Origin of the sequence: Dinghuibacter sp. (genome assembly GCF_035492835.1) — a bacterium.
Lineage (GTDB): Bacteria > Bacteroidota > Bacteroidia > Chitinophagales > Chitinophagaceae > Dinghuibacter.
In genome coordinates this window covers 1-49,894 of record NZ_DATJIY010000018.1, presented here as the reverse complement: position 1 = coordinate 49,894, position 49,894 = coordinate 1, and the positions used below count along the sequence as shown (strand labels likewise).

At 57.7% G+C, this 49,894-nt stretch carries 40 protein-coding genes and 1 pseudogene; 23 read left to right on the top strand and 18 right to left on the bottom strand.

Going from position 1 to position 49,894, the window contains the following annotated elements; genetic code table 11:
* Positions 1-73: 73 nt before the first annotated feature.
* Positions 74-2,335 carry a putative Ig domain-containing protein gene (locus VL547_RS02065; protein WP_325574650.1) on the bottom strand — a complete coding sequence of 754 codons (2,262 nt, stop codon included), beginning with the start codon at positions 2,333-2,335 and terminating at the stop codon, positions 74-76.
* Between the two features lie 108 nt (positions 2,336-2,443).
* Here VL547_RS02065 and VL547_RS02060 point away from each other — a divergent pair, with 108 nt between their 5' ends.
* Complete coding sequence (locus tag VL547_RS02060) at positions 2,444-2,824, top strand: DUF7674 family protein (RefSeq protein WP_325574648.1); 381 nt, start codon at positions 2,444-2,446, stop codon at positions 2,822-2,824.
* A 34-nt stretch (positions 2,825-2,858) separates the two neighbouring features.
* On the opposite strand, the gene VL547_RS02055 is transcribed toward VL547_RS02060, so the two are convergent.
* From VL547_RS02055 to VL547_RS02045, 3 genes are all read right to left on the bottom strand, one after another.
* Positions 2,859-3,779, bottom strand: coding sequence for an NAD-dependent epimerase/dehydratase family protein (locus VL547_RS02055; RefSeq protein WP_325574646.1), 921 nt, complete (start codon positions 3,777-3,779; stop codon positions 2,859-2,861).
* A gap of 87 nt (positions 3,780-3,866) precedes the next feature.
* Complete coding sequence (locus VL547_RS02050; RefSeq protein WP_325574643.1) at positions 3,867-4,436, bottom strand: Crp/Fnr family transcriptional regulator; 570 nt, start codon at positions 4,434-4,436, stop codon at positions 3,867-3,869.
* Between the two features lie 18 nt (positions 4,437-4,454).
* The gene (locus VL547_RS02045) at positions 4,455-6,515 is read right to left on the bottom strand and encodes a gliding motility-associated C-terminal domain-containing protein (protein WP_325574641.1); all 2,061 of its coding nucleotides are present in this window, start codon (positions 6,513-6,515) and stop codon (positions 4,455-4,457) included.
* Between the two features lie 104 nt (positions 6,516-6,619).
* On the opposite strand from VL547_RS02045, the gene VL547_RS02040 reads away from it, so the two are divergent.
* From VL547_RS02040 to VL547_RS02025, 4 genes are read left to right on the top strand one after another with little or no spacing between them, the layout of a single operon-like run.
* On the top strand, positions 6,620-7,297 hold the full coding sequence (locus tag VL547_RS02040) for a hypothetical protein (protein ID WP_325574639.1): 678 nt from the start codon (positions 6,620-6,622) through the stop codon (positions 7,295-7,297).
* Positions 7,269-7,568 carry a transcriptional regulator gene (locus VL547_RS02035; RefSeq protein ID WP_325574637.1) on the top strand — a complete coding sequence of 100 codons (300 nt, stop codon included), beginning with the start codon at positions 7,269-7,271 and terminating at the stop codon, positions 7,566-7,568. Before VL547_RS02040 ends, VL547_RS02035 begins: the two co-directional genes overlap by 29 nt.
* Positions 7,569-7,618: 50 nt before the next feature.
* On the top strand, positions 7,619-7,984 hold the full coding sequence (locus tag VL547_RS02030) for a diacylglycerol kinase family protein (protein WP_325574635.1): 366 nt from the start codon (positions 7,619-7,621) through the stop codon (positions 7,982-7,984).
* Positions 7,974-8,648, top strand: a complete 675-nt coding sequence (locus tag VL547_RS02025; RefSeq protein ID WP_325574633.1) for a DUF1361 domain-containing protein — start codon at positions 7,974-7,976, stop codon at positions 8,646-8,648. Before VL547_RS02030 ends, VL547_RS02025 begins: the two co-directional genes overlap by 11 nt.
* On the opposite strand, the gene VL547_RS02020 is transcribed toward VL547_RS02025, so the two are convergent.
* On the bottom strand, positions 8,614-12,096 hold the full coding sequence (locus VL547_RS02020; RefSeq protein WP_325574631.1) for a hypothetical protein: 3,483 nt from the start codon (positions 12,094-12,096) through the stop codon (positions 8,614-8,616). The genes VL547_RS02025 and VL547_RS02020 overlap by 35 nt on opposite strands.
* Positions 12,097-12,179: 83 nt before the next feature.
* Here VL547_RS02020 and VL547_RS02015 point away from each other — a divergent pair, with 83 nt between their 5' ends.
* On the top strand, positions 12,180-12,824 hold the full coding sequence (locus VL547_RS02015; RefSeq protein WP_325574629.1) for an MBL fold metallo-hydrolase: 645 nt from the start codon (positions 12,180-12,182) through the stop codon (positions 12,822-12,824).
* Positions 12,825-12,833: 9 nt separating this feature from the next.
* On the opposite strand, the gene VL547_RS02010 is transcribed toward VL547_RS02015, so the two are convergent.
* The 3 genes and pseudogenes from VL547_RS02010 to arfB all read right to left on the bottom strand — a co-directional run.
* The gene (locus tag VL547_RS02010; protein ID WP_325574627.1) at positions 12,834-14,357 is read right to left on the bottom strand and encodes a lipopolysaccharide biosynthesis protein; all 1,524 of its coding nucleotides are present in this window, start codon (positions 14,355-14,357) and stop codon (positions 12,834-12,836) included.
* Positions 14,358-14,398: 41 nt separating this feature from the next.
* Positions 14,399-15,172: an MbnP family protein gene (locus tag VL547_RS02005; protein WP_325574625.1), complete on the bottom strand. Its 774-nt coding sequence runs from the start codon at positions 15,170-15,172 to the stop codon at positions 14,399-14,401.
* 10 nt (positions 15,173-15,182) lie between these two features.
* A pseudogene (gene arfB / locus VL547_RS02000) lies at positions 15,183-15,584 on the bottom strand (alternative ribosome rescue aminoacyl-tRNA hydrolase ArfB); the annotation flags it as partial.
* 37 nt (positions 15,585-15,621) lie between these two features.
* On the opposite strand from arfB, the gene dtd reads away from it, so the two are divergent.
* From dtd to VL547_RS01975, 5 genes are all read left to right on the top strand, one after another.
* Positions 15,622-16,074: a D-aminoacyl-tRNA deacylase gene (gene dtd / locus VL547_RS01995; protein ID WP_325574621.1), complete on the top strand. Its 453-nt coding sequence runs from the start codon at positions 15,622-15,624 to the stop codon at positions 16,072-16,074.
* On the top strand, positions 16,074-16,397 hold the full coding sequence (locus VL547_RS01990; protein WP_325574619.1) for a nucleotide pyrophosphohydrolase: 324 nt from the start codon (positions 16,074-16,076) through the stop codon (positions 16,395-16,397). Before dtd ends, VL547_RS01990 begins: the two co-directional genes overlap by 1 nt.
* On the top strand, positions 16,394-17,335 hold the full coding sequence (locus VL547_RS01985) for a YihY/virulence factor BrkB family protein (protein ID WP_325574617.1): 942 nt from the start codon (positions 16,394-16,396) through the stop codon (positions 17,333-17,335). The genes VL547_RS01990 and VL547_RS01985 overlap by 4 nt, the downstream gene beginning before the upstream one ends.
* Before the next feature lie 115 nt (positions 17,336-17,450).
* The gene (locus VL547_RS01980) at positions 17,451-18,899 is read left to right on the top strand and encodes a glycine--tRNA ligase (protein ID WP_325574615.1); all 1,449 of its coding nucleotides are present in this window, start codon (positions 17,451-17,453) and stop codon (positions 18,897-18,899) included.
* Positions 18,900-19,026: 127 nt separating this feature from the next.
* The gene (locus VL547_RS01975; protein WP_325574613.1) at positions 19,027-19,308 is read left to right on the top strand and encodes a hypothetical protein; all 282 of its coding nucleotides are present in this window, start codon (positions 19,027-19,029) and stop codon (positions 19,306-19,308) included.
* 5 nt (positions 19,309-19,313) lie between these two features.
* Here the strand turns inward: VL547_RS01975 and VL547_RS01970 are convergent, their stop codons facing one another.
* Together VL547_RS01970 and VL547_RS01965 are read right to left on the bottom strand one after the other, a co-directional pair.
* Positions 19,314-20,813 (bottom strand): xylosidase, encoded by a 1,500-nt coding sequence (locus VL547_RS01970; protein ID WP_325574611.1) that lies wholly within the window; start codon positions 20,811-20,813, stop codon positions 19,314-19,316.
* 93 nt (positions 20,814-20,906) lie between these two features.
* Entirely contained in the window at positions 20,907-21,623 is a 717-nt protein-coding gene (locus tag VL547_RS01965; RefSeq protein WP_325574609.1) for a ferredoxin--NADP reductase, read from the bottom strand.
* 88 nt (positions 21,624-21,711) lie between these two features.
* Between VL547_RS01965 and VL547_RS01960 the strand changes: the two genes are divergently transcribed.
* The 3 genes from VL547_RS01960 (at position 21,712) to murI (ending at position 26,824) form a co-directional block, all read left to right on the top strand.
* Positions 21,712-22,371 carry a hypothetical protein gene (locus tag VL547_RS01960; protein ID WP_325574607.1) on the top strand — a complete coding sequence of 220 codons (660 nt, stop codon included), beginning with the start codon at positions 21,712-21,714 and terminating at the stop codon, positions 22,369-22,371.
* Positions 22,372-22,560: 189 nt separating this feature from the next.
* Complete coding sequence (gene mfd, locus VL547_RS01955; protein ID WP_325574605.1) at positions 22,561-25,959, top strand: transcription-repair coupling factor; 3,399 nt, start codon at positions 22,561-22,563, stop codon at positions 25,957-25,959.
* Between the two features lie 31 nt (positions 25,960-25,990).
* Positions 25,991-26,824, top strand: a complete 834-nt coding sequence (gene murI / locus VL547_RS01950) for a glutamate racemase (protein ID WP_325574603.1) — start codon at positions 25,991-25,993, stop codon at positions 26,822-26,824.
* A gap of 18 nt (positions 26,825-26,842) precedes the next feature.
* Here murI and VL547_RS01945 read toward each other — a convergent pair whose 3' ends face one another.
* From VL547_RS01945 to gyrB, 4 genes are all read right to left on the bottom strand, one after another.
* Positions 26,843-28,195 (bottom strand): M28 family peptidase, encoded by a 1,353-nt coding sequence (locus VL547_RS01945; RefSeq protein ID WP_325574600.1) that lies wholly within the window; start codon positions 28,193-28,195, stop codon positions 26,843-26,845.
* A 135-nt stretch (positions 28,196-28,330) separates the two neighbouring features.
* Positions 28,331-30,244 (bottom strand): lectin-like domain-containing protein, encoded by a 1,914-nt coding sequence (locus VL547_RS01940; protein ID WP_325574598.1) that lies wholly within the window; start codon positions 30,242-30,244, stop codon positions 28,331-28,333.
* A 32-nt stretch (positions 30,245-30,276) separates the two neighbouring features.
* Complete coding sequence (locus tag VL547_RS01935; RefSeq protein ID WP_325574596.1) at positions 30,277-32,232, bottom strand: lectin-like domain-containing protein; 1,956 nt, start codon at positions 32,230-32,232, stop codon at positions 30,277-30,279.
* Positions 32,213-34,201, bottom strand: coding sequence for a DNA topoisomerase (ATP-hydrolyzing) subunit B (gene gyrB, locus VL547_RS01930; RefSeq protein WP_325574594.1), 1,989 nt, complete (start codon positions 34,199-34,201; stop codon positions 32,213-32,215). The genes VL547_RS01935 and gyrB overlap by 20 nt, the downstream gene beginning before the upstream one ends.
* 252 nt (positions 34,202-34,453) lie before the next feature.
* Between gyrB and VL547_RS01925 the strand changes: the two genes are divergently transcribed.
* From VL547_RS01925 to VL547_RS01905, 5 genes are all read left to right on the top strand, one after another.
* Entirely contained in the window at positions 34,454-35,389 is a 936-nt protein-coding gene (locus VL547_RS01925; protein ID WP_325574592.1) for an AraC family transcriptional regulator, read from the top strand.
* Between the two features lie 99 nt (positions 35,390-35,488).
* Positions 35,489-36,736 (top strand): hypothetical protein, encoded by a 1,248-nt coding sequence (locus tag VL547_RS01920; protein ID WP_325574590.1) that lies wholly within the window; start codon positions 35,489-35,491, stop codon positions 36,734-36,736.
* Between the two features lies 1 nt (position 36,737).
* Positions 36,738-37,166, top strand: coding sequence for a Rieske (2Fe-2S) protein (locus VL547_RS01915; RefSeq protein ID WP_325574588.1), 429 nt, complete (start codon positions 36,738-36,740; stop codon positions 37,164-37,166).
* A gap of 11 nt (positions 37,167-37,177) precedes the next feature.
* Positions 37,178-38,269 (top strand): imelysin family protein, encoded by a 1,092-nt coding sequence (locus tag VL547_RS01910; RefSeq protein WP_325574586.1) that lies wholly within the window; start codon positions 37,178-37,180, stop codon positions 38,267-38,269.
* On the top strand, positions 38,269-39,648 hold the full coding sequence (locus VL547_RS01905; RefSeq protein WP_325574584.1) for a di-heme oxidoredictase family protein: 1,380 nt from the start codon (positions 38,269-38,271) through the stop codon (positions 39,646-39,648). The genes VL547_RS01910 and VL547_RS01905 overlap by 1 nt, the downstream gene beginning before the upstream one ends.
* A gap of 275 nt (positions 39,649-39,923) precedes the next feature.
* Here VL547_RS01905 and VL547_RS01900 read toward each other — a convergent pair whose 3' ends face one another.
* On the bottom strand, positions 39,924-40,391 hold the full coding sequence (locus tag VL547_RS01900; RefSeq protein WP_325574582.1) for a PepSY-like domain-containing protein: 468 nt from the start codon (positions 40,389-40,391) through the stop codon (positions 39,924-39,926).
* A 157-nt stretch (positions 40,392-40,548) separates the two neighbouring features.
* Between VL547_RS01900 and ileS the strand changes: the two genes are divergently transcribed.
* Positions 40,549-43,935: an isoleucine--tRNA ligase gene (ileS, locus tag VL547_RS01895; RefSeq protein ID WP_325574580.1), complete on the top strand. Its 3,387-nt coding sequence runs from the start codon at positions 40,549-40,551 to the stop codon at positions 43,933-43,935.
* Here the strand turns inward: ileS and VL547_RS01890 are convergent.
* Positions 43,903-44,190, bottom strand: a complete 288-nt coding sequence (locus VL547_RS01890) for a hypothetical protein (protein ID WP_325574578.1) — start codon at positions 44,188-44,190, stop codon at positions 43,903-43,905. The two genes, ileS and VL547_RS01890, sit on opposite strands and share 33 nt — an antisense overlap.
* Before the next feature lie 40 nt (positions 44,191-44,230).
* On the opposite strand from VL547_RS01890, the gene VL547_RS01885 reads away from it, so the two are divergent.
* Positions 44,231-45,007: a TraR/DksA family transcriptional regulator gene (locus tag VL547_RS01885; protein WP_325574576.1), complete on the top strand. Its 777-nt coding sequence runs from the start codon at positions 44,231-44,233 to the stop codon at positions 45,005-45,007.
* Here the strand turns inward: VL547_RS01885 and VL547_RS01880 are convergent.
* Entirely contained in the window at positions 44,976-46,226 is a 1,251-nt protein-coding gene (locus tag VL547_RS01880; RefSeq protein WP_325574574.1) for a glycosyltransferase family 87 protein, read from the bottom strand. The two genes, VL547_RS01885 and VL547_RS01880, sit on opposite strands and share 32 nt — an antisense overlap.
* Positions 46,227-46,287: 61 nt before the next feature.
* Positions 46,288-48,114, bottom strand: a complete 1,827-nt coding sequence (locus tag VL547_RS01875) for an ABC transporter ATP-binding protein (RefSeq protein WP_325574572.1) — start codon at positions 48,112-48,114, stop codon at positions 46,288-46,290.
* A gap of 37 nt (positions 48,115-48,151) precedes the next feature.
* Here VL547_RS01875 and rbfA point away from each other — a divergent pair, with 37 nt between their 5' ends.
* Together rbfA and VL547_RS01865 are read left to right on the top strand one after the other, a co-directional pair.
* Entirely contained in the window at positions 48,152-48,523 is a 372-nt protein-coding gene (gene rbfA / locus VL547_RS01870; protein ID WP_325574570.1) for a 30S ribosome-binding factor RbfA, read from the top strand.
* A gap of 7 nt (positions 48,524-48,530) precedes the next feature.
* Entirely contained in the window at positions 48,531-49,757 is a 1,227-nt protein-coding gene (locus tag VL547_RS01865; protein WP_325574568.1) for an FtsX-like permease family protein, read from the top strand.
* Positions 49,758-49,894: the final 137 nt, after the last annotated feature.

Genomic DNA, 49,894 nt, shown 5'->3' with positions numbered 1-49,894 from the left:
ACCCCGTTTTGCGAAACGTTTCGCAAAACGGGGTAAAAGAGGCACCCCACCCCACTTCCCAACGCCGGCAGGCTTAATGCGCCGGGCGGAGGCGGAGCAGGAGGACTCCGTGGGACGGGATGGCGTGCGGCGTCACGATCGCGTCGGCGGTTGTCGCAATATCTTTTTGGCGCCAGCAATCGCGGACGATTTGGGGGGCGGAAAGACCCAGCGTGGACAGCGATATGCTCGCGGGGGCGGCGTGGTTGCCCAGGTTGAAGATGCCTACGGCCAGCGAGCCGTCGGCCATGGGGCGTGACCAGACCTGGAGGTCGCCGGTGGCGGAGACCTTTTGGGCGGGTTTGGCGGCGGGGTCCTGGTCGATGGCCAGCACTTCGTCGTTGCTAAGGAGGTTGAGGGTGAAGTCGTCGAGCTGGGTCATGTCGCAACCGATCAGCAGGGGGGCGGCCAGCATACACCAGAGGCTGATGTGTGTATATTGCTCGTCGGGGCTGAGATGGGTGCCGTGGAGGCTGGGGCCCCAGCCGACCTTACCCACGACCAGCATGTCAGGGTCGTTGAAATTGCCGGGACGGGTATAGGGCGCGCAGACGTCCTGGCGGAAGCCGATACCCGACATGGAGGCCCAGTTGTCGGTGATGTCGCCGGTGGTGCGCCAGGAATTGCCGCCGGTGGCGCCGCCCCATGTCCATACATCGCCCATGCCATACTGGCAAAAGCTGAAGAGGATGTCCCGGTCGGCCTGGGCTAGTGCAGCGGCCATGACCTGGTAGGGTTTTTTCATGTCGTCCAGGGTAGGTTTTGGATACAGCTCGCCATAGGAACACCAGTCGTATTTAAGATAGTCGATGCCCCATTTGGCGTAGGTCCGGGCATCCTGGGCCTCGTGCTGGTAGCTGCCCAAAAAGCCCCCGCAGGTCTTCGGGCCGGGGGAGGAATAGATCCCGACCCTGAGCCCGAGCGAATGCACGTAGGCCGTCATCTGGGCCATGTTGGGGAATTTCGCGTTGGGCACGACGTTCCCTTTCGGGTCGCGGGTATCCCGTTCCCAGCCGTCATCCATATTGATATAGGTCCAGCCGTGGTTGATCAACCCGCTTCGTTTCATGGCGTCGGCGGCGGCCCGGACCTTGGCGTCGCTGACGCTCAGACCCCAGCAGTTCCAGCTGTTCCAACCCAGGGCGGGGGTGAGGGATATCTGGTCCCCGACGACGATCGTGAGGTCGCGTTCGGCCTTTCCCAGGTGGTTGGTGGCGCCGAGATGAACGGTATACGTTCCGGGTGCGGCGATCTTCCCGCTGATCACGCCCGTGGTGGGATTGAGGATGGCGCCGGAGGGCAGGTCGGCGGCGGTATAGGCGATCGGCTGCGTGCCGGTGACGGCTACTTTATAAAGCAGGGGATGACCCGGCCGGACCCCGACGATGGCCGTCCCGTTGATCCGGGGGGTGGCGGCCGGGCGGGGCGTCAGGATGTAGGGAACGCCTTCGGAAGCGGTGATGCTTTTACCCGATTTTTTGTCCCGGAAAGAGTACAGCGCAATATAGGACTGACCCCCGGGTAGCTGGGCGTTGTATACATACCGGAAGGGCGTCCCCGGGGTGAAAGAGGGCACGGGGACGGTTTTGCGCCAGAGGATGGCCCCATTGGCGGGGTCCTCCAGGAGTATGGACAGGGAGCCCGTGAATACGTAGTGCGGGTCGGTGGATACGAGGGATATGTTTTTGCGGAGCTGTCCGGGCGTCCGGAAGCGGAACGGGCTGTTCTCGTCGATGCGGGCGAAGTCGTTGACGTCGGTCACGCCGACTTCGTATTTACCCGCGTACATGCCGCCGTCACCGCCATGGTCGTATACCCTGACGGCGATGACGTTGTCCTCGTCCCAGTGGATAGCCGGGTCGCTCAGCGGAAGGGTATATACCCGGTCCAGGTTCCAGTTCCCCTGTGTGATGTCCTTGGTCTTCCCGGCGTTTTGGCCAACCGGCTTCCCATTCAGGAAGGCCTCGTCGCCGTCGTCGATCCGACCCAGCTCCAGGCGAAGTGATTCCTTCAGATAGGAGTTGTTCTTTAGCGAAGAAGGGATGACCACGTGGACCCGGTACCAGGCGTAACCGTCGTAATTGGCGTAGCCTTCCTCTTCCCAGGGTTTGCCGACCGAAATGGTTTTCCAGCCGGCGTCGTCGAAGGCGGGCGCGGACCAGGAAGGATCGTCGCCGGTATGGAATTTCCAGTCGTGGGGGAGGTCGACCTGGGCGGCGGCGGCCATCGGAACAGCAGCCAATGAAACGGCCGCAAACGGGAAGCAAAGGCTGACAAGCAAACAGCGAAGCGTCATCGGTTAGTATTTAGCGGCAGGTAAGGTACTTTGCTTTTTTGAAAAAGGGCTGTCAAAACGGAAGGCCCGATAAAGTTGCGCAAACGATTGCATACTGGCTTTTAGCGTATGGTACGGCTTTGGTTGGCCAAGGGTATGATTAACCAGTATGAAGTGGCTGCCTGTCTTCAGGACGAGCTGCCGCAAGTAAGCCGACAACTTCCGCCCCTGGCCGCACTCGACGTGGTGGCCAACATCCAGGGGCTGACCGATTATGCCCGCAGTAAGGCTTCGCTCATGGACTTCAAGGAGGTCCGGCGGTGTATGCTCTTCGCGGAGAAGATGTACACCAAGGGCAACCAGTATGTCCGGAGCGTCATCGAGAACGTATTCGTTTTTTCGTTTTCCGCGCTGTTATTGTGTGAAAAAAAGAGGAAGATGCAGTTGCAGGCGTTGATACCGCTGTCGCTGTACAGCTTGTATGTGCAGCAGATGCTGCGGTCGCACTGACTACTCAGATGGGGCCGGAGGCCCCGCAAAGTCGTTAGCGGTATGCGGCCGCACATTGGCGGATGCCTTCCTCATACGTAGTGGGCGTGAACCCAAAGGTCTTTTCAAAGTCGCTGCTGTCGAAAAGATAGTCGTACTTGTTCTGGTAGAGCATCTCGAGCAGGGCGCGCATGTCCGGGACGAAAAGGGCCGAGAGGTAGATCATCCAGGTGGGCAGGACGGTGAAACCGGCGGACCGGCCAAAAGCACGGGACGACAGGTCCAACAGTTCCCTTCCGCTGAGCGCGGGTTTGGCCGTGGGCAGGTTCCAGACCCGGTTGAAGGCTTCCCTCGTATTGCCCAGGATGGCGGTGGCCCTGGCGGCGTCGGGGGTAAAGATCAGCGAGTGCCGGGTCTTTGCGCTGACGAGCCACTGGGGTTTTTTACCCTTGTGGAGGTTGTCGAAGACAAGGATCTGGGCGATGCTGTTGGCGCAATCCGGACCGTAGAAGTCCGGGGCGCGGGCGATGATGGCGTCGAGCGTGCCGCCGCGCATCTCGGAGAGTAGTCTTTCCTCGATTTGTTTACGGACCATGCCTTTTTTACTGGAGGGCTGCAGGGGGCTGTCCTCGGTCATCCAGCCCTTTACCCTTCCCAGGGCGTATACGTTGCTGAAAAAAACGAGACGCGCCCCGGCCTTTTTACAGCCTTCGATGACGTTGTCCATGATGACGGGCCAGTCCCTTTTCCACACTTTGTAGTCGTACTGTATACCGGCGGTCAGGTAGACCACTTCGGAACCTGCGCAGGCGCTGACGACCTGTTCGCGGTTCAGCAGGTCCGCGGGAAAAACGCTATCGGTGGGGTTTACTTTTTTGGGGTGGCGGCTGACGAGCCGGATGTCGTTGGTGTAGGCGGTCAGCGAGCGGGCGAGCTCTTTTGCGATGACTCCATTGGCGCCGAGAATGGTTTGCATGGTGGAATTGTTTATGCAAAGATGCGGAGTGGCGCCGGACGCAGACTTGACAAATGTCAAGAACTCGCCTGCGCCCCAAAAGGGGGATCAGGATAGCGCTTTCTTACGCATCCGGCTTAGGGTTTCGGGCGTCATACCCAGCATCGACGCCAGGTATTGCAACGGGACCTGGTTGAACAGCTCGGGTTGTTGTACGAAGAGTTGCTGGAAGCGCTCTTCCGCGCTCATGTACAGGTGGCTGAAAACCCGTTCTTCGAGGTGTATGAAGCAATGGATCAGCAGCATGCGCTCGAACTCTATCCATCGGGGTATGGCGCCGGCCATTTGCTGGTAGTCCGACCGGCTGATCATCCAGACGTCACAGTCTTCCAGGGCCTGCATGTTCCAGCGACCGGGGTTGGCGAGCATAAAGCTGGAGAGGTCGGTGATAAAATAGTTCCGGGTGGAGATCCACTGGGTGACTTCCTTGTCGCCTGTATTCACGAAGATGCGGATCATTCCCGAGGCCAGGAACGCCATAAAGTCACAGACGCGCCCTGAGCGCAGCAGGTAGTCGCCCTTTCGGAGGAGCTGCGGGTGGAAGTAATTGCTGATGCTTTCCGCTTCGGCGACTTCGGTGTTGAATGACGCGCGGATGTAGTCGTTTAGCTGCTGCATGCCGTTAAGGTAAGCCATTTACCGGATGAGCACGCTGGTCCCTTTCTGGGAGACCTTTTCCCCTGTTTCGGTATTGAGGTAACGAAGCGTCCAGACATAGGTGCCCACGGCTTGCGGCTGACCGCCGACGCTGCCGTCCCATCGGATCAGCCAGTCGGTCGTCTGGAATACCAACTGACCATACCGGTTGTATACCCTGAATTCCAGGTTGGCCGCCTTGTAGGCGTTTAGCGGGTAGAGGTAGTCGTTGATCCCGTCCCCGTTCGGGGTAAAAGCGGACGGCACCGCGATGTAGCAATTGGCGACGGCGCGGATGATCTGAGAGGCGGTGTCGAAACAACCGGGGCCGTTTGAGACGATCAGCTGCGCCAGGTAATTCTTATCCTGTGGCAGGTCCGGGTATTGTTTGGGTGGCGGGACTGCCAGACTGCTGGTCGTGCCGTCCCCGAAGAGCCATTCGTAGGAAACGATGGCGCCGACGCTGCTGTCGGAAAAGTAGGCCTTGTCGTTCGGGCAAAGGAGGTTGGTGGCTTCGAAAATGGCTTTGAGGACGTTGCTTAGGGGCACCGTCACGGTGGCCGAGTCGCTGCAAAAGCCGTTGGAAACCGTGAGCTTGGCGGTTTTGGTGCCAAAGACGCGATAGATTTCTTCGGCGTTGGGACCGCCGCCGGCGTAAGCGCTGTCGATCGTCCAGATCCAGGAATCGATGCCGTGGCCGCCGGGGTTGCTGAAGTCGATGGTGTCTACCTTGCAGCCCAGGTGGACCTGGTAGTCGAGTTGCGCGTGGATCGTGTCGCCGGTTTGGAAGTTGATTACCTGTCCGGCGGGGAGCTGTTGGGCGCAGGCGTCGATGATCGTGTTGCCGTCGTTGCCGGTAACCAGCTGGAGCTGGTAGGTACCGGCCTGGTAAATTGGCGCCGATAATTGTATGACGGCGGTATTGCCCGGGGCCGCCCCGCAGCTGGCGCCGGTGATGGTGACGCCGCCGGGCCCGGTGAGCCGGAAATCGCTACCGTCGGCGGCGACGCTGCCGCAGTCGATGTTCTTGTCAAAGACCACGGTAAGGGTTTGGGGAGCGCAACCCACGGGTGAAAGGGAATCGAACGGCGCGGGCGGCGGAGGGGTGGGGATGACAACGGTAGCGGAGTCGCCATTGGGGACGGCGTTCGAACAATCGTCGAGGAGGGTGTTTCCGTCGGTACCGTTGGTCATCGAGATCAGGTAGTTGCCCGGTGGTATAGGGCCCGGGAAGCTGACGGTGACGCTGTCCATGTCGAACCCCGAAAGACAATAATCGCCGGCGGCGGCGGTAGCGGCGGGAACCGTTCCCGTCACGGGTCCGGTGGGGGTGAGCACGAAGTCGCTCCCATCCGGGGCGAGGCTCGTGCAGAGCATGCGTTTGTTCAAACCGATCTTGATCGTGGTCGAGCCGCAATCGCCGGGGATGGCCTGGAGGAGCCGGGGTGGGGTCGTGTCGGTGATGACGGCGGTGCCACCGGAGAAGGAGAGATGGTAGCCGTACTGGTCCGAAGTCGTGTAGTGGCTGATCATCAGGAGGTACTGGTGACCTGTGACGAGCGCCGGCATGGTGCTGAAGGGAGTGGGGCTTGTAAAGACCGTTTGACCGGGGGCTCCGGTCGAAGCGCACTGATAGGGAGACGGGGCGCCGGCGGCGGTGCCGGTATTACCGGTGACGCCGGACCAGTTGTAACATACGATCAGGTTGGCATTGGTATAGACGGCATTGACCGATTGGCCCGTGACGTCGAAAATTTCCCAGTCATAGTCGTCGAAAGACGAATCCGGGACTATCGTAAAACCCAGCGTACCCGACCTGAAACAGGTAAACTTGTACCAAAACGGGTTGGCATCCTGGTAGGCGGCACCACCCGAGCAATGGTTGGGGATGGAGCCGTTGACGCAGCCCGGCACCGATTGTTGGCTGAATACGCTGCTGCCACAGACGGGAAAGGCGGTCAGGGGAGTCTGCCCGAGGGTGGTACAGGCCGCGGTGGACTGTTGGGCGCGCACGGGAACACTTGCCATCCAAAGGACGGCCGTCAGCCAAAAGAGCCTCATAAGTCTACCCATCCGTGTCACAATCAAAGGTAATAACGACAAAAGCGGATAAAAAATTTGGTATTTATCGCCCCGGGCCATTACTTTGTATCTCAAAGCACTTTATGGACACTCCTGCCTCCTCCCTGGAAGCCCTTAAAGACATCCGCCAGATCATGGAGCGGAGCGGCCGGTTTATCAGCCTCAGCGGCTGGAGCGGCGTCGCCGCGGGATGCTGGGCGTTGGCCGGCGCGGCGATCGCCCGGACGCAACTGGCCATGTATCCGGAAAACGGCGGTATCCAGGACATCGTTTCCCGGGGCATCCGCCGGTACAGGGCGGAGGGTAGCTGGGAGCTGAGCGACCTATATGCGCGGCTCATCGTGCTCGGGGCTTGCATCTTCGTAGGCGCGCTGTCGACGGCTTTTTTATTCACCTGGTTACGAAGCCGGAGGGAAGGGGTCACGATATGGGGGCCTTCGGCCAGGAGGCTGTTATGGAATACGATGTTACCGATGCTCGCCGGCGGCGTGCTGGTTTTGCGGTTGATCTACCTGGACGCCGTGGGGCTCATCGCCCCGACCTGTCTGCTGTTTTATGGGTTGGCGCTGGTCAACGGGAGTAAATACACCCTGGGGGAAGTGCGGTACCTTGGGTACGGACAAATTATATTGGGGGCAATAAATTGCTGGGTGCCACGGTATGGTTTGTATTTTTGGGCCGCTGGCTTTGGCGTTTTGCATATTGTCTACGGCATTTGGATGTGGCGGAAGTATGAAAAATCCGATCGCGAACCTCAATAAGATATTCGACAGCAGGATCAGGCTGGGGATCATGAGCGCGCTCATGGTGAACGAAACCGTGCACTTCAACGAGCTCAAGGAGCTTATCGAGGTGACGGACGGGAACCTGGCGTCGCACCTGAAAACGCTCGAAGAAAGTGCTTATGTTAAGGTGCAGAAAGGGTTTGTCGGGCGAAAGACGCAAACGACGTACACGGTGACGAAGGCCGGGGAGAAGGCGTTCCGGCAGCACCTGGAGGCGCTCGAGCAAATGATAAAGTCGATGGAATGATCGGCCTTTTTTTTAACCATATACTTTGAAAAACAAAGCACTTTAGTTTTATGCTTAGGTTCTTAAAATCTTTCCGATATGCTGGCAGGGGCATCCTGGCCGCGTTCTCTTCCGAGAACAACTGCCGTATCCAGGTGGCGGTAGCTGTGGCGGTGGTGGGCGCGTCCTTTTACCTCCGGCTCTCGCCGCTGGAGTGGGCGGCGATAATCATTTGTATCGGGCTGGTGATCGGGCTGGAAATGGTCAACAGCGCCATCGAAAAGACGTGCGACCGGATCACCCGGGAGAAGGACGATTATGTGCGGTATATCAAGGATATGGCGGCGGGGGCGGTGCTGTGGGTGTCGATTTGCTCGGCGGCGGTGGGGGCGATTATTTTTATTCCAAAAATTGTACACTTAATCTATGGAAAATAAACACGAGCTGAAAAATCAGGGGCTCTCGCGGCGCGCGATGCAATGGTGGGCGATGTCCCTCGCGATACCGGTGGCGCTGGTGGGGATACGGATGGCGGTGACGCATTCGCTGTTTTACGGGTTCTATTTTTGGAACCTTTTCCTGGCGGTGATCCCGCTGGTGGCCAGCGCCCGGCTGGACAGCCGGCGATCGCTGTGGACGTGGAGGAACCTGGCCAGCCTGGGTATCTGGTTTGCCTTCTTACCCAACGCGCCCTACCTGGTCACCGATATGGTACACTTCCAGCAGGAGCCGAGGGGCCCGATTTACCTGGACGAGGCCATCGTCTGCACCACGGCATTGAATGGCGTCCTATTGGGATATGCCTCGATGAAGCGGGTCGAAGACTGGCTGCTTGGACGGTATGCCGAGCGGCCGGTCCGGATTGCCGTGATAGCGATGTTCCTTGCCTGCGGATTTGGGATTTACCTGGGGCGCTATGTCCGGCTCAACAGCTGGGACATCCTGGTCCATCCTTTCACCGTAACCCGGGTCGTGGGCAAAAGCGTCCTTTTCCCATTTGCCTACAAGCAGGCCTGGGCGGTGACGCTGTTATTCGGGACGCTGCTCTGGGCCGGTTACCGCGCCTTTAGAAGTCAAGCCCTAAAGAGAAGTATAGCTTAGGACTTCCCTTGAAGAAACCATCCATCGGCCAGCCGCAATCCAGTTTCAGGAAGTACCCCAGCAGGGTGCTCCTGACGCCGAAGCCATAGCCGGCCAGGAAGGGACCGATGCCGGGGGGCGTAACGCTCACGGAGATGGGCGATACCACCGGGGCTTGTCCGGACGGGTTCCGGTCGGTATAGGTCACCGACGGGCGACCGAAATTCGACTTGTTCGTCCAGGCGGTTCCCATGTCGAAGAACTGGGTAACCATGAAGTTCCGCAGGAAGGCGTTATTGATGGGTTTGTTGAAGAAGGTGGTAAAGATCGGCAGCCGGAGCTCACTGTTGATCGTCATCGCGTTGGACCCGTTGGCGGCGTTCTGGTCGTATCCCCTGAGGTTGAGCTCGAGACCCTGGTAGATGTAGTTGTCGACGCCGGTGGGGTCGGGTTGGTTGTTGTTGTTGAACTTCGGGCTGATCCAGCCGTCCATACCGCCCACATAATAAACGATGTGCTCGTCGCCGATAAAGGCGGGGGAAAAGTCGCCGGCTGCCCGTACCGCCCAGATGAAGTTGCGATAGATGGGCAGGTAGTTCCGGGCGTCAAAGCCAAAGTTGTCCATCAACCCGTTGTCGCCGGGGGACGACTTGGTGCCCACGTTCTTATAGAAGTCGTTGTAGACCTTCCAACGCAGCCCCTTCCAGATGTCCATGGTCGGATAGGACGTGTTGTCGTATACGTATTCGAGGTGGTCGAAAAGATACTTTTGCTTGATGTCGTTCGCCGCCAGCGACAGCGGGGGACCGATCGGGGGAGGGTCTGCGGAATAGTCGCCCCGTATAACGGTTTTGTCGTACCGCATACCGACGGTCATGCTGATACGTTTGACACGGTCGAAGGGATAAGCGATGTTGCCCTCGTAGATATTGGTGATGGTGCGCGCCTGCGATATCAGGTCGATGGATGGAGCGACGAACTCCCCTTCGAAGGACGAAGCGCCCCGGTAATAGCTGACGCCATAGTCAAAGCGGTGTTTGTAGTTCTGGAAGGACACCACGTAGTCGTTGTCGCGGAGGTCGGTGCCCACCTGGACGCCGCCCATGAACTTATAGTCCTCCAGGACGTCGCTGATGCTGACACGCAGCATGCCGCTGAGGTCGGTCCCACCCGCGGGCTGGATGGGTCCGGAGCCCCCGGCGTAAGGCTGGTACTGGTTAAAGACGACGGAATTGTTGAGGTTGGCCACCACGTAGTCGGTGGAGAACTTGAGCTTGTATTGGAACAGCTTCGACCGGTTCAGGATGGAAGGCGTCTCCGCTTTTTTAGGCGCGGCGGCCGGCATCGTATTGTTTTGCGCGGCGGCCGGGGCGGCGGCTGAATTGCCGGCGGGGCTGGCGGCCGTGTCCTTTTTTTCCTTATTGAATTCGCTTTCGAAGAAGTCGTTGGTGGGGGCTTTCCTTACCTGGGTTTTGTTTACAGGCGCGGCGGCGGCGTTGCCTTTGGCCAGCTGGTCGGCCTTCATTTGCCGGCGCATATAGTCCGTGGGACGATCCGTAAGGTTCCGGTTGTGGAGGGTCTTTTCGTCGACCTGTAGCTTATAGAGGTATTTATTGTCCTCCTGGCGCATGACCTCGGTGACCTGGTTGCTGACCCCGGCGACCCGGGTTTCGCCAACGCCGTACTGGTAGTTGCTCAGGGGGAAGATATACGTGGAGTCGTTGGTGACGGAGTACAGGGCGACGGAATCGGGCTCCGTTTTGTTCCAGGCCTTTAGCGCGGAATCCAATTCCGGGACGGTAGGGTTCCTCAGAAGGTCGTCCCCGATGGTGATGAGGGTGTCGAGACCCGCGCGCTTGGTGGAAAAGAATCCGGCAAAGCGGTTGTTGATACCGTTCTCGTCACAGATAAACGTAAAGTTCGACGTATTGTACGGCATCGGGAAGCGGGCGTTGCCGTATTTCAGGTTCGTCAGCTTGGTGATCTGGCGGAAGGTGGACTTGGGTCCGTTGTTGTCCACCAGGTAAATGTTATACCGGTTCCGTGACGGGAGTACGGTGTCCCCGTCGGGGTCGTTCCCCGTCGGACGGTTCGATGAAAAGATGATCCCGGTCTTGTTGGGGAAGGCGACGAAAACGGGGTCGAGGTCGTCATAGACGTCGTTGGTCACCTGTTCCGTAGAATGTTCCTTTATCTTATAGATGTAAATGTCGGACTTCCCGTTCCGGGTGGCGCTCAGGAGCAGGGTGTTGTTGTCCAGCATGTAGTTCATGCTCTGGATCTGCTGGAACTGATCCAGCGTAAAGTGCGTGGTGGTCGTCCGGGAAAAGTTGTCGTATACGTAGACGTTGATCACGCCTTCCTTGCTGACCGCGTACGCCAGGCGGGTCCCCCTGGGATCCCAGCACATCAAAGGGAAATGTGGGTCCTTCTCGTCGAGCTGCTGCATCGCGCCGTCCCTCCAAAGTACCTTTTCGTCAGTGAAATTCTGGATGAGCTTTAGCTTGTAACGGCCCTTCTTGTACTCGACTACCCCATAGGTATAGCTCTTGGGGTTGGGGTTGGGCGCGAAATTGTAGTAGTCTTTTGTAGGCGATACTTCCTGGAAGATGGTCAGCCGTCCCTTGGGTATGTTCCTGCGGCCCCGGATGTCCTTGAAGTACTTCTGCTGCTCGGCGCTCATGAAGTCGGCGAGCACGTCCTTGAATTTTTTCTTGCACAGCTCCTGGCAGGCATGGTTCAGGTTCTTGTACAAACGCGCCAGGTAGAACAGATAACTGACCTTGTCCTTGCCGTAGCGCTCCTCGATGTAATACCAAAAGGCCTGACCGGCCAGGTCGGGCTGCTCGTAGGCGAACTGGTAGAAGTTGGTATACGTCGATGCCAGCATGGCGTTCCGGAGGGCGTCGTCCTGGGCCGTGCTCCAGTTTTGGGCGGCGTAGGAGATAAAGCCGTCGGTGAGCCATTTGGGCAGGTCCAGCAACGTCGAGTTCCCCGCGAACTCGCCGATGTCGTCCCCGAAAAGCTGCAGCGATACCAGTACCTTGGCAATGCCTTCCCTGATCTGGCGGCGGAGCTCGTTGTGGTCGCTGGTATAGTATACGACGAGTTTGCTGTTGACCAGCTTCGTCATGCCCCCGCTGCTTTGCCAGTCGAAGTCCATCCCGATATTGCTCTGGCGGTATTCGTTATAGCTGTTGTAGACGATGATATTGGCGCGCCGCTGCATGCCGTAGTCGACGAAGCGCTCGATACCGGGCAATTCTTCCTCGGCTACCTGGACCACGTACTTGGCGATGTTCAAGCCCCCGTCGGCAAAATAGACATTGAAATTGGGCGCCTGGTAATAGCGCCAATGGAAGTTTTTGTACTGAACCCTGTTCTTGCCGAACTGTACCGTATTGACCTGCGCAAAAGAGGATATCCACAACATGCCAATGCTACAGATGATCAGGAGTAATCGCTTCATAAAGTTCAATGTTCTAAATTCGTGTTTTGTCTCGGAGCAGGAACAAAGCCGAATCAGGTTTTAAAAGTACAAAAATCAATTTTATGTTCGCCGTCCAGGTTTTTACATTTAGCCCGATCCAGGAAAATACATATGTGCTGGTGAACGAAGGGCGGGAGGGGGTGGTTATCGATCCTGGATGCTACGACGAGGCGGAGAGGGAGGCATTGGCGGATTTTTTTAGTCAAAACGGCGTCCAACCTAAATTATTGTTACAGACCCACTGCCATTTGGACCACGTTTTCGGCACCCGTTGGCTGGCCGGCGCCTACGACCTGGTCCCCCACGTGCACCCACTGGAGGAGGAGCTGCTCTCGCTGGCCCCGGCAATGGGTCTGGCCTGGGACTTACCCTTTGACGGTTACCAGGGGCCCCTGGTTTATTTGAAACCCGGCGAAATCATCGATTTCGGGCAAGACCGCCTGGAAGTACTGTTCGTTCCAGGTCACAGTCCCGGACACTGCTGTTTTTATTGTGCCGCCCAGGGTTTTGTCATTGGCGGCGACGCCCTTTTCCGGGACAGCATAGGCCGCACGGACCTGCCCGGGGGAGATCACGAGACCCTGCTCCGGAGCATCCGCGAACGGCTGTTTACGCTCCCGGAGGATACAATAGTGCTCCCGGGGCACGGACCGGGGACAACCATCGGTTATGAAAAACGGAATAACCCGTTTTTACGCTTGGATTAGCGCGGGAATTTATACCTGTAAGAATCGGCGGAGGATGGGCAGCCGGTTGACGTAGGGTATGCGGCCGAATTCCTTTTTCTCCACCCTCAGGATGAACGCCCCGTAGGCGGCAAAGAGGATCGTCGCGGTCCCGATGCTGAACCAGCGGTTCGGAACCAGGTGGACAAGGCCCTGGTGGACGAAGTAAAGGACCAGGACGATCAACATATAAGCTACCAGCTTTTTCCAGGCGTACGGTACAGGATAGACCTTTTGACCCCACACGTACGACAGGACCATCATGGTGCCGTAACAGATACAGGTCGCCCAGGCGCACGCCAGGTAGCTATATTTCGGGATGAAAATGTAGTTGATCACGAGGGTGATCCCGGCACCGATCAGGGTGATATAGGCCCCCGCCGAGGTCTTATCGGAAAGCTTGTACCAAATGGATAAATTGTAGTAAATCCCCAGGAACATATTGGCAAAAAGCAGGATAGGTACGACTTTCAACCCTACCCACATACTGTGCCGGGTTACGAAGTACTTCCAGACGTCCAGGTAGAGGGCGACGAAAAGGAACATCAGCGTGATCGTAAGCACAAAGAACTTCATCACCCTGGCGTATATGCGCTGGGGATTCTCCCCCTTGGCCTGTTTGAAGAAAAAGGGTTCGGCGCCCAAACGGAATGCCTGGATGAAAAGCGATATGAGCAATGATAGCTTGTAGTTGGCGCTATAAATACCCACCTGGAAGTCTGCCGCGTCCCGGGTCGGGGCGTGTACCCACCAGCCCAGCATAATCCGGTCGAATGTCTCGTTGATCATACCCCCGAAGTTGTAGATCGTGATGGGTAGGGAATAAAGGATCATCTCCCGCCAGAGACCGGCGTTGAACTGTGGCCGGAAGCTGGTCAGCTCGGGTAGTAGGAGCACCAGCTGGAGCAGGTTCTGGACAAGATTGGCGATAAAGACGTAGCCCAGCCCGATGGCGGGAGAGTAGATCGCCAGCAGCGGGGAAACGCCGCCCTTGGCCTCCAGCGCGGGGCACACGGAATAAAAGAAATAGAGGAGCCCCATGTAGCATAGGATGCCGGAGACGCGTACGAAGGCGTATTTCCTGGGGCGCCCGTCCAGACGGAGCTTGGCAAAGGGCAGGGTGGCCAGGGCGTCGCTTGCCACGATCAGGACGGTCAGCTTTATCCAATCCGGGTGCTGGTCCACCAAAAGCAGCCGGGCCAGGGGTTCGGCCAGCAGGAACATGATGCCACCCACAAACAGGGATGAGGCCAGGATGGAGACCATGAGCGTGTTGTAGAGCTCCCTGGGATGGGGATGCTTCTGGGCGAAGCGGAAAAACGTGGTTTCGAGGCCGTAGGTGAAAATGACGTTCAGGAAGGGGATGGCCGCGTAGATGATGCTTTGCTGGCCGTATTCGGGACCGGTGAGGACGAGCAGCAGGTAGGGCGTCAGCAGATAGCTCAGCATCCTGGCTACAATCGAACTAACGCCATACCACATCGTTTGCCCCGCCAATCCCTTGATCGAACTCAATGCCTAGAAAATTTGGGAATAAAGATACGCCATGGCGGCCGCTATTTGATGATTACGTTCCGTACCACGAACATATGGGCGTAGTTGTCTGCATACTCGGAGGCCAGCTGTCCCGGGGCGGTACAGGTGCTGTTGCCCGAAATGGGAAGGTAGTGGACGGCCGAAAACCAGGTCTGCACGTCGGTGTCGATCCTGATCTGGACGGTATCGGGGATCACCGGACTCACGGTGACGGGTAAACCCGGGAGGGCCAGGGTTACCTTCCTCAGGACGTTGTATGGTCCGGTATAGCCCGAAATCTGGTAGTTGAAGGAAAAGTTCACCTGGGAGCTGGCGGGGGAATACCCCGTGAGCTCGGCCATGATGTAGCCCTGGTTGCCACCCAGGAACATCCCCTTGGAGGGGTCGAGGTCGCCGTTGCGGGGACCGCTGGCGTCGACGGTGCTGTCCACGCCGATCAGGAAGGAGATCGCCACCAGGGAATCGGCCACCCCCGGGAAGGAGACGCTGGTCGTTGTCGTGTCGAAGGCATCGACGAGCCGGTAAACCGAAGGTATGTTGGTGAAAACCCCGCTGGAGGAGATGAGCTGGACGTTGGAGATGTAGTATTTGAAAGCGCCCACGCTGAATTGTTCGCCGGTATAGCTGTCCTGGTAGATCGTGCCCCGGGTGAGGGGGGCGATTCCGGCCACGTTGTTGAACCAGAGCTGGATGGTCGTGGGGCTGCCGGTGGCGCTCAGTTCCTTTTTACAGGAAGAAAGAGACCAGCAGGTAGCGATAGACAATATTATCAGGCCCGTCAACAAATGGCGCATGTGCCGTTAATTATATGTCTGACAAACGAATATTCCGTCTCGATGTTTTGCGGCCGGCCATTATTTTTTTTGACTCCAGCCGCCGTTCCGCCACCGCCCGGGGCGCTTTGGTGGCGATACGCGCCTTTTTTGGGGTGAGCGCCTTGTTCACCCAGTCATTCATCTTTTCCCGCACCCGGTCCTTGTTCCCCAATTGGGTCCGCTCGGACTGGGAGCGGCCGGTCAGGTAGCCTTCCCGGTTGATCCGGTGGGTAAGCTGTTGGGTGAGGACGGCCTTGGCTCGGTCGTCGACCAGGGTGGAGGATGCGACGTGCCAATAGCCCTCGACCATGGTCTCCACCTTGTTGACGTTTTGTCCGCCCTTACCGCCGCTGCGCGCGGTGTGGTATTCTATCTCCTTTGAAATATCTACCTTCATCGCCATACAAAGGTACATTTTAAAAGCTATTATGAGAGCGGTGATACAACGGGTTTCGCAGGCCGCCGTGACCGTGGATGGGATGACGACCGGCGCGATCGGCCCCGGGCTGCTGGTACTGTTGGGCGTGGAGGACGCGGATACGCCCGAAGAGCTGGTTTGGCTCAGCGGCAAAATCGTGGGATTGCGGATATTCAACGACGACCGGGGCGTGATGAACCTCCCGATCCGCGACAGCGGGGGCGATATCCTCCTCGTCAGTCAGTTTACGCTCCACGCCTCCACCAAAAAGGGGAACCGGCCTTCGTATATACGGGCCAGTAAGGCGGCGTTTGCCGAACCGATGTACGAGCAGATGATCCGGCAGCTGGGGGCGGACCTGGGGCGGCCCGTGCAAACCGGCCGCTTTGGGGCGGATATGCAGGTTTCCCTGGTTAACGATGGGCCGGTGACCATTTTTATCGATACCAAAAACAAGGAGTGATGACGCTACAGGAAGCTCAGGCAAGGGTGGACGCCTGGATCGGGACCGTGGGGGTCCGCTATTTCGGGGAGTTGACCAATCTTGGCATTCTTATGGAAGAGGTAGGTGAGTTGTCCAGGATCATGGTCCGGCGGTACGGGGAACAATCGGCTAAACCCGGCGACCTGGACAAGGACCTGGGGGACGAAATGGCGGACGTGCTTTGGGTCCTTCTTTGTCTGGCGAACCAGACCGGGATAGACCTGACGGAAGCGCTGGAAAAGAATTTTGACAAGAAAAACGTCCGGGACGCCGACCGGCATAAGAACAATCCTAAGTTATGAAGCTTGGAGACATTTGGGGAATCGTGAAACGGGCCGGGTCGGACCTGGTGAACGACCGGGTCTTCCGGATGAGCGCCGCCCTGGCGTACTACACCGTTTTCTCCATGGCGCCGATGCTGATCGTGATCACCACGCTGTGCGACTTTTTTTATGGCCAGCAGGTGATCGAAGGGCGTATCTACGGCCAGATCAAAGACATCGTCGGCCAGGCGGCCGCCGTGCAGATCCAGGACATCATCCGACGGGCGATCCTTTACCTGCACCACAGCTGGGTGGCGCGCATCGGCGGCTTCGCCGCCCTGTTGTTCGGGGCCACCAGCGTCTTTTCGGAAATACAGGATGCCCTGAATTATATCTGGCGGGTTCGCGTCAAGCAAACCAGCGGGTGGGGAAAGGTGCTCCTCAACCGGTTGTTGTCGTTCTCCATGGTCGTGAGCCTTGGTTTTATCCTGCTGGTATCGCTGGTACTGGATGCCATTATGGATGGATTGAGCGCGCAGCTGAGCCGGGCTTTCCCGGGGTTGGCGGTGGTGGTGGCGCATGCCATCAACCTGGTCCTGACTTTCGGGTCGACCTTCCTGCTGTTCGGCACCATCTTCAAGGTACTCCCCGACGTCCGCATCCGCTGGCGGGACGTATCGGTGGGGGCCTTTACCACCGCGGTCCTGTTCATGTCGGGCCGCTTCGGGATTGGCTACTATCTCCACGTAAGCCATATCGATACGAGCTATGGGGCCGGGGCTTCGATCGTCATCGTCCTGCTGTGGGTATACTATTCGGCCCTGATCCTGTACTTCGGCGCGGAATTTACGCGTGAGTACGCCCAGTGCAGGGGGAGGCGGATACAACCGAACGCCTACGCCGTCTGGATCAGGCAGGTCGAGGAGGACGCGGGCCGCGCGGCGCAGGTACCGGAGGACAAGCGTACGGCCCGGTGAGACCGCGGCGCGATGGCGGGCGGCCCCCGAAGGGGCAATCATGAGCGAAGTTGGCGCCAAAGCGCTAAATTCTAGTAAGGGCGCTTTGGCGCCAACACGTATCTTTGTCCCCGCTATGTCAGTTTCCAACGAACCCAACAAGTTTCAGGCGGTTATTTCGCACGCCAAAGAATACGGCTTTATATTCCCCAGCTCCGAAATATACGAAGGTCTCAGCGCGGTATACGACTATGGTCCCTGGGGCAGCGAATTGAAGAAGAACATCCGGGAATACTGGTGGAACAGTATGACGCGGATGCACGACAACATCGTCGGCATCGACGCGGCCATCTTCATGCACCCCACCACCTGGAAGGCCTCGGGTCACGTGGATAACTTCAGCGACCCGATGATCGATAATAAGGATTCCAAGAAGCGGTACCGGGTCGATCACCTGATCGAGGCTCGCGCCGATGCGCTGCGCGCCGCAGGGGACACGCTGCCCGCCGATAACCTCCTGGTCGAGATGGACCGGTTGCTGGCGGCCGACGACTTCGCAGGGCTGCGGGAACTGATCCTGCGCGAAAATATCGTCGATTCCGTTTCAGGGACGGCGAACTGGACCGACGTCCGACAGTTCAACCTGATGTTCTCCACCCAATTGGGGAGCGTCAGCGATGAGGCCAGTGAGATTTATTTGCGGCCCGAAACGGCCCAGGGTATTTTCGTGAATTTCCTGAACGTGCAGAAATCCGCGCGGATGAAGGTTCCCTTTGGGATCGCCCAGGTGGGGAAGGCGTTCCGCAACGAGATTGTCGCCCGGCAGTTTACGTTCCGTATGCGGGAGTTCGAGCAGATGGAGATGCAATTCTTTGTCCGGCCCGGCACCGAAATGGAGTGGTATAACTATTGGAAGGCCGAGCGGATGAAGTGGCACCAGGACCTTGGTTTTTCTCCGGATAGGTATAGGTTTCACGACCACGTAAAGCTGGCTTTTTACGCCAACGCGGCCGTGGACATCGAGTTCGACTTCCCGTTTGGGTTCAAGGAAGTAGAGGGCATCCACTCCCGGACGGACTACGACCTTTCGCAACACCAGAAATTCAGCGGTAAAAAGCTCCAGTATTTCGATACCGAGATCAACCAAAGCTATGTGCCTTACGTCATCGAGACCTCGATCGGTCTGGACCGGACGGTGCTGTACGTGTTGTGCGAATCCTATGCGGAAGAAGACATCCCGAAGGAGGACGGTTCCAAAGATAGCCGCGTGGTATTGCGGATCCCGCCAAAGGTGGCGCCGATAAAGCTGGCGGTGCTGCCGCTGACCAAAAAGGACGGTCTGCCGGAGATCGCGCGGGATTTGATGAAAGAGTGCCGGGAAGATTTTTATTGTTTTTACGAAGAAAAGGACAACATAGGCAAACGATATCGCCGGATGGATGCGCTGGGGACGCCATTTTGCGCCACGATCGATCATCAAACCAAAGAGGATCAGGCAGTTACGATACGCCATCGGGACTCGATGGCGCAGGAAAGGGTGCCGTTGGCGGAGGTGAGGCAGTGGGTAAAATTACGTACGAAATAGGTTTTTTTGCGTGTAGAAGAGGCCATAGGCCTGCATCAAGCGTAAAAGTACTATTGGCACGTATGTAAAATAGGGTTACATTTGAAAAGAGTATTCGACCCTTTTTAATCTAAAACCTATGTAACGTATGGACCTTTTTACATCTGTCCCTTTGAGCTTGACCGCGCCATCCTCCGTTTCATTTATAGGATTGTTTGGCCTCCTCGTTGCCGGCGTACTGACCGGTTACCTCCTCCGCTTTATGCAGCGGAACAAAAGCAAGAAACAATTGCTGAAGCTGGAAGACGAAATGTTGCGCAACCACGCAAAAATCCTTTCGCTGGAAAAGATCATCGCCGACCTGAAGCGCGAAAACAACCAGCTGAAGAATATTTACGCGAGGCGCACCCGGGAATCCCAGTTGCACTAGGCCCCTTACGGGGTTGCGTTTGCCTGGCCGCTGTCAGCGCTTTCTCCCCCGTTTATATGCCCCGTGGATACCACATAGTAATACGTGGTCCCATGAGTCAATCCACTATCCGTATATGTGCTCCCGGATAGGTTGGTGGCGATTACTGTATAGGGGCCCCCGCTGGTGGTTGCGCGCTTTACGTTGTAACAAGGCGCTTCGGTTACCGCTGTCCAATTGACCTGGACAGCTGTCGTAGATACCACCTGGGCCGTAAGGCTGTCGGGCGGCGTCAGGGTCGGCGGTGTCGGCCTGGTGGATGTCAGCGCGATCTGGCCCTTGAACATCCGGTCTCCGTCCCCCGTCAGCCGCATGTAGTAGTCCGCCGAACAGGCCGTCCCATCTTCATTCAAGCCCAGGATATTGGTTCCGGAAGGCACGGTGGCCGTTGTTTCAGCGGTCGCCACGATCTCGTTGCCTTCCCCGAATTCGTCGAACATGGATATGTAGATTCCCTGACAACGGGCCCGGGTGGCATTATAGAACATATGCCACATCAGGTCGCCATGGACCCGCTGGTGCAAGGACAGGTCACCTGGCAACACGCAGGGCTGATAGTCGACGCCATTTGCCTTGCAGTCCGCTTGATCCGGCACCATGAAACCGGTGTAGATGTTGTCGGCGTCCGATATACTGCCCACCGCTCCGATCAGCCACGGTGAAAGCATGTCGAAGGCATGGTATACATCCAGGTAGCCTGCCCGGGAGCCACCCGTACCGGTCCTCCACTCCCTGGGCACGCCGCCGATGACATAGCAGCCCTGGGTTTTAAACCAGTCGACCACGTCCATACAGGCCGCGTCCGAAAAGGGATGGTTCGCGTCATTAAAGCCAAACCCCCAGATACAGACCACCGGTTTTCCGTTTTGACGCGCATAGGCCGAGGATGCGGTATACGCGCTCATTTTGCCGGTCCAGTCCGTTTTGATTTCGGTCTCCATGTTGGTCCAGCCGGTCACGTCATACATGATATAAAACTTCCGGGTGTACGTCTCCGCGGCGGTCTTGACCTTGGCGGTGATCCCGTCGCGGATGGGCCCTTCCGGTGAGTTCGGATTAAACCGTTGGAGGGCCGCGCCGTCGATCCCGTTTTGTTGCATCCACTGGAATTGCGTGTTGATGGTTTGTTGGTCCCAATCGGAGAACAAAGTGGAGGGGCGCCCGTCGTTTAGCGTGTCATATGGCGATGGATAGGCGCCGGTATACTGGCGCATATCCGGCCAGGCCTTGTAGTTGGGATCGACCGAACCGGGCCAGTGCCACCAGCCGTTCCATGGGGATCCGTCCCCCGGGGCGGCAAACCAGGCCTGGTAGCCGACGATGACCTTACCCACGACGTCTCCCGGAGGGGATGCCGTTGTATCGTTTTTGGGGGGAGGGGTTGTACCGCTTGTCTGGCCTTTTTTGGAGCAGGCCGCGGCAAGCGTGAGGCAAAGCAGGGTGAATAGGGCATTCCTTTTGAGCATCGTTTGGTATTTTAGGCTTACCAAACAATATAGATTTAGGGCATTAATTAATGCCTAACCCGGCACTAGCGCCGGCGCCGGCCGGCTCCCGTACTAACCGTACAGCTCCAGGTGGACGCTTTTCTTGTCATAACCCAGGGCGCCAATCCGGTTCCGGGCTTCGTCGATCATTTCCTTCCAGCCGCACAGGAAGAACCAGGCGTCTTTTTTCGCCACGCAAATCGATTCGTAAACGCCGTGTACATAGCCATGGTGGTGGCCGTCGAGCTTTTCCCTCGATAGGGTGGGGTGGAAGTGGAATCCGTCCATGTTTTTGGAGAGTTCTCTCATTTCCCCGGCGTACAAAAGATCCTTGCATGTCCTGGTCCCGAATACGAGGTGGATGTCCTTATGGGGGGTGTTGTGAAGCTGCATATAATGCACCATGCTCCTGAAGGGCGCAATGCCCGTTCCCGTGCAGATCAGGAAGAGGTCCCTGTCCAGGGGATCCGGGAGGGTAAAAACACCCTGGGGGCCTCTTAAGGTCAATTCCGAGCCTTCTTTGACTTCGTTGAACAAGTAGGTCGTCCCGAGGCCGCCTTCGAGCAGCACGATCACCAGCTCGATGGTATTTGTCCCGTCCGGCCAGGAGGCGATACTGTAGCTTCGCCACCGCTTGTTCTTCTGCTCGTGTATCGGCAGGTCCAGGGTGACGAATTGCCCCGGCTTGAAGTCGAAACGTTCGAGCTCCGGGATTTCGATCCAGAAGCGCCGGGTGTTATGCGTCTCCTGCGTTATTTGCCTGACCCTGCCGGTCCGCCATGGCTCCATGCGCAATCGTTTTGCTCCTTAAGATAAGTTATTTCGCCCGTTTGCCGTGCCTCGGTCTTTCGGAGGGGAATTTGTATTTTTAAAGACTATGCTGCATAAGACAAACATACTCATTCACATCATCGCGGGCTCCGTCGCCCTTTTGTTGGGGGTTTTTGCATTGGTTTCAGCGAAAGGCGGGAGGTTTCACCGGAAGGCCGGGGACTGGTTTTTAGTGTGTATGAGCGTTGTGATCGTGAGCGGGCTTATGGGGGTGTTTGTTTTTAAGCGGAATACGTTTTTGCTGGTTATTACGGTATTGAGCGGGTATTTCGGGTATTCGGGATATAGGGCGGTCAGGATGAAGTCTAATCGGGCGCGGGCGCTGGATGTGTGCGTGGCCCTGGCTTCTTTGGGGTGTGTCGGCTATTTTCTTTACTATTTCCGGTCGATCGGGATGATCTGGTCGCCGGTGATCATTTATAGCACGGTGGGGACCCTGGTGCTGGTCGTACTGTACGATTTCGCCAGGTATGCCATTCCCCGGGAGGCCTATAGCGGGCTTTGGCTGTATGAGCACATTTTTAAGATGATCGGTGCGTTTACGGCGCTGCTCTCGGCGTTTTCGGGGACCGTATTTTATATGTACCAGCCGTACAGTCAATTCCTGCCGTCGGTACTCGGGACGCTGTTACAGATAGGGTTTATCGTCTACTATGCGTCCGGCATGGGCACAAAAAAGCGAGGGCAGTTAGCGCCTCGCTCTTAAATAAAATGGCAAGCAATCGTTCTCTAGTGGGGGTAAAGCTAATGATATTTTTTTGTTAAATGCAAGTTTATTTCAGGAAAAATGTGCTAAAAGGTTTAAGGCGACGCGCGGGTGTGGAGGCGGATCATGGAGGTCCGGAGGCGGATGTGGCGGTGCGCTGGGGCAAATTGCGTAACTTTGCGTCCGCGGATGAATTTGCAGTGGCTTTTAGACAGATATTCGAGCGATAACCGCCTTTCCCCGCTGGTGGAGGGGCTTTCCATGCCCGGTCCGCAACGTTTTCACGTCGGGCCACTCCACGGGAGCTCGTCAGAATTTATCTGTGCGGGGCTCTTCCGGAACCCGTCCCTGCAGGACTGGAACCACCTGGTGGTGCTGAACGATTCCGAAGAGGCGGCCTACTTTCACAATACGGTCGAAAACCTGACCGGGGCGTTGGACATACTTTATTTCCCTTCTTCTTTCAAGAACCGCAAAAACTACCGCTTGCTCAACAGCAGCCACGTGATGCTGCGGACGGAGGCGTTGATGAAGTGCAGTGCGCCATCGATCCGAAAAAAGGTCATCGTGACCTATCCCGAGGCCTTGTTCGAAAAAGTGGTCATGGCCCGGGAGCTGTCGGGAAATGTCATTTCCATAAAGACCGGGGATACGCTGGCCGTCGAGGCGCTGCTGGAAAAAATGGTGGGGTACGGTTTCGACCGGACGGACTTCGTATATGAGCCGGGGCAGTTCGCCATGCGGGGTGGCATCCTGGACATCTATTCTTTTGGCAACGAGAAGCCCTACCGGGTGGAGCTGTTCGGGAATGAGGTGGATTCCATCCGGCTGTTTGACCCGGAGTCACAGTTGAGCGAGCGTAAGTTGCTTCAGGTCAATATTATCCCCAATATCGAGACCAACTTCGATCAAAAGGAAAAAATAAGCCTCCTGGAATTCCTCCCGGAGAACACGGTCGTCTGGCTACAGGACTATGACCTGATCCGCGAGAAGCTCCTGGTGCAGGAGGAGGACCTGCAGTTGTTTTTCCAGCGGGAGAAGCTCGAACCCTTCAAGCCGCGGGAAGACAACGAAGAAACCCTCAAGGGGCTGGTGAGCCCGGAAGAGTTCGTCAACGAGGCGGACCTGCACGGGCAATTTGGCGCCAGACATATCATTGAGTTTGGCTACAAGCCGCACTGGGGCGGAATCGACATCGTCTTTCCGACCCTGGAGCAACCCGCCTTCAACCGGAAGTTCGACATGCTGATCGCGGACCTGCAGCGATGGGAGAAAAAGGGCTTCAGCCTCTTCCTTTTTGCCGAGAACCCCCGCCAGCTGGAACGCCTCCACAGCATTTTCAGCGACCTGAAGGCGGAGATACCCTTTACGCCGCTGGCGACGGCCATACACGAAGGGTTTATCGACGAAGGCAACAAGGTCGTCTGTTATACGGACCACCAGATATTCCAGCGGTACCACAAGTACCGCGTCAAGCAGGCCTACAACAAAAGCAAGGCGCTCACGCTGCGTACGCTCCGGGAACTCCAACCCGGCGACTACGTGACCCACATCGATCATGGCGTGGGGACCTACAGCGGCCTCCAGAAAATTGAATCCAACGGTCACCTGCAAGAGGCCGTCCGCATCCTGTACAAGGACGGCGACATCCTGTACGTCAACATCAACTCCCTCCACAAGATCAGCAAATACACGGGTAAGGAGGGGACGGTGCCCAAGATCAACAAGATCGGCAGCGAGGCCTGGCAGCGGCTCAAGGAAAAGACCAAGACCCGGGTCAAGGAGATCGCCTTCGACCTTATCAAGCTCTATGCCCAGCGCAAGGCCCAGGTGGGTTTTGCGCACGCTCCCGACAACTACCTCCAGACGGAGCTGGAGGCCTCGTTCATATACGAGGATACGCCCGACCAGAGCAAGGCTACGACGGACGTCAAACGGGATATGGAGTCGCCCTCCCCCATGGACAGGCTAGTCTGCGGGGACGTGGGTTTCGGCAAGACGGAGATCGCCATCAGGGCCGCCTTCAAAACGGTTTGCGACGGGAAACAGGCGGTAGTCCTGGTGCCCACGACCATCCTCGCCTTTCAGCACTATAAGACCTTTAGCGAACGGATGAAGGACTTCCCCGTGACCGTGGACTATATCAACCGGTTCAAGTCGTCCAGGGAGAAAAAGGAAACGTTGGAGCGGTTGCGTTCGGGCAAGATCGATATCATGGTCGGCACCCACGCGCTGCTGGGGAAAGAAGTAAAATTCAAGGACCTGGGCCTGATGGTGATCGACGAAGAACAAAAGTTCGGCGTGGGCGCCAAGGAGAAGCTGAAGACGCTCAAGACAAACGTGGACTGCCTCACGCTCACGGCCACGCCTATCCCACGCACCCTCCAGTTCAGCTTGATGGGCGCTCGCGACCTGAGCATTATCAATACGCCCCCGCCAAACCGCCAGCCGATCCAGACCGAGGTCCAGGTGTTCAACCAGGACTTTATCCGGGACGCGATCTATTTTGAAACGGAACGCGGCGGCCAGGTGTTCTTTATCCACAACCGCGTACAGAGCCTGCCGGAGATGGTGGGACTGGTCCAGTCGCTATGCCCCGACCTGTCCGTGGGGATGGCGCACGGGCAGATGGAAGGCCACGACCTGGAAGAGCGTATCATGGACTTTATCGACCGGAAGTACGACGTCCTGGTCTGCACGAACATCGTGGAGAGCGGAGTCGACATCCCCAACGTCAATACCATCATCGTCAACAACGCCCACCAGTTCGGGTTGAGCGACCTCCACCAGCTGCGCGGCCGGGTGGGCCGGAGCAACAAAAAGGCGTTTTGCTACCTGCTGGCGCCCCCGATGAGCACGCTCCCCGCCGATTCCCGCAAACGCCTCCAGACCCTGGAGCAGCACAGCGAGCTCGGGAGCGGTTTTCAGATCGCCATGCGGGACCTCGACATCCGCGGGGCGGGTAACATGCTGGGCGGCGAGCAGAGCGGCTTCATGGCCGAGATCGGCTTCGAGATGTACCAGAAGATCCTGGACGAGGCCATCCGGGAATTGAAGCGTACCGAATTCAAGGACCTTTTCCGCCAGGAAATCCAACAGCAGGATGACTTCGTGCACGATTGCACCATCGACACCGACCTGGAGATACTGATCCCCGACGAATACGTGGAAAGCATTACCGAGCGGCTGTCGCTCTATACCCGCCTGGACAACTGTGAAAGCGAGGACGAGCTACGGACGTTCTATCACGAGATGGGCGACCGTTTTGGCCCGATTCCCCAGCAGGTCGAGGACCTGTTTACGACGGTCCGCTGCCGCCGGCTGGCCATCGAGCTGGGCATGGAAAAACTCGTGTTGAAGGACGGGGCCCTCCGCTGCTATTTTATCGGCAACCCCGATTCGCCCTATTTCGAGTCGGCCGTCTTCCAGCGGATCATGCAGTTTATCCAAACGCACACCAATAAGGCGCGTCTTCGCCAGGTAGGGAAGAATTTCTTCCTCGTGATCTCGGATATGACGGGGATGGATAGGGTACACCAGATGCTGGGCAATATGCAGCAATTTGCGGCGGCGGCCGCGGAGGCGTAGCGCGCTTTCAGGGTTCGACGTATATTTAACTATGCAACAGCAGGGACCTATTGGCGTTTTTGATTCGGGTTACGGCGGGCTCACCGTATTAAAGGAGTTTGTACGGCAACTGCCCGCGTACGACTATCTCTATCTGGGAGACAACGCCCGCGCGCCCTACGGTGGCCGCTCCTTCGAGACCGTCTATCATTACACCCTGGAGTGCGTGCGGCACCTCTTCGATATGGGGTGTCCGCTGGTGATCGTGGCGTGTAACACCTCCTCGGCGAAGGCCCTGCGCACCATTCAGCAGAGCGATCTTCCGCTGATGGGCGACCCCCTGCGGCGCGTTCTCGGGGTCATCCGCCCAACCACCGAGATTGTAGGCCAATATTCCCTGACGCGCGAGGTCGGCATCCTGGGGACCGTCGGAACCGTTACCTCCGAGTCTTACCCCATCGAGATCGCCAAATTCTTCCCCGATATCCGCGTTTACCAACAGGCTTGCCCGCTTTGGGTCCCGTTGGTCGAGAACGGCGAGGCCGATGGGCCGGGCGCCGATTACTTTATTTCTAAATACCTGGATGCGATCCTGGCGCAGTCGCCGCGTATCGATACGCTGGTGCTGGGTTGCACGCATTATCCTTTGCTCGTGGACAAAATCCGGGCGTACGTGTCTCCTTCCATGCGCATCCTCTCCCAGGGCGAGATCGTCGCCCGTAGCCTGGCGGATTACCTTATTCGTCATCCATCCCTCGAGGCGCGGTTGTCGCGCACGGGGCGGCTCTCCTTCTATACCACCGAGACACCCGCTTCCTTCGAGCGGCTCGCCGGTATCTTCTTCGAGCACGCCCTCAAGGCGAATCACCTGGATGTAGGCGTTTAGGCGCCGCTGGCGGACCGGTTAGCGGCCGGGCAGCGGGATCACGGGGAGGGATTCGTTGCCGGTGGGGCCGACGGATTGGACGCCGAAAAAGTAGTTGTCCTTGGAAAGGGGCAATAGTACGTCGGTGTCGGTGGTGAATATCTTACGCTGCCAGACGGGGCTGGTGGTTTCACGGACAAGTATGTAGTATCCGCGGGGCGCGCCAACGGCGGGGGCCTTCCAGGTAAGGTGGGTGTTGTTGGTCAGTTCGCGGGTGAGGACGTTCGGGGAGACGGGGCTGCCGGGGGCCTTGGCGAGGTTGGCCAGACAGGCGAGGTTGAGGGCGGTGTTCTTGCGGAGGTACTCGAAGTCGATGAACTCAGGTAAGTCCCCGTATTGGATGCCGCCGGCAACGCGGACGTCCTGGTGCTGGCGGGTGTAGTTCTCGTTCATTTCGGTGATGCGGACGGCCGCGAATCCGTTCTCCTGGAAGGGGGAGTGGTCTCCGCCGCGGAGGAAGCGGTCGGGGCGGTAAATCTGGACGACCTGGAGGTTGTCGACATAGCGCTCGCCGGTTTCCTTGACGTACCGCGACAGGAGACGCGAGTCGCTGTCGTTTTCCAGACCCAGCTGGCGTATTTTCTTTGCCTGTGTTTCGATGCTGTAGATCGGCAGACCCTCGCTGAACACACGGACCTGGGTGTTATTTATGATGTTCGTTTCGCTGCTGTTGTTGGAGCCGACGATGTCGTTATTGAGCATCGCTACTATGTTCCAACCCTGGTCCTTGGCCTTTTTGGCCAGGACGCCGGAGCCCAGCAGGCCCTGCTCTTCCCCGCTGACGGTGACGAAAATGATGGTGGCGCCGAAGTGGTGGCGGCTCATGATGCGGGCGCATTCGAGGACCGCGGCGCTACCACTGCCGTCGTCGTTGGCCCCGGGGGCGTCGCCCGAGCCGTCCATGACGTCGGTCCGCCGGCTGTCGAGGTGGCCGCTGATGACAAATATGCGGTGGTCGTTCGGGTCCGTACCCTTGAGGGTGGCCACGACGTTCCCGAGGTTGACGGAGCTGGTGACGCGGCGCCCGTCGGCGGCGTATGTCGTGGTGTCGAGGATTGCCGTCATCCGGCCTTCCGAGGCCGCGGCAAAACGCTGGAAAGTGGCGAGGACCCAATTCCGGGCGGCGCCAATGCCACGTTTGGGGTCCGTAGTGGAGCTAACGGTGCTCCGGGTGCCAAAGGCGACCATCTGGGTAATAAAAGATTTAAGGGAGTCGGGGTTTACTTCCCGGACCATGGAAGCGATTTCGGGGTCCCGGTCGATAATAGTTTGCGCGTGGGTTGGGTTGCTTACGGCCAGGAGGAGGCCAAGGGTTGCAATCAGTCTGATCATACCGTAATATAAAAATTCTTGTTTAAACAATTCTCGTCATGTGCGTTGCTGTTCAATGTATCGGGCAGCTCGTCACCATCAAGGGCATCCAGAAGAGGCACTCACCTCCCTTTACGACATGTCCAGGCACGCTTGCTATCGGATGAGGAGGATGGTGCCGCGTTGGGAGAGCGCGTTACCGGTTGTGTCGATGGCGCGGAGACTGTAGACGTAGGCGCCGGCGGGGACTGGGGCGCCGGAGACGGTGCCATCCCAAGTAGCGTGGGGGTTGCTGGTGGAGAATACGAGGTGGCCCCAGCGGTCGTAGATGCGGAAATAGGTTAGCGATCGTATTCCGGGGGCGGTGAGGGTGACGACGTCGTTGATGCCGTCGCCGTTGGGGGTGAAGGCGTTGGGGACATAGATGGCGGGGCCCTTGTAGACTCCGACGAGGATGGAGGACTCGGAGGCGCATCCGAGGGAGGTATAGGCGGTGACGGTGTAGCGGGTGGTTTGGGCGATGGTGGCGACTGGGGTGGCGACCGCGGGGTCGGTGAGGCCGTCGGGCGGGGACCAGCGGTAGGTTTGGCCGCCGGCGGCGTGTAACGGTAGCGAGGCGCCCAAGGCGATGACGGTATCCTGTCCGGCATAGGCGTGGGAGGCCTGGACGGCGATGGGTTGTCCGACGGTATCGGAATAACATCCGTCGATGCTGCGCGCCCAAAGGCTGGCGACAAAACCCGTTTCGGTGGGGTAAATAGGGGTTACGGTTTGACCGGAGTCGGCGGTAGCGCCGAGCAGCCAATACCAGTCATCGATGGATACGGCCGAGATGTTTTCGGCGCGCAGCCTCAACGGCTGACCGGCGCAAACCGAGTCCCCCACAAAAGAGACCGCGGGCGTCGGGTGGGTGACAAAGGCGACGGTCAGGGTATCGCCGGCGCAACCCAGCGCGCTGGTTGTCGACAGCCGTAAGGTGACGCTGGCGGCAGGGCCCAGCACGATGACGGGTAAGGAGTCGGTGAACGTGCGTCCATCGGAGAGTTGCCAATGCCAGGAAGCAAAACCACCCAGGGTGTCGGTGCTGGTGTTGACCAGGGGAAGCGGCCGCCCGCTACAGGCATTGCCGGGGACGAAGCCGGGATGGGGATGAGAGCCGACGACCACGATGGACCGGGCGGTATCCGAAGCGCAACCGTCCTGGCTTTGGATGACCTCGGAGACGGTATACGCGCCGGTAGCAGCATAGGTGTGTGGGGGCGGATGGGCGCTCGTGCTGCCGGAGCCGTCCCCGAAGTCCCAATACCATCCACCTATTGGCCCAAAGGAAATCGAGCTGTCGCGGAATACGACGGGTAATCCCGCGCACGTTATGCCGTCATTGATGGCGATGTGGGCATCGAGGGCGGTACAAAATTGCTGGAGGTTGTATCCAGCCCCGGTAGCCCCGGTGAAACCCCAATAGACCGCGGATTTACCCAAAAAGACGCTGTCGACTATGTCCCGCGTGAGCGCCAGGCGGAAAACACCATCGATGTAAGCCGTAAGAGTGGTATCGGGGGCGTCCCATTTGATCTCGAGCAGGTGCCAGGCGCAGTCCTTGATGGTGGGGCTGCCCGCCAGGGCCTGCACCGGTCCGGCGAGGTTGTTCGTGTCCGCGTGGTCGACGTCCCCGTTCGCCTGGAAGGCCAGGTGGTCAAACGGTGGGTCGTCGTCGTTCGGGTTGAGGTGGGTGTCGATGGTCAACGCCAGCGACGGCCGTATCCCGGAAAATCCAAGACCTTCCCCGTCGCTGCCGATGGCGGTTCCAACGGGCTGCAGTACGAAAGCGATGCCGTCCGACCCTTGGACTCGGCAGCCCAGGAAGACCTTGAAGTGGAAGTCGAAGGACTGGCTAAGGTCGATTTCGTGACTGTTCCATACGGACCCTTGCCGGTGGGCCTGGTCCGGGGTCAAAGTATAGCAATTGCAGGACAATGCAGTGGCGTTCCCGTTCAGCACGTATTGTGCCCCGGCTGAGAGACAGGGCAGCCAGCAGAGGAAGAAAAAGTATGCGCGCGGAGGGGCCACGCAAGTATATACGGGACTGGAGCGGCGGGCGTCTAACGGATGATCAGGATCGTACCCCGTTGGGTCATCGTATGGCCGGTCATGTCGATGGCGCTGATGGTGTATACGTAGGTACCATCCGGGGCGGGCGTGCCGGAGACGGTACCGTCCCAGGTAGCCTGGAGGTCGGTGGTGTGATAGACTTCGTGGCCCCAGCGGTCAAAAATCTGAAAATAATTGAGCGTCCTGATGCCGGGGGCCACGAGGCGGAGAACGTCGTTAGCACCGTCGCCGTTCGGGGTGAAGGCGCTGGGGACATAGATGGCCGGCCCCTTATACACCTTGATCAGGATGGTGGCCGTGGAGGCGCAACCGGCGGTGGTGTAGGCGGTGAGGGTGTATCGGGTGTCTTCACCGATGGTAGCGACCGGGTTGGCAATATCCGGGTCGCTGAGACCGGTGGCGGGCGACCAGGCGTAGGTCGCGCCGCCCGAACCCTGGAGCTGGATGGGGTAACCCAGCGCGACGGCGGTGTCCCGCCCGGCATAGGCATGCGAGGCCTGGATGGCGATGGGCTGCTGGACGGTGTCCGAATAACAACCCTGGGGGCTTTCGGCCCACAGGCTGGCGATAAACGTGGTTTCGGCAGGGTAGACACGGGTTACGGTCTGGCCGGAATCAAGGTCGGTCCCCAATTGCCAGTACCACTGCCGGATGGGAACGGCCGCGGTGGCTGTGCCGCTGAGCGCCAGCGGCGTGCCCGCGCAAACCGAGTCCCTGTCGAAGGTGACGGCCGGCGTGGCGTTGACCGTAAACGGAAGGGTGAAGGTATTGCTGGCGCAGCCTTCGACGCTGACCGTGGACAGCGAAAGGCTATAGTTCCCCGGTTGGGTCAGGGTAATGGCGGGAAGGGAATCGGTAAAGGTTTGCCCCGTCGACAGCGCCCAGTTCCAGGTAGCAAAACGTCCTATAGTGTCGAAGCTCGAATTGACGAGGGGCAGCTGCTGGCCGGTGCAACCGTTGCCGACGATAAAGTCCGCCACGGGGTACGTCCCGATGGTCAGCACGGTTTTGTTGGGGTCGGACAGGCAGCCGTTGTTGCCGAGGACGCTTTGGGTAACGGTATAGACACCCGCCTTGGGATAGACATGGGGCGGAGGGTTCTGACGCATGCTGGTGTCCCCGTCCCCGAAGTCCCAGTACCAGTTCACGATGCTGCCAAACGACGTGGAGCTGTCGCGGAAAGTGATCGGCACGTCCTCGCAATAGGTTTGGTTGGAGGGGAAAGAATGACCTGCGTTGAGGGAGGTGCAAAACTGCTGGAGGTTGTCGGAGCCGCCGGTACTGGCGGTAAAGCCCCAGAACACCTGGGGACTCCCACTAAAGATGGAGCCCACGAGGTCCTTGGTCAGGGTCAGCCGGACTACGCCGTCCATATAGGCGGTCAGCGTGGTGGAAGGCGCGTCCCACTTGACCTCGAGTACGTGCCAGTTGCAATCCTTGATGTTGGGGTTGTTTGCGAGCGCCTGGACGGGGCCCGCCAGGTTGTTGGCGTCCGCGTGGTTGACGTCCCCGTTTGCCTGGAAGGCAATGTGATCGTATGCGGGGTCGTCGTCTTCGGTATTCTGATACGTGTCGATGGTCACGCCCAGTGAAGGGACGATGCCGCCAAAACCCAGGCCGTCACCCGTACTGCCCTGGCTGGTGTTGATCGGCTGGAGGACAAAGGCTATGCCGTCGGCGCCGAGCAGGCCCGTCTGGCAACCCAAAAAAACGTTGAAGTGATAGTCGAAGGACTGGGTCAGGTCGATCTCGTTCTTGTTCCAGACCTGTCCCGCCTGGAAATTCTGCTGGGGCGTGAGCGTATAGCAATTGCAGGTATTCTGCACGGCGGAGCCGTGCATGACGTAAGGATTGGCCTGCGGGGTCGTTTGGGCGCTGGCGTGAAAGCTATGACAGAGGACAATCGTTACAGCGGCGGCAATAGGTCTATACGTCGATCCGGGCATACTTGGCATGGGTTTCAATGAACTCACGCCTCGGCGCCACTTCATCACCCATGAGCATGCTGAATACCTCGTCGGCCACGGCCGCGCTTTCCAGGGTCACCATTTTCAGGATACGCTTGGCGGGGTTCATCGTGGTCTCCCACAACTGTTCCGCATTCATTTCCCCAAGACCTTTATAGCGCTGTATGGTGGCGCTGTCTTCCTTACCGCCGGCGACGCGCTCGATGGCGGCCTTGCGGTCTTCTTCGGTCCAGGCATAGACCTGTTCCTTTCCTTTCCTGACGAGGTAGAGGGGTGGCTGGGCGAGGTAAACATACCCCTGTTCAACCAGCTCTTTCATATAGCGGAAGAGGAAGGTCAGGATCAGGGTGGCGATATGGCTTCCGTCCACGTCGGCATCGGTCATGATGATCAGCTTGTGGTAGCGGAGCTTCGTTAGATTGAGCGCCTTGGGGTCCTCGGGGGTGCCGACGGTTACGCCCAGGGCGGTATAGACATTTCGTATTTCTTCGTTCTCCAGGATCTTATGCTCCATGGCTTTTTCCACGTTGAGGATCTTACCCCTCAGCGGGAGGATGGCCTGGAAGCTCCGGTCGCGGCCCTGTTTGGCCGTGCCGCCGGCGGAGTCCCCTTCCACCAGGTAGAGCTCGCAGCGCCCGGGATCCCTGTCGGAGCAATCGGCCAGCTTACCCGGCAAGCCGCCCCCGGACAACACGCTCTTACGCTGGACGAGCTCCCGCGCTTTCCGCGCCGCCACCCGTGCCTGGGCGGCCAGGATGACCTTCATGATCACGTTACGGGCTTCCTTCGGGTTTTCCTCCAGGTAGTTGTCGAGGGCCTTGGCAACCGTGGTTTCCACGATGCCCGCCACTTCACTGTTACCCAATTTGGTCTTGGTCTGGCCTTCGAACTGGGGCTCGGGTACCTTGACCGAAATGATGGCGCTCAACCCTTCCCGGAAGTCGTCCCCTTCGACCTCCACTTTGGCTTTCTCGAACAGCCCTTCTTTTTCACCGTATTGCTTGAAGACGCGGGTCAGGGCCCTGCGGAAGCCGGTGATGTGGGTGCCGCCTTCTATGGTGTTGATATTGTTGACGTAAGAGAAGATATGCTCTTTGAAGTCGTCGTTATAAGACATGGCGACCTCCACTTCCACGTTGGCGGCCTCGTCAAAGCCATCCACATACAGCGTCTTGCTGATCAGGGTATTGCGCTTTGCGTTCCGGTCCAGCATTTCCACGAACTCGACGATCCCCCCTTCACTGAAAAAGCTTTCGTTGTAGACCGGGTTCCCGGCTTCGTCCTTTTCACGCAGGTCCGTCAGGTTGATCCGCACCCCCCGGTTCAGGAAGGACAGTTCCCGGATACGTCCGGCGAGAATGTCCTTATTATAGATAAGGGAAGTAAAGATGCTGCCGTCGGGCCAGAAGTGTGTCGTTGTCCCGGTCCGGTCGGTTTCACCGATGGTGCGTACGGGGTATTCCGGTATACCGGTGTTATACTCCTGCTCGAAGACCTTGCCTTCACGGTAGACGGTTACGTGGACGTGGGTGGAGAGCGCGTTCACGCAGGAAACCCCCACCCCGTGGAGACCGCCGGAGACCTTATAGGTATTCTTGTCGAATTTACCCCCCGCGTGGAGCACCGTCATGACGACCTCCAGGGCGGATCGCTTTTCCTTGGCGATGATGCCGGTGGGAATTCCACGCCCGTCGTCGCGGACTGAAACGGAATTGTCCTCGTGGATGGTGACATCGATATTCTTACAGTAGCCGGCGAGGGCCTCGTCGATCGAGTTGTCTATCACTTCATATACGAGGTGGTGTAACCCCTTGATCCCGATGTCCCCTATATACATGGCCGGCCTTTTGCGGACGGCTTCGAGTCCCTCTAAAACCTGAATGCTTTCAGCTCCGTATCCGTTTGTGCTTTGGGTGGGCGTATCCACTGCTTGAATTTCAGTACTCATTAGTCGTTCAATCCTCCTTTTGTAGCAAAAAATAGCGTGGTGCAAAGGTAGTAAAAATAACCCTTTTAAGGCAATCCAGCGGTGTTAAAAAGGGCCTATTTATGAACAATTGAGACACATTTCCAGCGCTTCGCCGATATGAGATTTTTGAGGCATTTCCGGGGCATTTGCGATGGCCGGCTTTTGTCACGTACCGGTCAGTATTTTCAAGGGCTCACGGACTCAATACCAGCTTGGGCTAAATTTGCGCCCATGCTCCAGCCGCCCGACATACTTACCGTTGCCCGCAAACAGCCGGTCCTCCAGGAAAGCCTGGACCTGGCGTACCAAAAGGAGCAGCACATCCCCGGGGCGGTGGCTTATCAGATCCAGCGCTACGTCATGGCGCCCCAGTGGACCCTCGACGACACCGGGATGATGATTTATCAACACGACCGCTCCGGTGGCGAATCCTACCTGGAGTTGCGGTTTTGCGTCTCGGGCAACACGTATTGCAACGACCCGGTTTGCAACGGAGGCCAGTCCTGCCGGAAATCGTCCAGCCAGTGTGGCGCGAAGATGCCGACCATGGACCTGTTTACCTTCCGTTTTTCATCCACCTGGCTGGCGCCGTTTGTCAAGGGACGCCATGCGGCGACCCGGACGGAAGAGGTCCTGGCCTTCCGTTATCCCTCTTCATTTACCAAGATCGTGCCCCTTTGCGGACGCAGCCGGCTGGTCCTTGATAGTATGTTGAGCCACCAGTACGAGGGCGCGCTCGAAAATATCTTTGTCAACAGCCAAGTGCAGGCGTTGCTCCTCTACAGCCTGGAATGCCTGCTGGACGAAAAGGAAGAGGGCGTCTTCGCCTGTAAGTTCCTGGCCAACGAGGCGGACCGGGAAAAGATCGTACGGGCCCGGGAAATCCTCCTCGAGCACATAGGCGAGCCCATCACGATCAAGGAGCTGAGCCGTAAGGTGGCCATGAACGAATGCTATCTTAAAAAAGGATTCAAGGAGCTTTTCGGAACGACGATCTTCGACTTCTACCAGGGACAACGCATGGACCATGCCCGTTACCTGTTGTATGAAAAGGGGCTTAGCGTGACCGAGGTCTCGCTGATGCTCGGATATTCCTCCATCTCCCACTTCTCCACCGCATTTAAAAAGCATACGGGCTTGAAACCCTGTGACTTATTGTTGCGTTAGTCCGCTTTTTTTCCGGATTTCGTAAGCGGTTTTCCCTTCTTCGGAACTCCCTCACTGCTTCGCGAAGGTACATTTGCGGGCAATTTCAACGGGATGTTTATGAGAAGATTTTTGGGTATTTTGGGGTTGTTGTGCTTCGGTATCGCAGCCCAGGCCCAGTATAAGACGCAGGCACAAAAGCTGGTGGGAACCAGCGAAGATTCGCTCAACCGGGGCGCGGCCACGGCCAAAACGGTGATTTCCGGTTATGGGAGCGTGTTTTATCAGCGGGATTTTTACCAGCACAACTCCACCGCAGGTCTCGACCGCGCGGTTTTGTTTGTTGGACACCAGTTCAACGCGAAGATTTCGTTTTTCTCCGAGCTCGAGGTGGAAAATGCGCTCGTGGCCTCCAACGGGAGCGACGAGTTCCACGCCGACGCCAAGGGAGACGTCGCCATGGAGCAGGCGTACCTCAAGTTCAACCTCAACCCCAAACAATATATCGTCGCCGGGCTGTTCACGCCGAGGATCGGCATAACCAATGAGAATCACCTTCCCGTCAATTTCAACGGGGTCGAAAGGCCGCAGGTGGAACAGCTGATCATCCCCACCACCTGGCGGGAGATCGGCGTCGGTTTCTACGGGACGGCCAAACGCTTCCCGCTCAACTATGATATCGCGCTGGTCAACGGCTTGAACAGCGCCAATTTTACGCACGGCTCGGGCATCGCCGGCGGCGAGGGTCAAGGCAGCAACGCCTCCGCCAACAACCTCGCCGTGACCGCCGCCCTGCAGTACAGCATTCCGCACTTCATGTTCCAGGTGAGCGGCTACGCCGGCGGAACGGTGGGGTTGAGCCCCCGGAAGGCCGACAGCATCGGTTTGTCCAGCGGCGCCTTTGGCACCCCCGCCTACCTGGGCGAGGCCGATGTCCAGTTCTACGACGGCGCCTGGACCGCGAAGGTGCTGGGCACCTATATCTCCTATCCCGACGCCGCCCGGTTGAACGAAGCCTATACCACCAACATCGGTACCGGTATGTACGGCGCCTATGCGGAGGTAGCGTATGACTGGCTGTATAAGCAACACCGCCAGCCGCAGTTCATCACCTTCGTCCGCGGAGAGTTGTTGGACCTGAATGCCTCGATACCTGCCAATGGCGTATACGACGGGACGCTTAAACAAACGCACGTGATCGCAGGGATCAGTTATCTGCCGATCCCCAACATCGTCATCAAAGCGGACGTCCGCCTGATGCACACAGGTCCCCAGAACCCCGCCTTGCTGGTCAACCCCGCGCCAAACGCGCTGCCCTATAAGCAAAACGACCAGTTCCTGAACCTCGGTATCGGTTATTCTTTTTGATATGGAACGCAGAGACTTTTTAAAAACATCCTGTCAGGTTTGCCTGCTCGGCGCGGCCGGGATGCTGATGCCTGCCTGGATGGGGTGCAGCCCCGCGAAATACAGTGTCTATAAGACGGCGGTAAACGAGGGCCGGGTGGAGGTGCCGGTATCGGTTTTTGCGCAATCGCCCACCCAGTTTGTCCGCCCGACCGGTTGGTATTATGATATCGCCGTAAGCAAACAACCCGACGGCAGCTACCAGGCGCTGCTCCTGCAGTGCACCCACCAGGAAAACCAGCTCAACGTCTCCGGGGACGGGTATTCGTGCAGCCTGCACGGAAGCCGGTTCGACAAGAACGGCCGGGTCCTCCATGGTCCCGCGGAGCAGCCGCTCCAACGGTACAGGACGAGCGTGGATAACAACAACGTCATCATACAGATTTCATAAAACCCCTATACATGAAAAAAATCCTAGTTGCCGCTACCGCCCTCCTTACCCTGGGCGCTTGTCATAAAGCCACGACCAGCCTGAACACCGAAAGCTTTGCGGATATCGAGACGGACGTTATCAACGACTTTGTCAACAAGACGGCGCTGCCGCAGTACGACAGTCTGGTGGCCGCCAATACGGCCCTGAACAACGACGCGCTTTCGCTGCAGGCGGGCGCCACTTCCACGAACCTGGCCCAGGCGCAGGCCGATTGGAAGCTGGTGCGCAAATACTGGGAACAATGTGAAGGATTCCTGATCGGCCCGGTCGAAGCCTACAGCTACGACCCCAACACCGATACCTGGCCGACCGACCACACCCAGCTCGATTCCCTCCTGGCCAGCAGCAACCCGCTGTCCGTATCGGACGTGGCCAGCCTCTCGCAAAACCTGAGGGGCTATCACCCGATCGAGTACCTGATTTTCCGTAACGGGGAGTCGGTAGCCCGGACACCGGGGAGCTTTACGGCTCGTGAACTGCAATACCTCGTCAGCCTGACCGCCGACGTGCTCGACAATAACGTCAAACCCTTGCTGAGCAGCTGGACGAGCGCCCCCGTGGCCTACGCACAGGCTATTTCGGGCGCGGGCAGCGCGTCCAACCAGGTGTATCCCACCAAGCTGTCGTTTTTCCTGGATGTAAGCGGCGACAACGGCATGGCCGGTATTTGTAACGAGGTGGGCGAACAAGACCCTGACGGGAAAATGTACGAGCCGTTTGTTACCCGGGACTCCACGATCACCGAGTCGCCCTATTCGGACAATTCGCTCACCGACTTCAAGAACAATATCATCGGCGCCCAGAACGTCTATATGGGCATCAACGGCGGGAAGGGTATCAAGGACCTGGTGGCCGCCAAGAACAAGGACCTCGACAACCAGATCCAGGCGCAGTTCACGGCGACGATCAACTCGTTTAACAACATCTACCCCGAACGGTACGAACAGGCGATCCTGGACAACCGCTCCCTGGTACAGGCCACGCTGAGCCAGCTCCAGACGCTGGAAAGCCTGCTGGATACCGACCTGGTGAATTTCTTAAAAAATAACGTAAAAGATTAATGCGAAAATATTTGGTCTTAGGTACCCTGGTCCTGGTGGTGGCGATCTGCAGCCGGTGCCACAAGGCGGAGGTATTCCCGGATTCGGGGTACGACCCCCGGCTGAGCGGTGGCGCGGCGACTATTTTTGACGAGACGTCGCACGCCTTTAGCGTGCCCATGGATGGCTTGAGCGCCAGGGACAGCTATGTACACAACGCGGGCGACGGCGTCTTCGGCCAAACCTTTGTCGCGCCTCCCGCCCCGCACTTCCAGGGGCTTGGGCCGATCTATAACAACAATTCCTGCGTCAATTGCCATAGCGGGGACGGAGAAGGATCGCCCATTACCGGGCTATCGGGTTCCGGTTTGCTGATGCGCATCAGCCTTCGCGGTATGGACGAGCACGGCGGCCCCCTGGCGGCGCCGGGATTTGGCTTGCAAATCCAGGACCAGTCGGTTTTTGGCGCGGCGCCGGAGGCCACGGTAAATATTTCGTATACCGCTCAGTCGGTGACCTACCCGGATGGATCGGTGGTCGACCTGCGCGTGCCGTCGTATACGCTGGACAACCCTTATATACCGCTTCCCGCGGACTACCTGTTGTCGCCCCGAATGGCGCCGCCCCTGGTCGGTATGAGCCTGCTGGAAAACATACCCGAGGCCACGATCCTTTCCTTTGTCGATGCCGGCGACGCGAACGGGGATGGTATCACCGGGAAGGCCAACTATGTGTACGATTCCTATACGGGCAAGATGGAGCTGGGGCGTTTTGGCGTCAAGGCCAACACGCCCACGGTGCTGATGCAGGTTGCGACGGCCTATCAACAGGACATGGGCATCACGTCTTATGTACAACCCATGGAAAGCGCGACGGGACAGGTCCAGATGGACGCCGTACACGGGGACTCATCCCCGGAGCTGGCGGACAGTCTGCTGAACTATGTCACTTATTATGTCCGCAGCCTGGGCGTGCCCGCCCGGCGGAACGTCACCGACCCGGACGTGGTGGCGGGTGAAGTGTTGTTCACCCAGATCAATTGCTCGGGCTGCCACCGGCCGACGGTATTTACAGGCGTAGACGAAACCTTCCCGCAAATATCCAACCAGCGCATCCATCCGTATACGGATATGCTCCTTCACGACATGGGGCCCGGTCTGGCGGACGCCCGCCCCGACTACCTGGCTTCCGGCACCGAATGGCGTACGACGCCGTTGTGGGGTATTGGGTTGTTGCCGTTGTCTAACGGGATTCCTTACTACCTGCACGACGGCCGGGCACGTACGCTGGAGGAGGCCATCCTTTGGCACGACGGGGAAGCGGCGAAGTCCAGGACTGCGTTTATGAACCTGACGTCGGCGCAGCGGGGGCTGCTGATCAAGTTTTTGGGTACGCTCTAGCTGTCGAGCCGTTCTTTTTCACGCGTAAGCGTCTGGCGCTCGCATCAGCATCTCGCGCTCGCTTTGGGTTTTGGCCAGCCCGAGGGCGGGGGCGCCGGACGCCTGGCGGGAAAATCTTTTTGAAGCCGGGCGGCAAAACAAAAAGGCCCCGGTTGGGGCCCTTTTTTCAGCGCATAGGTTAAGGTATAACTTGGATAACTGATAAGCTCGTTGGGCACGTGCCGTCGCGAGCCCGTTTCGCGCGTTTCGCGCGGGGCGTGTTGCCCGCCCGGGCCTTATTCCTGGACGTAGCCGGCGTCATTCACCATGACTTCCTTCGCCTGGTCGCCTTGTTTGAGGTCGACTTTGTAGAAAGGGTTTACGTTATTGTACTCCAGCTTCTGAACCGAAGCTATTTCCATGCCAGGGTATTTCGTTTGGATGGCGGTCTTGGCGCCGCCCGGGAGCTGGTCCGCGGTCATATCCGTACGGTTGCGGAGCCATCCGCCGGTGGAATCGAACTCGGCGTATTCCTTCTGGCCATTGACCATGGTGGTGGCGCAAAAGTTACCGGAAGGGGTCACCGACCAGGCCGCCGTGTCTCCGCTGAATTTGCTGTTGTAGCTGGTCAGCACAGCATCAGGCGGGGTTACGGTCTTGACGGTTACCGTCTTAGCCTTATGATGGTGTGTAGTCGTCTGAGCGGTAGCCACGGCCGTGCATCCAAGGAACGCCAGGGCTATCAGCATAGGGGTGTTTTTCATAATGTTTACCATTTTTAGGTGGAAAAAAACAGGTTCATCCCCTGCTAGGCCAAAACTATGCCAAGATACATAGCGGTTAATATTAATGTATGGGCAGAAATAATAATAGGACGGGGACTTTTTGTACCTTTGCCCATCTTTTTTGAGGATGGAATTTATGAGTGCCAAGTACAGGGAATACCAGCAACTGAACCTGCCTTCGATCGAAAAGGAAGTGCTGGAGAAATGGGCCGTGGAACGGACGTTTCAGCAAAGCGTGGATTTAAGGGAGGGCGCGCCGGCTTTTGTTTTTTACGAAGGTCCTCCTAGCGCCAATGGTATGCCTGGCATTCACCACGTGATTTCCCGTACGCTGAAGGACCTGGTTTGCCGTTTCCAGACCATGAAAGGGCACCAGGTCAAACGGAAGGCCGGCTGGGATACGCATGGGCTTCCCGTGGAGCTGGGCGTCGAAAAGATGCTGGGCATAACGAAGGACGACATCGGAAAAAAGATTTCCATAGCGGAGTATAATGCGATCTGTCGCAAAGAAGTCCTAAAGTATAAAGACAAGTGGGACGACCTCACCCGCAAAATGGGTTACTGGGTCGACCTGGATCATCCGTATATCACGTTTGAGAATAACTACATAGAAAGTCTCTGGTGGATATTGCAGCAGCTCTACAAGAAGGGGCTGCTCTACGAGAGCGTGAGCATACAACCATATTCGCCGGCCGCGGGCACGGGGTTGAGCTCCCACGAGCTGAACCAGCCGGGCACGTACAAGGACGTCAGGGATACGAGCTGCGTGGCGATGTTCGAAGCCGAAGACGGCGCCTTCCCCTCCGTGAGCGAGCCGGTGTATTTCATGGCCTGGACGACGACGCCCTGGACATTGCCGTCGAACCTGGGGCTTACGGTCGGTCCGAGGATCGATTATGTCCTGGTCAGGACGTTCAATCCGTATACGCACCTGCCGGTAAATGTCGTGCTGGCGAAGACGCTGCTGGACAAATTTTTCAAGCCCGAAGGCTTCGACGGTGACTTTGACGCCTATGGCCCCGAAGTAAAGGTGTTGCCCTGGCGGATCGTCGCTGAATTCAAGGGAAGCGCCCTCGAAAACCTGCGGTACAAGCAGCTGCTGCCGTATCCGGCGAATACGCCGGAGCGTGCTGGAGGCGATCCTTTCCGGGTGCTGCTGGGTGACTTTGTAACGACCGAAGATGGTACGGGTATCGTACATACCGCGCCGGCCTTTGGCGCGGACGACTATAAGGTCGGCAAAAAATACGGCATCGGCATACTGACGCTGGTCGACAAAGAAGGGAAGTTCGTGGATGGCCTGGGTGAATTCAGTAACCGGTATGTGAAAAATTACCGGGACGATCCCCAATATACCGACGTCAATGTGGACATCTGCGTAAAGCTGAAGAAGGAGAACCGGGCATTCAGGATCGAAAAATACGAGCACAGCTATCCGCACTGCTGGCGAACCGATAAACCGATCCTTTATTATCCGTTGGATGCATGGTTTATCAAAACGACCGCTTTGAAGGATCGGATGGTCGGGTTGAATAAAACGATCAATTGGAAACCCAAGTCGACCGGTGAGGGACGTTTTGGAAACTGGCTGGAAAACATGGTTGACTGGAACCTGAGCCGGGACCGCTTTTGGGGAACGCCGCTGCCGATCTGGCGTACGGAGGACTTCGACGCGGAAGCGGGAACGGGTGAAGAGTTTTGCGTTGGAAGCGTGGCGGAGCTGCGTACGCATGTTGGCGAAGCGCTGACGGCCGGGCTGATGAAGCCGGTGGCGGGCGAGACGACCGAACAGGCGATCGAGCGGCTGACGGGCGACCTGCACAAACCCTACGTGGACGAACTCGTGCTGAAGGGGCCCAAGACGGGAAAGCCGATGAAGCGGGTGCACGACCTGGTCGACGTCTGGTTCGATTCGGGCGCTATGCCGTATGCGCAATGGCATTTCCCCTTTGAGAACAAAGAGGTATTCCGGCAGAACTACCCGGCAGATTTTATAGCGGAAGGGGTGGATCAGACCCGGGGGTGGTTTTATACCCTACACGCCATCGCGGCCCTTATAAAGGAATCCATCGAGGAAGAGCTGGACGAGGAAGTACAGGGACTGGCATACAAGGCGGTCGTATCCAACGGCCTGGTCCTGGATAAGGATGGCAACAAGATGAGCAAGCGGGTGGGTAACGTGGTCGATCCGTTCGACACCATCGGCCGTTTCGGTGCGGATGCGACACGTTGGTACCTGATCACCAACGCGTCTCCCTGGGAAAGCCTGAAATTCGATGTGGAAGGGATCAGGGAGGTGCAGCGGAAGTTTTTTGGTACCTTATACAACACCTACCAATTCTTTGCACTATACGCCAACGTGGACGGCTTTGCCTTCAAGGAGGCTTATATACCACCGAAGGACCGGCCGGAGATCGACCGGTGGATCATCTCGGCCCTCCAGACCCTGATCGGGACGGTGGACAAGTATCTGCGGGAGTATGAGCCCACACAAGCGGGCCGCGCCATTGAAGATTTTGTCGACGGGCAGCTCAGCAACTGGTATGTCCGGCTGTGCCGCCGGCGGTTCTGGAAGGGGGAATACGAGCACGACAAGCTGTGCGCCTACCAGACCTTATATGAATGTCTGGAGACGGTCCTGTTGTTGATGGCGCCAATCGCGCCCTTTTTCAGCGAGGCCATGTTCGGCAACTTGAATTCTGTAACCGGCAGGTTATCAAGGAACTCTATCCATCACGCGGATTTCCCAAAACCCAAACCGGCCTACCAGGATACTTCCCTGGAAGAACGTATGCAACTGGCGCAGGACATCTCCTCCCTGGTGTTGTCCCTTCGTAAACGGGTGAATATCAAGGTGCGACAACCATTGCAGCGCATCCTGATCCCTGTCCTAAACCCAGATATGCGGTCGCAGGTCGAAATGGTGGGGGATTTGATCCGTTCTGAGGTAAATGTTAAAGAAATTCAATTCTTAACTGATACAGAAGGTTTTATTAAGAAAAAAATAAAACCTAACTTTAAAGCCTTAGGTAACCGTCTGGGGGCGAAAATGAAGTCCGCGGCGGTGGCCATAGGAGCCTTGGGCCAGGACGACATCGCCAGACTGGAAAGAGAAAAGAAAATCCCCCTTATCCTTGAAAATCAAACCCTTGAGTTAAACCTTGAGGACGTAGAGATCAGCAGCGAAGACATCCCGGGATGGACGGTGGCCAGCAAAGGAAGCCTCACCGTGGCCCTGGACGTCACCGTGACGCCGGAGCTCGCCTACGAGGGAAACGCCAGGGAGCTGGTAAACCGAATTCAAAAGATCCGTAAAGACAGCGGTTTTGATCTCACGGATAGGGTGGAGGTAAAAGTCGCTGCTTCGGAAGCACTTGCGCCTTCCGTGGCCCATTTTGCAAATTACATCTGTGCGGAAATTCTGGCAGATAGTTTGGAAATTGTGCCAGATATTCAGGATGGCATCGAAATTGAAGTAAACGACATTTCTTTAAAAGTAATCGTTACCAAAAAAGGAGCGTAGCATGGCAACTGTAAAAAAAGCGGCCGCCAAGTCTGCAAAGAAAGCACCCCAACCCACAAAAAAAGCCCCGGTCAAAAAGGCCGCGGAAAAGCCTGTTGCCAGATCTGCGAAAAAGGCTGCTCCCGCAAAGGTCGCCCCTAAGAAGGTGGCCCCGAAGAAGGCCGCTCCGGTAAAAGGAAAGAGCGCCCCGGCGGCGAAGGCCCCGGCCAAAGTCGCTCCCAAGCCTCCTGCAAAAACGGCCAAGCCGGTTTCCAAGGCGACGCCAGGGAAGGTGACGAGCCCAATCAAGGGAGGAGTGGCCAAAGGCGCCGCGCCCGTAAAAAAAGCGCCGGTACCCCCAGCCAAACCCGTCGCCGTCAAGGCGGCGCCCGCCAAGGGCGCCCCGGTGAAGGCCCCCTCCAAAGCGGCGCCGGCTCCCGTAGCCGCGGTAAAAACCGTCGCCAAGGCGCCCATCCCCGCGCCCAAGGCCGCCTCGGATATCAAGCCCTCCACCGTGGGGGTCAAGTCAGTCGAGCCGGCCAAGCCTACGGCCATCGCCCGACCGCTTCCCAAACCGGAGACCAAGCTCGTAGAGTTGAAACCCATTAAGACGTCGGTAGCCACGACCGTCAAATACGAACCCGATTTTACAAAATCTGTCCTGGACGATCCGGGTCAAACCATTCTTAACGCACCGACGATGAGATATAGCGACGCTGAACTGGCAGAGTTCAAAGACCTGATCATGCGCAAGCTGGAAGCTGCCAAGAAGGAGCTTACGTACCTGCAGGGACTTATTACCCGCAAAGATGAAATGGGCGGGGATGAGAGTGAAAACCGTTACATGACCATGGAAGATGGGTCAATCAGTATGGAACGCGAGCAGCTGAGCCAAATGGCCAGCCGTCAGATAACGTTCATCGACCACCTCGAGAAGGCGTTGATGCGTATCGAAAACAAAACCTACGGGATCTGCCGCGTCACCGGGAAGCTGATCGACAAGGCGCGTCTGCGGGCTGTGCCCCACGCCACACTGAGCATCGAAGCCAAGATGGGCCTGGTCAAGAAATCGGAGAACCAGAACGTACAGTAGGCAGGATTGCCTGTAGGGTAATCCTGCACCAAATCAATAAGGGCGCTACGGCTTTGAGGTCATAGCGCTGGACGATGTTTTGCCGTATGTCCCAGGGAACGGCGTCGGATACCGACAATGTCACTCCTATAAATGCGGCTATCAGCAGCAACAGGTCCAGCTTTTTGGGGGTAATGCTCCCGAAATACCAGAGCCCGATACCACTCATGGCAATCACGAAGGTCGGAGATTCCGCCTTGTGGTTGAATATTACGATCCAGATCAACAACGAAGACAGCATGAGGAGCCGCCAGGCGTATTCCTTATAGCGCTGTATGCTCACCGCAAAGGGCAGCAGGAAAACAACCAGCCCGACGAGGGTGACGGCATTTGCGTGGGGCGCCGCGTGGAACCAGTTCTCCAGGATCCCTTCCACGGATACCCCCACCGAGGCGGAGCGATCCTCCATGAGCAGGCGGTACCAGCTTTGGTATAAAAAGCCCAGTTGGTGTATGTCCACGACCAGCAAGGGAAGTATCGCCAGCAACGCCGTCCATGCCAGCGAGTATATGGCCAGCCGCACTTTGCCCGGGTAGAACAGGTACAAAATGAAGGCGAGTCCTCCGTATATTTTTATATAGACCGATAGGACTATGCACATCGCGCTCAGGAAATATTTCGAGCGTTCCGCAAGCGCCAGGGCCAGGATGATGAGCCCCGCCATCAGCGCGTTGCTTTGGTCGTTCTGCAGGGACAGCAGCATTTCCGGGGCGCAAAAAAGCAGGATCAGGGCTTTTTTCTGATCGCTGAGCGGGGGAACGAGGCGCGTCGCGGCGTTGCCGCCAGAACCGGTGATTTCGCCAACGGCGCGACCTTCGGAGGGCAGCAGCGCCACGCCCAGGAAAAGCACCAGTGCATTCAACAGCAGCCAGGTGGGCAGGCCCAGCCAGTCGGGGAGCACCGACATGAAGGAAAAAAGCAGGGCGAAGGTGGGGCTGTATTTGTAAAGGTCCCAGTGATCGGACGGGAAATAGCGATAGAGGTCCTGGCCGTGGAGGAGGTGGAAAAAGGACTCTTTGAAAATGACATAGTTGTTATAGTCCTTGTATGCCATACCGCCATGGACAAAGGTCTTGACGGGTGCGAAAAGACCCTGGGCAGTGGCGAGCAAGGCGAGCAGGACGTATACGCAAAAGACAATCCAAAGACTTTGGTTCTTCCAAATCTTACCAAGGTTCATGCGGTTGTGTTTGAGCCCCTCATGGCGACGCCCATGTGCGCGGCGGCGGTGGCGGCTAAAGTTACTTCACTTCCTGCATCTCGACAAGCCGATGATAAAGACCGCCGGCCGCCATGAGCTGATCGTGCGTACCGCGCTCGGCGATACGGCCTTTCTGGAGGACGATGATCTCGTCGGCGTGGCGTATGGTGGACAACCGGTGGGCGATCACGAGGCTGGTCCGGTCCTTCATCAGCTTGTAGATCGCGTCCTGGACGAGTCGCTCGCTTTCCGTGTCCAGGGATGAGGTGGCTTCGTCGAGGATGAGGATGGGCGGGTTTTTGAGCACGGCCCTGGCGATGGTAAGACGCTGTCTTTCGCCCCCGCTGAGCTTGGAGCCCCGGTCCCCGATATTGGTGTCGTAGCCGGATTCCTTGTGGCGGATAAAGCTGTCGGCGTTGGCGACCCTGGCCGCCTCGACAATGGACTGCGGGCTGGCGTCGGGATGACCCAGCGCGATGTTGTGGGCGATCGTGTCGTTAAAGAGGATCGGCTCCTGGGTGACGATGCTGATCTGCTCCCGCAGGGAATGCAGACCGAGCTCCTTGATATCGACGCCGTCGATCAGCAGCTGCCCGCCGGTAACGTCGTGGAACCGGGGCACGAGGTCGGCCAGTGTCGATTTTCCGGCGCCGGAGGAGCCGACGAGGGCAACGGTTTTGCCCTTGGATATGGTCAGGTCGATGTTGTCAAGGATCAGATGGTCGCCATAGGAGAAGGAAACATTTTTGAACTCGATAGCGTGACGGAAGGCTTCGAGCGGACGGGCGCCGGGTTGTTCCCGGACGGTTACGTCGGCGTTGAGCACTTCTTCGATGCGTGCGATGGCGGCGCTGCCTTTCTGGATGTTATACCAGGACGTGGACAGCGATTTGGCCGGGTTGATGATCTGGGAAAAAAGACCGAGATAGGCGATAAAGGCCTCGGGCGCCAGGGCATAGGTGCTGTTGGTCGTGATCAGGTAGCCGCCGAAGATCAGCACCCCGCAGACTACAATGATACCCATGACCTCCGAAAGGGGGGAAGCGAGGTCCCGGCGGCGGTTCATCTGGTTTTTAACCCGGAAGAGGTCGTGGTTAAGGCCAAAAAAACGATCCCTCAGGATGCTTTCGACGTTGAAAGCCTTTATGACGCGCAGGCCGGAAAGGGTTTCCTCCAGTACCGACAGGGATTCACTGGCCTTGATCGCGGCCCGGTTGCTTTGTTTGCGCAGGGAGCGGCTGATCCGGCCGATGATAAAGCCGGTGAGCGGCAGGAAAACGAGCAGGAATATCGAAAGAGCGGGGCTCAATAAAAACAGGGCGACGAGCATGATGAGGATGTTCACCGGGTCCTTGATCAGTCCGTCCATCGTACCGAGGACGCTGGTTTCCACCTCATAGGTGTCGTTTGTCATCCGGCTGATCACGTCCCCCTTGCGTTGCTCGGTGAAATAACCGATGGGCAGCACCAGTATCTTGGCATACATGTCGTCCCTCAGGCGCGTCACCAGGCTGTTGCGCATGGGCGCCAGCAGATAGTAGGTCAGGTACAGGAAGAAGTTCTTCAGCGTTATGGCCACCAGGATGATGGCGCACAGGATGACCAGTGCGTACATCATGCTATGTGATACGATGATCCGGGAGAGATAGTATTTGAACGTGTCGACGAGGTTATTGGAATTGAATAGCGAGCCCTTCGGCAGGGAGAGGACGAGCTCCTTGGGGTGAAAAAGAAGGTTCATGAAGGGGATCAGCATCGCGATGGACACCACGGAAAAGGCCACGGACAGGAGGGTAAATACGATGTACAAGCCGATGCTGAGTTTCAAGTCGCTCAAATACTTGAATAACCGGGCGTAATTCTTCATCTAAGGAGTTACTTTTACAGCCAACAAAGGTAAGACTATGCAGGAAGGAAAGCGACAAAAACAAGTAGCGGGGCTGCTCGCCGAAGAGCTTAGCCCGATATTCCAGCGGCTTGGCCTGAATATGATCGACGGAGGCATGGTATCCATATCCGGCGTCAAGGTGACCCCCGACCTGCTCGAGGCCCGGGTTTATCTTAGTTTTTTCCAGGTCCAGCAACCCGCGCTGGCGCTGAAAACCATAGAGGAAAGGGCCTGGGAGATCAAGAAGGAGCTAACCGCGAAGGTCAAGCACCAGCTGAGGCGGATGCCGGAATTGAAGTTTTTCCTGGATGACACGCTGGAGCACGTCTTCCATATGGAAGAATTGTTCAAGAAGATCAACGAGGACAAGGATAAACCTAAAAGCTGAGGAGCGCGTGCACTGGTTATTCAGCTGGCGGTATTTCAAGGCAAAAAAGTCGACCAATGCGATCAACATCATCGCCTGGATCAGCACCCTCGCGATTGCAGTGGGGGCAGCGGCATTGGTATTGATACTCAGCGTTTTTAACGGGTTTGAAAACCTGGTAAAGACGCTCTATTCCTCGTTTTATACGGACCTGAAGGTAATCCCCGCCAGCGGGAAGGTGCTGGTCCTGACGCCCGAAATGCTGGCAAAGATCCGGGGAACCACGGGGGTGGCGGATATGTCCTGTATCGCCGAAGAAAAGGCCATCCTCCAGAACGCCGACTACCAGACCACCCAGGTCTTCCTGATGGGGGTGGACAAGGGTTTTGCGGGCATAACCGGAGTCAGGGACCACATCGTCCGGGGACACTTCGACCTGGGTACCGCAGACACCCCCTACCTGGTCATGGGCTCCGGGGTCGAAGCCGCGCTGGGGTTACTGTCCGACCGTACGGTCTACCCCGTGACCGCCTATCTTCCCCGCAGGGGCGTCGTTTCCGATGCCGCCGACCCGCTCCAGTCCATCAGCGAAGGCAATATCACACCCGTCGGTACATTTGCGATCCAACAGGATTTCGACGACAAATACGTCATTACCAATATCGGCCTGGTTAAATCCCTCCTCGGGTTGAAACCCGACGAATACTCGTCCCTGGAGCTCAAGGCTTCCAATCCCGATGGGTTGGTGGCGCTCCAGCAACGGCTGCAGTCTTTACTGGGGCAAGACGCGATCGTTCAAACCCGCTATGAGCAAAACCAGGGTCTTTATCGCGTGATGCGGATCGAAAAGTGGGTCATTTTCGCGGTGTTGATCCTGATCTTATCCGTCGCCGCCTTCAATATGGTCGGGGCCTTGACGATGCTCGTCCTTGAGAAGCAAAAGGACATCCAGGTCCTGAAAGCCCTTGGGGCCTCCGATATGTTCGTACAACGGATTTTCCTTGGCGAGGGCATGGTCCTGGCGGGTCTCGGGACTTTTTTCGGGGTGGGCTTCGCCCTGCTGCTCTGCTGGGCGCAGATGCGCTGGAAGCTTATCCCGCTTTCCGGCGGGTCGTTCGTCATCGACTATTATCCCGTAAAGGTCCTGGCCTCCGATATCCTGATCGTCATGGGCTCGATCTTTATCGTAGCCTCCCTGGCCTCCTGGTACCCCGCCCGCAAGGCCGCCCAGGAGCGCATCGATTTGCGCAGCTAACGTACATTTCGCTTCCGCTATTGCTTCCGCTATCGCTCCTCCGCATCTGCGACCGCGTCTAGGCGTTCGCGAATGGAAGAGGCCTGCCGTGCCCCTTTTTCTCTGTTTTGCTGAGATTCTCAGCAAAACAGAGAAAA

Bases quoted from the DNA above. Each gene is read 5' to 3' on its own strand.
- VL547_RS02065 (WP_325574650.1), bottom strand. From the start codon at position 2,335: ATGACGCTTCGCTGTTTGCTTGTCAGCCTTTGCTTCCCGTTTGCGGCC.
- VL547_RS02060 (WP_325574648.1), top strand. From the start codon at position 2,444: ATGGTACGGCTTTGGTTGGCCAAGGGTATGATTAACCAGTATGAAGTG.
- VL547_RS02055 (WP_325574646.1), bottom strand. From the start codon at position 3,779: ATGCAAACCATTCTCGGCGCCAATGGAGTCATCGCAAAAGAGCTCGCC.
- VL547_RS02050 (WP_325574643.1), bottom strand. From the start codon at position 4,436: ATGCAGCAGCTAAACGACTACATCCGCGCGTCATTCAACACCGAAGTC.
- VL547_RS02045 (WP_325574641.1), bottom strand. From the start codon at position 6,515: ATGAGGCTCTTTTGGCTGACGGCCGTCCTTTGGATGGCAAGTGTTCCC.
- VL547_RS02040 (WP_325574639.1), top strand. From the start codon at position 6,620: ATGGACACTCCTGCCTCCTCCCTGGAAGCCCTTAAAGACATCCGCCAG.
- VL547_RS02035 (WP_325574637.1), top strand. From the start codon at position 7,269: ATGAAAAATCCGATCGCGAACCTCAATAAGATATTCGACAGCAGGATC.
- VL547_RS02030 (WP_325574635.1), top strand. From the start codon at position 7,619: ATGCTTAGGTTCTTAAAATCTTTCCGATATGCTGGCAGGGGCATCCTG.
- VL547_RS02025 (WP_325574633.1), top strand. From the start codon at position 7,974: ATGGAAAATAAACACGAGCTGAAAAATCAGGGGCTCTCGCGGCGCGCG.
- VL547_RS02020 (WP_325574631.1), bottom strand. From the start codon at position 12,096: ATGAAGCGATTACTCCTGATCATCTGTAGCATTGGCATGTTGTGGATA.
- VL547_RS02015 (WP_325574629.1), top strand. From the start codon at position 12,180: ATGTTCGCCGTCCAGGTTTTTACATTTAGCCCGATCCAGGAAAATACA.
- VL547_RS02005 (WP_325574625.1), bottom strand. From the start codon at position 15,172: ATGCGCCATTTGTTGACGGGCCTGATAATATTGTCTATCGCTACCTGC.
- dtd (WP_325574621.1), top strand. From the start codon at position 15,622: ATGAGAGCGGTGATACAACGGGTTTCGCAGGCCGCCGTGACCGTGGAT.
- VL547_RS01990 (WP_325574619.1), top strand. From the start codon at position 16,074: ATGACGCTACAGGAAGCTCAGGCAAGGGTGGACGCCTGGATCGGGACC.
- VL547_RS01985 (WP_325574617.1), top strand. From the start codon at position 16,394: ATGAAGCTTGGAGACATTTGGGGAATCGTGAAACGGGCCGGGTCGGAC.
- VL547_RS01980 (WP_325574615.1), top strand. From the start codon at position 17,451: ATGTCAGTTTCCAACGAACCCAACAAGTTTCAGGCGGTTATTTCGCAC.
- VL547_RS01975 (WP_325574613.1), top strand. From the start codon at position 19,027: ATGGACCTTTTTACATCTGTCCCTTTGAGCTTGACCGCGCCATCCTCC.
- VL547_RS01970 (WP_325574611.1), bottom strand. From the start codon at position 20,813: ATGCTCAAAAGGAATGCCCTATTCACCCTGCTTTGCCTCACGCTTGCC.
- VL547_RS01965 (WP_325574609.1), bottom strand. From the start codon at position 21,623: ATGGAGCCATGGCGGACCGGCAGGGTCAGGCAAATAACGCAGGAGACG.
- VL547_RS01960 (WP_325574607.1), top strand. From the start codon at position 21,712: ATGCTGCATAAGACAAACATACTCATTCACATCATCGCGGGCTCCGTC.
- mfd (WP_325574605.1), top strand. From the start codon at position 22,561: ATGAATTTGCAGTGGCTTTTAGACAGATATTCGAGCGATAACCGCCTT.
- murI (WP_325574603.1), top strand. From the start codon at position 25,991: ATGCAACAGCAGGGACCTATTGGCGTTTTTGATTCGGGTTACGGCGGG.
- VL547_RS01945 (WP_325574600.1), bottom strand. From the start codon at position 28,195: ATGATCAGACTGATTGCAACCCTTGGCCTCCTCCTGGCCGTAAGCAAC.
- VL547_RS01935 (WP_325574596.1), bottom strand. From the start codon at position 32,232: ATGCCCGGATCGACGTATAGACCTATTGCCGCCGCTGTAACGATTGTC.
- gyrB (WP_325574594.1), bottom strand. From the start codon at position 34,201: ATGAGTACTGAAATTCAAGCAGTGGATACGCCCACCCAAAGCACAAAC.
- VL547_RS01925 (WP_325574592.1), top strand. From the start codon at position 34,454: ATGCTCCAGCCGCCCGACATACTTACCGTTGCCCGCAAACAGCCGGTC.
- VL547_RS01920 (WP_325574590.1), top strand. From the start codon at position 35,489: ATGAGAAGATTTTTGGGTATTTTGGGGTTGTTGTGCTTCGGTATCGCA.
- VL547_RS01915 (WP_325574588.1), top strand. From the start codon at position 36,738: ATGGAACGCAGAGACTTTTTAAAAACATCCTGTCAGGTTTGCCTGCTC.
- VL547_RS01910 (WP_325574586.1), top strand. From the start codon at position 37,178: ATGAAAAAAATCCTAGTTGCCGCTACCGCCCTCCTTACCCTGGGCGCT.
- VL547_RS01905 (WP_325574584.1), top strand. From the start codon at position 38,269: ATGCGAAAATATTTGGTCTTAGGTACCCTGGTCCTGGTGGTGGCGATC.
- VL547_RS01900 (WP_325574582.1), bottom strand. From the start codon at position 40,391: ATGAAAAACACCCCTATGCTGATAGCCCTGGCGTTCCTTGGATGCACG.
- ileS (WP_325574580.1), top strand. From the start codon at position 40,549: ATGAGTGCCAAGTACAGGGAATACCAGCAACTGAACCTGCCTTCGATC.
- VL547_RS01880 (WP_325574574.1), bottom strand. From the start codon at position 46,226: ATGAACCTTGGTAAGATTTGGAAGAACCAAAGTCTTTGGATTGTCTTT.
- VL547_RS01875 (WP_325574572.1), bottom strand. From the start codon at position 48,114: ATGAAGAATTACGCCCGGTTATTCAAGTATTTGAGCGACTTGAAACTC.
- rbfA (WP_325574570.1), top strand. From the start codon at position 48,152: ATGCAGGAAGGAAAGCGACAAAAACAAGTAGCGGGGCTGCTCGCCGAA.